Raw genomic sequence first — 57,671 nt, 5'->3', positions numbered from 1 at the left:
CCCGCTTCACCGGCGCCAAACAGGAAGCGAACGACCAACATGGTCACCAGCGATCCTGCGGCGGCGGTCAATCCTGTGAAGACCGACCAAACTGCGACAATGCCTGCCAAGACACGTCTCGGTCCCAAACGATCGGCCAGCAATCCTGCGGGCGTTTGGAACAATGCGTAGCCCAGCGAGAAGGCTGCAAATACCCAGCCCATCTGCTGGTCGCTGAGCAAGAGTTCGTCGGCGACGTCTTGCTTGGCCGCTGAAATGCACACTCGGTCGACATACAGTAGCACCGACAACATGAATGTTGCCGCAACTAAAATTGCGCGTGCTGGTAATCGCATCCGGGCGGGCTCGTGGGGCAAGGGGATTCGACGTGATGAATCGATCCAGCAACCTTAGCAGCGACAAATCGTCGGTTCCATTGTATAATTTCGTTCTTTCATTCAAAAATTGCTAATGAACAATGTCCGACTTCGAACATCTTCGCACCGATTCGCTGACGATGCAGCAGATCAGCACGTTTTGCCATGTCTACGAGTGTGGCGGATATGCGGGAGCGGCGGAAACACTCGGTCTGGCCGGGCCGACCTTATGGGAGCAGGTCAAGACGCTCGAAAAGATCTACCAAACCAAGTTATTTAGCCGTTCGGGACGGAACATTGTGCCAACGCCAAGCGGCAATGCGCTCTACGAGATGCTGCGCCCACTTCTAGCCAGTGTCGCGTCGACGTTTGACCGCTTGGCCGAGCAGGTGGAGCAATCCACCCCTCATCTGCGCCTGGTGACCGGATCGCGGATGATGATGGAAGAACTCGGCGCGCCACTATTTCGGTTTCAAAAGAAGTTTCCAGACGCCAAAATGCGATTGCGGACGGCCGACAACGCGACCGCGCAGCGACTGATCCTCGAAGGGCATGCTGATTTAGCGTTGCTCATTGAACCGCCACAAAATCTGATTGCAGATGGTATCGACTACCAATCTCTGTACCCGCTGGAATACTTGGCCGCCCTTCCGCCTCGGCATCGTTTAATCCGCCAGCAACGATTAACTTTGCAGGACCTCAGTGATGAGCCATTGATTGTCGGCAGCGCCCAGACGATCGGCCGCAAGCAATTTGAACAGGCTCACTTTCGGCTGGGGATCGCCCAACCCACCAACATTGTCGCCGAGACGGATAACAGTGCCGTCACGATTGCCTGTGTTCGCGCGGGACTGGGGATTGGTGTCATCGCCAGTCGTGCCGGGGGGCAACTGACGCGTCACGTCAAGACTCGCTCGCTCGCCAATGAGATCGGCCAAGTCAATGTTGTGGCTGCGTTCCGCAAGGGCCGCCAACTGACAAACGCCCTCCAGTCCCTGGTCGATCTGATCCGCGACCTGTCGTCGACGATGTGAGAGTTCTGCTGCCGAGCTCGCGGCGTTGCCCGGTGCCTACCGTCCCGAGAGACTCGCCTGCTCCGGTCCGCCCAGAAGCTCGAGGATTTGTTAACATGACCGCCATGGATGATATTGACCTCGACATTGATGAGCTCGACGAGGCGGACGATGTTGCGTTCGCTGGCGAGGCTGACGTAGCGCCACCGGATGAACTTGGCGGTGAGGCGGCCATCCGCGGCCGGCGAATCACGATCGTTGGTCGGCTGGGTGGGATGAATCGGCGGGAAGCGACCAATTTGTTGAGGTCCTATGGGGCCGTCGTGGTCGAATCGGATTCTGCCGCGGTGGACTGGATCGTGATCGGCGCCGAGGAATCACCGCTGGCCGAAGCGGAATTGATCGAGGAGGCGACGCGGCGGCGCGGTTTACCGAGCCAATCGCTCATTCTACATGAGACCGATCTATGGCAGCGGCTGGGATTAGTTGATAGCGAACACTCTGTTCGTAAACTGCACACGCCCGCCATGCTGGCCCAGTTGCTCGGTGTTTCGGTCCGCGTGATCCGACGCTGGCATCGCCGTGGGCTGATCAAGCCCGTACGCACGTTGCATCGATTGCCTTATTTCGATTTCCAAGAGGTCGCGACGGCGCGGCGTTTAGCGGCTTGGGTGGCCTCCGGTGCCAGTCCTGAAGCGATCGAGCGACGGTTGCTGCAACTGATCGAGATCGTTCCTGATCTTCGCCGGCCTTTGGACCAGCTATCCATTCTGGTCGAAGGCAAGCACGTTTTGTTGCGTCAGGGAGAGGGACTGATTGAACCGGGCGGGCAGCTCCGTTTTGACTTTGACCATCTCGGCCAAGCTGCCGCCGAGTTGGACTCGCCGCACAGCGATCCAGACCCTACCGTTTCAATTCGTTTTCCGGGACCGGCAGCGGAGCGTTCGCTCGCCTTTCCGCCAGTCGACGACTTGGACATCGACGCTGAGCGTGATGACGAGCTGTTGATGTCCGCATACGCGGCCGAAGACGATGGGGATCTCGCGTACGCCGTCGATTGCTACCACGCATTGCTGGCTCGAGACGGCAGTCGAGCTGACTGGCATTTCCAGATCGGGGAATTGCTATACCGGATGGGTGAAGTCATTGCCGCCCGGGAGCGATACTATGCCGCACTGGAAGTGGATCCGGATTTCGTCGAAGCTCGCTCGAGCTTGGCGGGGGTGCTCGCCGAGACCAACCAGCTCGAGTTGGCCGTGGCGGCTTATCGAGGTACCTTGGCGCTGCACGATGACTATGCCGATGTGCATTACAATCTAGCGCGCCTGCTCGATCAGCTCGATCGACCGATCGAAGCCGAACGGCATTGGCAGCGTTTCCTCGAACTCGCCCCAGGCAGCCCATGGGCCGACGAGGCCCGCGGACGTTTGGAACTACCCGATAACGAGTTATCGTAATTGGACACCACCGAAATCCACAGTCGCGTTCGAGAATCACTCGATCAACTGCGCCGCGAGTTGATCGCCGACCGGGGAGACTCCAATCATTGGACCGGGCGATTGTCCGCGTCGGCGCTGAGCACCGCGACTGCTATCAGCGCACTGAGTGCGGCGTATCTTCGTAGCCGGAACGCTCCGCCGGTGCGAGCAGACAGGCGTGACTCTCGACGGGGGAAGCCGTCGGTCGACCATGCCAGATATCTTGAGTTGATTCGACGCGGCTGTGATTGGCTGGATACTCAACAGAATGCGGATGGTGGTTTTGGTGATACCGATCTAAGCCATTCCAACATCGCAACCAGTTATCTCGTACTGGCGGCGCGCACGCTCGCGGCACGTTGTCTCAGCAATGAACATCAGGGTTCACAGTTCGCTGCGTCGCAGGCTGCATTGCAAGCCTATTTGGATACCGCCGGCGGGATCCCGGCGCTGCGTGAGCGATATGGCAGTGACAAGACGTTCGTCGTCCCGATCTTGAATAATTTGGCAATCGCGGGTCTGGTGCCGTGGTCCGAGGTGGCAGCATTGCCCTTTGAAGCGGCGGTTTTTCCCCAGTCGATGTATCGTTTTCTGGGAATGCCGGTGGTCAGTTACGCGGTCCCGGCACTGGTTGCGATTGGGCAAGCCAAATTCTGTCGTTCGAGTTGCCTGCCGCCATGGTCTTGGGTGCGTCGATCAGCGATGAATCCTGCGCTCAAGGTGCTTGAGAAAATGCAACCGGGCAGTGGTGGGTATCTCGAGGCGACGCCCTTGACCGCATTCGTCGTGATGTCGTTGGTCGATACGCTGAGCACTTCGCCGCTGCCCAACGCGAACCGTGACCGCGTTATCGCAAGCGGTCTACGGTTTCTGGAGGAATCGGTTGATGAAGCAGGCAGTTGGCCAATTGATACGAATTTAGCGACCTGGGTTACGTCTTTGTCGGTCGCAGCGCTGGCAAATGATCCCACTGACAAGCGGGAGTGGTCCAGCGAGTTGCTGGTGGGTTGGCTGTTGTCTTGCCAGCACCGCCAGCGGCATCCATTCACGGGTGCCGACCCAGGGGGCTGGGGGTGGACGGATCTGTCAGGGGCGGTTCCCGATGCTGATGATACGCCCGGTGCGATCATTGCGCTTTCAAAGCTGCGAGATTTCGTCGACCCGCAGCAAACCGCTCAAATCGATGCAGCCTGTGCGGCTGGCAAAAAGTGGCTGCTTGGATTGCAGAACCGCGACGGCGGTTGGCCAACGTTTTGTCGGGGCTGGGGCAAGTTGCCGTTTGACCGTAGCAGTACCGACTTGACCGCCCATGCGATCCGTGCATTCGCGTTGATGCCGACATGTGCTCAGAGCGAAGCGTCTGTCCAGCGAGGAATCCGGTTTCTACGCTCCGCTCAGCAATCCGATGGGTCCTGGTTGCCGCTGTGGTTTGGCAACCAAGATCGGCCTGCAGAAGATAATCCGATTTATGGCACCGCCAAGGTGCTCGTGGACGCTTCTGACGACTTGGGCAGTGATGCGATTGTTCGCGGCGTGCAGTACCTCCTCCATAGTCAGAATGCAGATGGGGGGTGGGGTGGTGGTTCCTCCGTCGCAGGCTATTTCGCGTCTGGCGATTCTCCGCCGGCAACGTCGAGCGGGGATGTCATCACCAGTACGATGGAAGAAACTGCCTTGGCAGTCGAGGCTTTAGCCAGTCTGTGGGGTTACATGTCCGTGCAGGAGTCCGCCAAAAACCCGGAATTCTCGCCGAAAACCCCTTCCCTGACCGCAGCGACCCGAGACGCTATACTGGCGGGCTCTGATTGGCTGGTTGGAGCGGTTGCCGCTGGGCGTCACCACGTTGCTTGGCCAATCGGTTTTTACTTTGCCAAATTGTGGTATCACGAACGCCTGTACCCCCTGATTTTCACCACCGCTGCGCTTGGTCGCGTTGCCACGTTGCCTTTTATTTGCGGTGCCGAACACGACGACACTCCTTAGGGTAATCATTTTGTCGACTGGACATCCCACCACTCGAAGCGAAACGAAGCGACACGATCCGTCTGGCGGCGAACCGTCGCGTCGTCAACGCCGCAATACGAGTAACCTGAAGGACGTTCCCGATACGCTCGCGATGCGTGAGAGTCTGCGGGATCGCTGCCGCGAGGTTGCCGATCGGCTCGACCGCGATCATCCGTTAACCAAGGATGAGATGGAACAGGTCGCACGCCAGATGCTCACCGAAGCGGATTTGCCGGAGGGGCTTCTGGGCTGGACGATGGTGAACATCAGCAGTGCTTTTTGGCGACACCAGTTGTCGTCGGTGCCCCCGGAGCGAAGGCTGTTTCTGCTGCCACACTGCCTCAAGCACGCTGAGGGCTGTCCCGCAGACTACGATCAGTTTGGTATGAACTGCAAGCAATGCGGAGCCTGCAGCATCGCGGATTTCCGAAGTGTCGCAGAAGACATGGGATACCGTGTGCTCGTCGCAGAGGGCTCCCCGGTCGTGATGAAGATTATCGTGGGCGGTTATGTCGATGCGGTTGTCGGTGTCGCTTGTTTGAACGTGCTCGAGAAAGCGATCGACAAAGTCTTGCTGGCGGGCATTCCATGCATGGCCGTGCCGCTGCTCTCGAGTGATTGTCGCAACACAAAAGTGGATGAGCCGTGGGTGGAGGAAATGATCCGCACACCGTATGTCCCCGCAGCTGCCAAGACTCGGAGCTACGTGCATTTGATGCGTTCAGCTGGAAATCTGTTTGGCCGTGATACGCTGCACCGGCTCGCTCCACCGATGCGTGGGATTGGGCTAGCCGATCCGGCGGCGGGCGAGAATAGTGCCACCCATCAAGCGGCTATCTCGCAGGCTGCCGGTGTCGACGGAGCCGTCCAGCGTCTCCAAGGCGAAGTCCCGGACTATGCCGCCGAGGCGATCACGTCCGATCGGCTAGCGGGGGTGGATCCGATCGCCGCAACGGAGGCAATCGCCTACGACTTCCTCGCCCGCGGAGGCAAACACTCGCGTCCATTCATTACCCTCGCGGCCTATGACGCTGCGATGGGCGGCGACGCGACCTCCAGTGACGGGGAAACCAATGCTGCTGGATTCCCGGATGCTGTCCGGCGTGCGGCCCTGAGTATTGAGACGTTCCATAAGGCGAGCCTCGTGCATGATGACATTGAGGATGACGACTCCTATCGGTATGGGCAGCCCGCTGTTCATCATCGATTCGGCATTGCCTCAGCGATTAACGTCGGTGACTATTTGATCGGTCTGGGATATCGCTTGCTCAGCCGTGACATGGTCGGGGATCAAGTCGATGCAGCAACCCGGGTGGACCTGCTCGATTCACTGGCCGCTGCCCACGTCCGCTTATCCGAAGGCCAGGGCGCCGAACTGTTGTGGCGAGACGCGAAGGATCGGCGTTTGCAGCCCATCGATGCTCTGAAAATTTATGCTTTGAAAACATCACCAGCCTTCGAAGCGGCGCTCTACAGCGGCGTGCGGATCGCTGGTGACGCTGCGGAACTCGTCGAGCCAATTCGTCGGTTTTCTCGTAATCTCGGGGTCGCTTTTCAGATCATTAACGATCTCAATGATTGGATCGGAGATGATTCGAATAAACTCACCGCGGGTGCCGACGTGATCGCTGGGCGGCCGACACTCCTATGGGCGTTGGCGCTGCAACACTTGGACGATGATGACCAGGAAACTCTGCTGGGGCTCGCCAGTGATGACTGTGAGATGACCGTGCGTGAGCGATTGCAGACTGCGGAGAGGTTGTATCGCAAGGCGGGGGTATTTGATCTGTCGCTGCAATTGGTCGACAAACATCAAGCGCGCGCCGAGCAAGTTGCCGACGAGCTGGAGAGCGAACCACTTCGCAGGCTCTTGTACTTCCTCGTCGACACGGTGCTCGAGCGTCCCGAAATGCCGACGCCCGCGACGGTCACGTTGTCCGCAGCAATGCCGGTCGCCTAGCCGAGTTGTCGAATGCGTCGGCGAGTCTGTCCTAGGCACGTGCCCAACCTTTTGGAGAGTCACAGGTCCGAGTCTCGGAGAGACTTGGCTGCTCACTAACGAATACCCCGTTTGGTGTCACCACCCTTCGCTCGAATGTGGAATCCGCTGCCTGGCGATGGTAGCGACCGCCAGCCCACCAGTTGCCCACCCCTCCCGGACCGCTTCATGCCCTCTCCATCCGACTCGCCGCTGCGTCGCCACATCGATATTGATTCGCTCATTTCGCAGTTCTATCCAGACTCCGATACACTCGCAAAGTTTGAGCAAGTCACCGCTTGCCCACCGCCTTTTGATCAACTGCTCGATCATAATAGTCACATGACGGTGACGGTTGAGGCGTTTCATGAAGAACAGGTTAACGTGGTCGTGCACCGGAGTTGCAACCGCATGCCTGACGGTACGGCGGTCTGGCAGGATGATCCAGCACTGCAGCGTGAGGGACGCCGCTCGATCGCTGAACAGACGGTTTCCTACTCGCGTGAGATCACGCTCGTAACCCAGGGCACTGGCAAGATCGTCCAGTATGGTCTGGTGCGACTGGATCCATCCACAATCGGCCACGATGTGTGGATGGAAATCGCTAGCGAAGGCATTCCACTCGGACGAGCTTTGATCAACCACAACGTGCTGCGCTCAGTCGAGTTAGATCGGTTATGGAAAATTACTCCCGGTAGAGCACTGGCGTCATTCTTGAAAACCGCTCCCAACGAGATTGTCTTCGGCCGGACGGCACTCATCCGCTGCAACGACCAACCCGCCATCGAGTTGGTCGAGATTGTGCGTGAGTAGCCGAGTCTCTCCGAGACTCGGAAATAGGATAGACTGAAAGCGGTTGCTTTCATTTTTTCCTCAGCGTCTCGGAGAGACGCTGCTACTCAGGTTGCTCCCATGAACCAGGACGACCTTCGGTTCTTTGATAGAGACGAAGATTTTTGTGTGTTTGAAGAGCGGGCGTTGCCACATTGGATGCAGGCAGGAACGTTATGCTTCATCACGTGGCGTCTCCATGATGCGCTGCCCGGTGAAGTCTACGATCGAATCGATCGTGAAGTCGCTTCACTACTGAAATCACACACGATTGCTTGCGACGAGACTTGGTCTGAGTACCTATCGAAACTCGACCTGAAAACGCGCAGCCAGATGCAATGGAAACTGTTCATGATCCGCGATAAATTTCTAGATCAAGGTTGGGGTCGCTGCCCGTTGCGAGAACCTCAGCATGCCGAAATCGTACTCAATAGTTTGCGTCACTTTGATGAGGATCGCTACTTTCTAACCGACGTCGCTGTGATGCCCAACCATCTTCACTTCATTGCTGCTTTTCAAAGTCAAGACGCGATGTTAACCCAGTGCGAAGCATGGAAGCGATTTACTGGTCGGACCGTTCACCGAATGGAGGGGCGCAGGGGCGAGTTCTGGCAAGTCGATCAGTTTGATCATCTGATTCGAAGCGAAGCTCAGTTTTCACACTTCAAGAAATATATTGCGGACAACCCATCGCAAGCCGGGCTAAGCGAAGGCGATTTCCTGCACTTTCACAAGCCCTTGCAAGTTGAGTAGCCGAGTCTCTCCGAGACTCGGAAATACGGTATTCTGAAAGGCGTTGCTGTCTCATGTTCCTCAGCGTCTCGGAGAGACGCTGCTACTTCAATGATGTTTCTCAGCGTCTCGGAGAGACGCTGCTACTTTTCTCATGTCGGTCAGCGTCTCGGAGAGACGCTGCTACTCAGGAGCGTGGGACTTCGATACCCCGCATCATGGCACGTAGTTCTTCATCGACTTGTTTGCCTTCGATTTCTGCTTCGGCTGTCAACTGTACACGGTGGCGGAGGACTGGCAGGGCGATGCGGCTGACATCGTCGGGGACGGCAAAATCGCGAGCAGAAAATGCTGCCAGTGTTCGGGCTGCTTGCATCAGCGAGATACCTGCTCGCGGTGAGGCGCCGATATGGAACCCGGGCCAGTCGCGTGTGGCCCGCACTAGCGAGCTGATATAGGAGACTAAGCTGTCTTCGATTCGTACTCGACTGCATGTCTGGATCGTTTGCACTACCAGTTCTGGATTCATGACGCGATTGACCTCGTCCTCCAATCGCTGGTTAAAATCAATTTGTTGTGAATGCAGCTTGAGAATCTCGGTCTCTTCGGCTGCGGTTGGATAATCCACGTTCAATTTGAACATGAACCGGTCCAGCTGCGCTTCAGGCAAGTTGTAGGTGCCTTCACTCTCGAGTGGGTTTTGGGTCGCCAGCACCAGGAAGGGACGCGGCACTGGATGCGTCACGCCGTCGATCGTGACACTGTATTCCTGCATGATCTCCAATAACGCTGCGTGCGTTTTTGCCGGTGAGCGGTTGATTTCATCGGCCAGTAAGAGCTGCGTGAAGACGGGGCCAGGACGAAAGCGAAATTCGCTCTTCTGCATGTCGAACACCGGCGCTCCCGTGATGTCCGAAGGCATCAGGTCGGCGGTGAACTGAATCCGGCCAAACTCGCAGCCCAGAATCCGGCCGAGCGTGCGCACGAATAGGGTTTTGCCGAGGCCGGGAACGGATTCGATCAGCACGTGTCCGCCTGCGAACAGCGCCGTCAGCGTTCCCAACACCAGTTCGTCTTGACCGACGTACAGTTTGGCGATTTCAGCTTGAATCCGCTCGAAGAGTTCCCCCACGGCTTGGAATTCAGGATCAACCGCCAGTGCCTCATCAGGTGTGGGCGGTAGCACGGGCGGTAGATACGGATCACTCAAAGTTGCAGTCTCAGGCTGGCGGGGAATTCGAGCAAGTGTTCCAAAAATGATAACCGATCAACCGGTGTTGCGTCCCACCTGAAGGCCATCGGGGGCAAAAATTTGCCGCCCGCCATCGACCGGCAAGCAGACGCCCGTGATGAAGGTGCTCTCACAAAGAAATGCCACGGCAGCGGCGACATCTTCGGGTTCTCCGATCCGCCCCACCAATGTGCTGGCGATCAACCGCTGGCGTGTTTCTTTATCGACGTCGTCGGCCAACATCACAGGCCCAGGTTGTACGCAGTTCACGCGGACTCCGCCATGTTGGCTCCCCAGTTCCACGGCCAGTGACCTCGTCATCGTTTCGACTGCCCCTTTGCTGGGGAAGTATGCTGCATGATCAGCATAGGGACGCCCTGTCGCCCAATCACCAATATTCACAATCGAACCACCGGATGGTTGCCGTAGCATGATCCGGCCCGCTGACCGGGCACAAAGCAGTGAGGCGACTGTGTTGATTTGAAAGTACCTCCGAATCTCGTCTCCGGTGATCGTGTTGAGCGGTTTCGGTGACCAGATTGCCGCACTATTAACAAGAATGTCCAAGCGACCGAAGTGCTGCGAGGTTTCCTGGACGATGCGGTCGCAGGTCTCATCTCGTTCGAGTGAGCCCGTCACCACGATGGCATCTCGCGCAAACCGTTCAGGCCACAAACTCGCGGCTTCGGTGGCCTCGGCAACGCTGGAATTCGCGTGCAATGCGACATGGCACCCTCGCCTGGACAGTTCCTCTGCGATCGCCCGCCCTACGCGGGGTGCACCACTGCCAGTGACGAGTGCCACCGGTGCGTCGCAGTCAAAGGTCTGTTGCAAGGGTGTCATCTTGATTCTCCCGCAATGGTGTCCATCACGCTGCCGTGTAGCCCGACGGCTCCGTCGGTCTGAGCGGGGCTCAGGTCTCTCTTCTCAGCACGGGCGGACCCCTCGCTCGCCAATTACACGCTGACTTCTTCGCAGGACCCAGTGACTTCAAAACCGAGATCGGAGATCATGTCGTAGTCGGCCTGGGGGGCTTGACCCTGCGTCGTCAAGTAATCACCGACGAACAAACTGTTGGCGACGTACAGGCCCATCGGCTGGAGCGAACGCAGGTGCAGTTCGCGCCCGCCGGCAATGCGTAGCTCGCGGCTGGGCGCGACGAAGCGGAACATAGCGAGAGCTTTCAGAGCATCTTGCGGGGACAGGGAATCGGTGCCTTCCAGCGGCGTGCCATCGATCGCATTGAGGATGTTCACTGGAATCGACTGCACTTCCAATTCCGCGAGATCAAATGCCATCGATACGATGTCGGCTCGTGATTCGCCCATCCCGATGATTCCACCGCTGCACATCTCCATGCCCGCGTCGCGGACGTTGCGAAGGGTCTGAACACGGTCGGCATACGTGTGCGTGGTGCAGATCTTCGCGTAGTGCGTCTCACTGGAGTTGAGGTTGTGATTGACGCGGTCGACTCCGCAGGCTTTGAGTCGCTGGGCTTGCTCGGCGGTTAGCAATCCCAGGCACGCACAGATATCCAAGCCGTACTTCTGCTTGATTTCTGGGACGATCGTTTCCACCGCGACCATCTCGCGCTCATTGGGGCCCCGTGCACTGATGACCAGGCAGTAGGTCTTGGCACCTCGTTGGGCGGCGACACCGGCCGCGGCCATCAGGTCATCTCGCTTGAGAATATTATATTTCGGTACCGGAGCTTCGGAGACTTTGGACTGACTACAGTAGTGGCAATCCTCGGGGCACAAGCCGCTCTTGGCATTCATCAAGAAATAGAGCTGGACGGAGTTTCCAAAGTAATGATGACGGATGCGATAACCCGCAGCCAAGATTGCCGGCAAATCGAGGTCGGACGCTTCCACGATCGATAGCGCCTGCTCGCGCGAAATCGGACGTCCATCGAGGACCTGAGATGCCATGGCATCGAAAGTACCCGGAGGCGAGAACGAAACGGGAGCAGCAGAAGTGGCGACACTCATCGGGATGGACCCAAGGAATAGGCGAAAGGAATGACAATAACTGACAAATTGGGCTCAAAAAGCGAGCTTAGGACGGCCGACCATCGTGGCCTCTCGCGGCCCGATCGGCAAGAGGGGCCACCGCCAAGCGACGGCCTATCGCGATTGTGCCCGATGCAGTACGACGTCAGGTAACATCCATCGACCAGCCGTGGTGAGACGGGTGGGAGCGGATGCCGTTTCCAGTCGTACCTGCACTTGCCGGCGTGAGCTCAGTGAGCAAACGCATCCTTGAGTTTCGCTTCGTCTTCGTGTGACAGATTGGTGGAGATCACTTCGAACTCAGGAGCCTCCTTGAAGGCTTCGACAACCCGGTCAGTGGTGGCCTGACCATTGAGCAAGAACAGTGCCGACGTGCCCTCGGTGACCTGGCCGCGAACCTTCTCTAGGAAGTCGTTTCCAATCCCGTAATCGGCGAAAGCTCCCGAGAGTGCTCCCATCGCGGCTCCGAACGCCGCACCTAGAAATGGGACGAAGAAAATGCACCCGAACAGCATCCCCCAAAACGCGCCGTACCAGGCTCCGCCGCAGGCACCTTGGCCATGGATGGTCTTGGGTTTTTTCTTGCCCTCAGGCCAGGAGACAATCGCTGCGTCTTCAATCTCAAGCAAATGCTGCTTCTGCAATCCAATTGCGATTTCCATGCCCTTGCTCGCACCTTCAGGGGTGTGGAACTTGAGAACTACCAGTGTCGAGGCCATCGTCGTTTTCCTATTGTGTGAAGTCGCATTCGGTCAACCAATCCAAGTTTTGCGATTGTAGCGTACCGCGGCAGAAGGATGGGACTGGCAGTCAAACAATGGATTCGCCGAGAAATCGGGATACGCAGAGGTCGTTCCACGCCGTGACGAGGCCACGGCATGCAATTGTCTCCCGACGCCCCTCCCAGGAATCGGTTGCTGAAAGTGAACCGGGACCGCTCAGACGCCCCGCGAATCAGCAATCCAGAAAAATCGCATCCGCGGGTATCATCTCGATGCCAACCGCCGGAGCGGTCTAGCTCGCGTCATCGTCTGTGTCCGCACTCGCATTCGCACCAGTATCACCTTCCGCTGCGGCGTCCTCGTTGTGCAGTCGCACGAGCAGCCATTGTTCGGTCTGGTCGGCACCGATATGAACCAGCGCGGGGGCTTCGTCCTTGGTGAGGTTGTAGAGTCCCGTTTCGACAAAATTGGATTCATTGTCGCCAACTGTAAACGCGACTCGTTGAGTCTCCTTATCGACGGAGCCTTTGACAAGCTGGGTCTGCGCCGTAGCGGTATCGGTGTAATTGCCGCGAATGATCCCTTCCTTGTTGACGGCTAGCTGGATTGTAATGTCAGTTTTGACATCCTCGGACTTTTTATCCTCGGCCGCGTCGTCGCCAGCTCTGGTGAACGCAAAGACGCCCAGGGGTAACCAATCGCCATCGTCAGAGGCATCATCCTTAGCTCCCGCTTGGGCAATCTCGCTGGCTTGCTCGTAGTATTCTTGCGAGGTTCCAACATTGTCACCGTTGACGTACACGTCACCTTGGTCGTAGATGACCGTATTTCCATAGTCGTAATAGACTGGTGTTCCCCACGAGTACGGCATCCAGGCCCCGACGGAGTACCAGGTGGCCGATCGCCAGATCGCACCGGCGGTCCATCCAGCTGCGAACCAAGCGCCGGGATGGTTGGTGTACCAACCGCGACCGTAGATGCCCCAGTTGTTGAAGTTGTTACGAACGGCCACCGCACTGGTGTAGCGTCCGGAAGGGGTGACCCGTGCAAATCCGGCGGCTGCTCCGCCGGGGCCGGCCACGACGCCGCGAGCGGCTGCGCCTCCATTAGGCCCGCGGGCAGCTCCACCGGCAGCCACGCGACCGTTCGGCCCGACGGCTGCTCCACGAGCAGCTGCACTACCACCTGGGCCCCGGGCGGCACTGCCTGCGGCGGCGCCTCCATTGGGACCCACGGCGGCACCGCGTGCTGCTTCGCCGCCTGCAGGACCTCGGGCGACACTGCCGGCCGCAGCTCCACCATCAGGGCCCACGGCGGCGCCTCGCGCGGTCGTTCCTCCCGCCGGGCCACGGGTGGCGCTGCCCGCTGCCATCCCGCCATCGGGACCGATGACGGCTCCCGAAGCGGAGCCCGCCCCGCGAGGACCTTCACTGCCGCTGACTTTGCCAACGCCGCCCTCGGCGCCGACACCCACCGCCGTTCCTTTCGTACCGCCTCTGGGCCCTGTTACTGAAATCCCTGCCGCTTTTCCACCATTTTCGCCCGTGATGGAGCCTTTGTTGACATCAAAATTATCACCCGTGAGCCCGCTCCGATTGCGAGCGCTGGCCCCTCCGCCTAGGCCACCCATGCCAGCGTCGGAGGGAAGTCCCAGAAACCCATCGAGTTGGCTGCGGGAGGGGGCCGAGAAGCGATTGTTGCCCACGCCGCCGCCCAATCCGCCGGCCGCCCCGCCAAATCTGTCTGCGCCAGCGGCTCCCAGTCCACCGGCGCGATCGCTCAGGCCACCCCCACCGAGGCCACCTGCCCCACCGCTGAATCCTCCGCCGCCCAAGCCGTTTCCGCCGAGGTTGCGACTACCAGCTCCGAGGTTGCCACTCCCAACGTTGCCCCCACCGAGGTTGCCCCCGCCGAAGTTGCCACCTCCAAAGTTGCTGCCGCCAAGATTGCCCCCGCCGAAGTTGCCGCCACTGAATCCACCGCCGCCTATGCTGTGTCCGCCGCCTCCGCTAAATCCACCTCCTCCTAAGCTGCGCCCGCCCCCGCCACTGAATCCCCCGCTACTGAAACTGCGGCCACCGCCGCCGCCCATACTGCGCCCACCACCGCCCATGCCGCGACCTCCCCCGCCAAAGCCACGACCCCAGCAGTCTTCCAGGGGCAGTCCAAGAATTAAAACGATCGCGAGTATGCTGAATGTGCTGTTGCGGGACATTGGACGGAACCTTCGTGATGAGTGGGACGAGATATGTATCGAAGTGCTGGGAAGTCGCTGTCTGAAAGTCGCTGGCGATGGAGGTAGCCGAGATCGTGAAGACTTTGGGTTTCTGGCTGGTAAAGGCGTCACTAAAAAACTCTTGACGAGCTGATGTTGGAGTGAGCCGAGACGCGTCTGGGCTCGCGACGCAGCCCGGTGCCTTCCGGTCTTTCGGTTCACTGGTTCACGGTTGCGTTACCAATGTCGATCTAATCAACAGCCCAGGGACGAGCTCCGCAACAACAAACCGGCCCTATCCCTATTGGTCAGAGGATGTTCGTTTGATAACGACCTCATCGGTGTCGGGCAGAGCGACCCCGCCGGCAGTACGTTGAATGGATTGCCATACGTAGGCATTGTCATCGAGTTTGCTGAGTCGGTTCAGAGACGTCGTTGGCGTGCCATCACCCGTCGTGCCGATGGTCTCGGCAACCCAGCCTGCGGGTGTCGCCGACCAGACGCCAATGGCGTGACCCCCGTCAGGACTGAACATCCATGACTGCATCCGTTCTGCGATCGGGTTCCAGCCGATCAATTGCATTCCTGATGTCTTGGAACCATCTAAATGAGTTGTCGTGTAGGTTCTCGCGACGAAATGCCGATCAGCGATCCATCGACAAACCGAATGCATCTGAACGCCATGTTCTTCAGCAACCCAGTCTCCGATCAAGAATTCCAGATCGGCAACGCTCTGCGGGGCAACGGTGGCCTCCACCCATGTATCGCGGACCGACGCCATCCGCCATTTGCCATCGACTTTGGTGTGCACCGCTGTGTATTTGCTGACACCGGCGTCGCCTGCGGGTGGCGGTGACACGATTGCCCGGCCGTCTTCGATCGCCACATTGTCACCCAGCTGACGCAGCGAGTCGATCACAAACTGGATCTGCACGTCGGAGTGCTCTGCAAAGTATTGAGCATATGCTTCCTCAATCGCCTCACGTCCCGCGTACACCGTCCCCGAATCATCGATGAATTCGGCATGATCGGTCCATAGGGCGGCAACCGCGCTGGCGTCATGCCGATTAAACGCCTCGGCAAATGCATCTGATTGTGCTTGGATTGCCACCAATTCGGGTGAAACGTCCGGTTTCTGGTCTGCTGGATTGCTTGGCTGGTCAGACGGGGCCGTCTGGGCCAGCCCCGTTGGCGCCAACGCAACCATGATGAGAAGAGTGGGGAGGGACAACCATCGCATATTGTTTTCTCGCGTTGTGGACGTGTTGTTGAATGCTTCCATGCGATGACAATGCAGTCGGTATCATAGGTCAGTCAGGTGCCCCAGGGAACTAAAAACCTGCTCAAAATCAGCGCGTCCATGCGACCCGGCAAGTATGCTGATCAACGACCGAGCCGTTTTTGTATTTTTCTCTCTCGTGGCTGACATGAATCCGCTGAACCTGTTCCGCCGCTCCGGACGCACAATCACTCATCCTCAGGCGCACATGACCTGGGCCTCGCGGAGCATGACTCGGACGGTCACCCGCACCGGTGTGTTCTTAAAAAAACAGATCTGGGTCTGGCCGATTGTGGCCGTTCTGCTCCTGGCGACGATTGGATACTTCGTCCAGAACGCGATCGAATCAACGATCAAGAGTAACGTCCGTGCCGGGCTGTTGAGCTTCGTTCATATCGAAACGGAAATGCTCGAAAAATGGTTTGCGGTTCAAGAATCAACAGCCGCATCGTTGGCCAATGATGAAACGGTGCGTCATTCCGTCGATGCCTTGCTGGCCAAACGAAAAGTAGACGAGGCCGGTGAGAACGCCGCAGTTGCCGTCAGTACCGAGGAGGCCCGCCGCGAATTGGCGGATGAACTCGCACCGTCGCTCGCCGCTCACCACTACGCTGGCTTCGTACTGATCGACAAGTCTCATCGAGTCATGGCGTCGTCTCACGCCGCCATCGTGGGCCTTCAGGACGTGCCGGAATACGAATCCATGACGGAGCGGGCGATCCAAGGGGAATCGTTTGTGGCACCACCCTTTCCCAGTGTGGTGATGCTCAAAGACGCCGATGGGCGGACGCGGATGGGGACGCCGACCATGTATGCCTGCGCCCCCGTTCGGGACGAATCGTTCCAGGTAATCGCTGTGCTCTGCCTGCAGATACGCCCAGAGCTCGAGTTTACTCAGATTTTGGAGTTAGGCCAGGTTGCCGATTCTGGCGAGACCTACGCATTCAATGACGACGGCGTGATGATCAGCAACAGCCGTTTCGACGAAGAACTTATTTTGCTCGGTCTATTGCCCGACCAACCTGGATCGCGATCCATGCTGCAGCTCACCGTCAGTGACCCGGGCGGCGACATGACGACGGGATATCGCCCTGGCGTGAGACGGTCACATCTGCCGCTGACAGTCATGGCTGCAGACGCCATCGAAGGTAATGCTGGCATCGACGTCGATGGATATCGTAATTATCGCGGTGTTGCCGTGATCGGAGCGTGGCGGTGGATGCCGAAATACCATATAGGCGTGGCAACGGAGATCGATGCTGCACATGCCTTCCGGCCGTTGGTGATACTCAAGCGAACGTTTTGGTTCATCTACAGCCTTCTGATTCTCAGCGCAATTGCCATCTTCATCTTCACGTTGATCGTCGCCCGATTGCAGCGACTCTCACGCGAAGCGGTTATCGAGGCGCAGCAGCTCGGTCAGTACACGCTGGACACGAAACTTGGCGAAGGTGGCATGGGGATTGTGTACAAAGGACACCACTCGATGCTCCGTCGCCCCACGGCGATCAAGTTGCTGCATGCTGAGAAAGTGAATGAGACCTCCATCGCGAGTTTCGAACGCGAGGTGCAAATCACCTGTCAACTCAATCACGCCAATACGATTGCGATCTATGACTACGGCCGGACTCCCGAGGGCGTGTTTTACTACGCGATGGAGTATCTCGATGGGATTGATCTGCAGAATCTCGTCAATGACTATGGCCCGCAATCCGAAGCGCGGGTGATTCACATCCTGCTGCAGGTTTGTGGCTCGCTGTACGAAGCCCATTCTCAAGGGTTGGTCCATCGTGATATCAAGCCAGCCAACGTGATGCTGAATCGGCGAGGCTGCGAGCCAGACGTCGCCAAAGTTCTGGATTTTGGATTGGTCAAAGCAGTCAATTCATCGGGAGATCCCCGCCAAGGCGCCAGTGGTTCGCTGGCAGGCACACCCCTCTACATGTCTCCTGAATCGATTCAGGCACCCATGTCAGTTGACGCGAGGTCGGACATCTATGCTGTCGGTGCGGTCGGCTATTTCCTGTTGACAGGTCATCCCGTGTTCGACGCCACGAACTTTGCCCAGCTATGTCATAAGCACATTGACGAATCGCCGGTGCCGCCGTCCAAGCGTGGTGGTACGAAGGTCTCTAGTCAGCTCGAAGATGCCCTGATGAGTTGCTTGGAAAAATCGCGAGCCAAGCGCCCTCAAACTGCGCGAGACCTCTCACTGTTGCTCGCCGCCTGTCCAGCAGCCGGTCAGTGGTCGATTTCCCTGGGCGATCGCTGGTGGGGCCGCCATGAACGTCAGTCCGAGCCGGAAGATCAGGTTCCGCCACAGAATCGTTCCAAGGTCAGTGAAGATGTGACAATGGACCAGACGATCGACCGCAACGCGTTCGACCAGACGATGGATGAGTGACACTCGCACCGAGAATTCCCCGCCTGAATTGCATGCCCTCAACTGTCGCCGCAAGCATACGAAGGTCTGTGTCTAACGAGGGGCTGCACGATGAGGCATCAGCCGCACCCAAACCTCACAGATCTTCCCTCAGCTATTGTGGGCCGGGCACTCGTGTGGGGCGACTTGCTGGCACCGACTCGACGCCGGGCAGGCGATTTAGTCTCCTCGCTCTCAATCAGCAGCCTGCAACTGAGTGAGTGTCTTGCGCAATTGTTCAGGATCATCGCATAGCAAAGATTCGGGGCGATACCCCAGTAGAGGCAGCACAGCTTTCGGCGTCCCCGTGGTCGCATCAAGGTGGATTTTGGCACCGCCTTCCCGGAGCTTTCCCAGTAGCTCGGGGGACTCTGCAAGCCAGTCGAGTTGCGGCCGCAAGTAGTCCACTTTTGCGGCCAGAGCCATATCGATCTGTTCCAGCTGGCGAAGAAACATCAGCGTTTTTATTTCCGGCACACGCTGCTTCAGCTGCCGTGCTTGTTCTACGGTGCGGACGGCGGCGATGGTGCTAGTAGGATCACCGTGGGCTTGCACAGACGCAGTGACCCGGTCTACATACGCCGGCCCTAGTTCCTTCAGGTCCAGATGGATGTCGATGCGGCCACGGCAGAACTGCAGTGCGTGATCAAGCGAGGGGACCCGCTCAGATGCATAGTCGGCACCAAACCAGCTCCCCGCGTCCAGTTTCGATAGCTCGGCCCAGGTCAGATCGTTCACCCGCCCGGTGCCATCGGTGGTGCGGTCCACCCTCGCGTCATGCATGATCACTAACTTGCCATCGCGCGAGGTGCGTACGTCGATCTCGATCGCGGTAGCTCCCGCTTCAATCGCTCTTTCAAATGCCGCGATGGTGTTCTCCGGCCGATCCAGACTCGCGCCACGATGAGCTGAGATGCGCTCGACATCCCGCGCGGCCGCGGCTAATTCTGCTGGGCTTCCAGCTGCGACTCCTGGGGAGGCAGCGACCACCGGATTGGCGGCGTTCACATGCGAATCTTCACTTGCCAGCCCGACCAACAGGCATGCCGCGAGCACGGCAAGGCACGTAGTCATGTCCAGTTTACGAATGTTGATGCGGCATCGAAACGGCGTCATGTCAAAAACCCGCAGGGACCGAGAGCAGGGATACCAGTCCTACGCCGCCCGCTCGTCGGGGCTGGCGGAGTGGCTTTGTTTTTGCCACCAGAACCCGAGTACCACAGCGATGCCGTAGACGACCCAAATGGTGGCGACGATCCGAAACGACAGGGGATTGGGATCGTGGTATTTCTCCATCAACGAAGTGAACGCTGCCGCAGTTGCACCGGCGGTCGCCAATCCCATCAGGACGTTCCAGACCAACCGGCTCGAACCGGTCGGGCGGTCAGACCCAAGAATGCGATCGCTATTCATCATCAGGAAGAAGGTGAAGTATGCGATTGGCAACAACATCACCGCGAAGGTGCTGGCAAAGATGGCCAACCAGAATCGCAGGCTATCGTCGGTCCAGAGGGCGACCCAACTCGCTCCAGTCAAACCGGCGACCGCCACTCCGAGAATGAACATGCCCTCGCTGTTGGGGCGGCCAGAAATTTCACGAAATGCGTAACCGTTGATTAGCATCAAGATAATGATGGTTGAGAATCCCATCCCGAATACACCCAGCCCGAAGACCAACTTGGCATTTTCTTGACCTAGCAAGGGGGCCAGAGTTTTAGACAATTCAAATGCGTCGCGTTTGACGAGTGCTGCCGCCAAACGTTTTTCAGCTTCGGGCAAAGCGGCAACCATATTTAATTTGGTTTCTTGGTCCGTCGATTCGGCTGCCGCACCGAGCGTTGCATCCACTCGCTTTAACAGGTCGCCTTCGACCTTGGGGAATAGAGGTGACTCTTGCATCTCAGCGAGATTGGTGGACGCAAGCTTCGCGTCGATCTTGTTATGAAAAGACGAAGCAGCCGCGATCACGACGCAACTCGTCACAAGCACAAAGGGAATCGCCATGCCGGTGGCCAAATCGAATCTTGCCAAGCCGCGGAACGTCTTGTCCCAGCCGCGGGCCAACATTGAATACGGCAAAAGGAACGTCATGTTGATGCCAACCGCAGTGGCGATCGCCGAGATCATCACGCTTCGCTGCGTGGGCATCAATGTACCGAGCCAGTAGGTTTGGGCGTCGGGTGCCAATCCGGAGATCAGTTCCCGCAAGTCTCCCGCGGGACGAACGAATTGGGTGAAGTCGGGGATCATGCCAGCAAGCATATTACTGATGCTGATCTCACCCTTGGCCAACAGCAGGATCGCGACGCCGAAGAAACAGATCACGATTAATCCGATCAGTCCCTTCAGAAATACATCGAACAACTTGGCTGCCTTCCCACCGCGGAGGTTCAGCATCACGATGCTGCCGGCTGCTAACAGCAATGCGATCGTGACTGTCCACTTTGTGGTCGCTGCGCCGCCGAGTCCTTCCCCGCCGCCGATCGACGACAGGTTTTTGTCGAGCGCGTCATAGCACAGGCTGAACTGCGGCATGCAAAAAATCATGTTGGCCATCACCGTGGCGATGACCCACCCCCAGCCCAGTGCGGGATTGATTTCCGAATTAATGGCTTCAAAGGGACGCCGCCCGGTCGACAAGGTCACGTAACTGATAGCCGACAACATCACCACGCCCAATACAATTGCAACGAGCTGCAGCCACAGCATACTCGTCCCGCCGAGTACGCCCAAAAAGAGCGATCCGGCGAGCGATCCGCCTCCCAACGTGATCGCGCTTTGCAGCCATCCCGGCCCCGACAGCTTGACGTATGCTCGCCAGGTCGTGCCGTCGGCTTGGGCCTGTCGAAGCAGTTCCCGATCCGCGCGAACCTTGTCACTGATTTCTGCTGGCCCTCCCGTTAAGGGGTCTTTTACTGGGCCAGTCGGACCTTGTGGGTTGGATTCAGGAGCGGACGCCATGAGCGAGTCGAACGGGTTTTTGAGAATGGAAGGGGTGAATTTCGTGCGCACTAAATCGCGTAGGGGCGAATCATAGCAGGAGACCGGGCCTGCGTGGGAGGGTGATCACCGAGCCCGAGGGCTCCGGTGGTCTGAGTTGCGTCGCCCCACGATTGCTTCCCACCGGGATCTCGCCGAGTGCGGACCCCCTGTCGATTGGCGTTGCTACTCATGGCGGGCGGAGCGGGCGGTCGATATGGTCACGCAATCGTGATCGGCAGCGGGATGACCTCGTCAATCGAGCGAGCCCCGCTGAGTAGCATCTGCAGTCGATCGACTCCGACCGCAACACCACTGCAGGCCGGCAATCCGCGCCGCATCGCCGCGACGAGGGTCGTGTCCACGGCCAGCGGTTGCCGTCCCGTTTGACACCGTATTTCGTTGTTGAGCTGATAACGCCGGACCAGTTCGTCGGCGTCGAGTAACTCGTCATACCCGTTGGCTAATTCAATGCCGCGATAGAACAGTTCAAACCGATGCGCGAATCGCGGGTCATCTTCGCAGGGCCTCGCCAGAGCAGCCTGCGTCACCGGATATCGGGTTAAGATCGTGGGCACCGCTTTACCGAGTTGCGGTTCGACGAAATGTGACAACAGGACATCGAGCAGCGAGTCGCGGTCCGAACCAATTGATATCGCGAGCTCCGCGTCGATCCCTCCGACGAGTTTCGAAACCTGCTCGATGGGGGCCTCAATGGGATCAATGCTCAGATGTTCGGTAAACGCGTCCCGGTAACTGACGGTGTCAAAACGGGACGTCTCAAAGATGAGGGCGGCGAGATTTCCGAGGAGTTCGATGGCCGAGGTGGCGTCACCGCCAACCTCGTACCATTCGAGCATGGTGAATTCGACGTTGTGCCGAACGCCAACCTCCCCACGCCGAAAGACTGGGGAGATGGCGAAAATGGAGGGCGCACCTTGGGCCAACAGCCGTTTCATCGCAGACTCCGCAGAGGTCTGCAAGTAGTACTGAGGCGGGGTGCTCTCCGAAGTCGACTGTGGCATCCCCAGCTCTGTGCCGGGAATGACAATGGGATCGAGATAGGCGTCGACCACGCAGTCGCGGCTGAGGCAAGGTGGCTGGACCTCGCGGAACCCATTTTCGTGAAAGTACTTGCGAAGCAACCGGAGAAGTCGATCACGCAAGTCCAACTGTCCAAAAAAATCGACAAAACCAGGGCCGCTCGGTCGCGATTTCGAATTCAATGTGACGGTATCCGGGGCAGCATCGGAGTTGGCAGGCATTGGGCTTTTTGCAGCTTTTTTAGTGGAATTATTCAATTCTCGGCCAGCCGAGAGTGGCTGCGCCCGAAATGTCATCAAAACAATTACAAAGCCGTTACATAGTAGTGCAACGCATGTGACATGGGACGTCAGGAGCACCTGTATTCTATGTGGCAGTATCACCTATCCCATTCGCACGACGAGTTCAGGATCGCACTCTCATGTCGACTGTTACCGAACCCTCCCGCAATCGCGGCGGAAAAAATAATCACCATCATCCGATTTCTGACGTCGCTCATGCAGCGGATACCGAAACGCTCGACCCGCTCGACGCCGAAGTCTGGAATCGTCCGGGCCTTGAGGACGCCCCAAGTCTGGATAGCGAGCGGGGCTTGCACCGCCCAGCAGCCGAAGATGCCGACGGGTTTTCTTCACTGGTAGATCAGAAGGCGGCGAAGAAGCGTGACATGGCGCGTCCGACAAAAGCGGAACGCGTTCGCTCGGATAACCTGAGCTACTGGGCGATTGGTTGGTTAGCGATCGCTCACCTCGCCTGTCTTGCGGCTCCGTTTTACTTCAGCTGGCAAGCCGTGGTGACGGCGTTTGTGTTGCACTGGATCGCCGGCAGCCTGGGCATTTGCTTGGGGTATCACCGCATGCTAACCCACACCGGCATGAAAACATATAATTGGGTTCGCTACCTGTTTGCCGGCATCGGCTGTTTCGCAGGCGAAGGTTCGCCATTGGATTGGGTTGCCGATCACCGCAAACATCACGCCCACAGCGACCAAGAAGGCGACCCGCACTCGCCGCACGACGGCGGTTTTTGGAGCCACATGACGTGGCTGGCCTTTCACACTCACAACGGCGATCGCCAAGAATACCTAGAGCGTTGGGCACCCGATTTGTACCGCGACCCGATGATGCGTGCCTTTGACAAGCTCTTCCTGCCGATTCACATCGTGGTGTCGCTGGCTCTGTTCGGTGGCGGATACTATTTCGGTGGATTCTACATGGGCATGTCAATGCTGCTGTGGGGCATGTTTGTGCGACTCGTCTTCGTGCTGCACGCTACCTGGATGGTCAACAGCGCCTCGCACATGTTCGGTTACAAGAATTACGAGACAACCGACGATAGCCGTAATAACTGGCTCGTCGCGATCGTCGCCTACGGTGAAGGCTGGCACAACAATCACCACGCTTACCCCCGCATGGCCAAACACGGGCACAAGTGGTGGGAGTTCGACATCACGTGGCAGTCGATCCGGTTGCTCCGCGCCGTCGGTCTGGTTTGGGACGTCGTCGACTACCGCACCGCCGCCGAGAAACGAGCCGCAGCGGCCGCGAAGAAAGCTGCTGCAAAGTAAGGCGGGACCGCTGTCCCGACCGAAATGCAATTCCATTTGCCCCTAGCTTAGCCCGTCAAGAGTTCCGGATCGTTTAACAAACGCACCGAGAGCCTTGACGGGTTGTTGTTTTAGTCGACTGTGGTGAGCCGAGTTCCGTGAGGCACCGGACAGCGTCCAGCCCCGCCGCTGGTACCCAAAATCGTGAAATCATCTCACTGTTCCTCCGAAGTAGCCTCATGGACGGCGCCGTCGGTTGCGGGACCAGTTTTCCATAGCACCCGAGCAACTTCCATTTTGCCTGTGGGTAAAAGCTGTGCGAGCGAACGCGAGCGACTCTCCTGGGGGGCGCTCGCGTTGCGATGCATGGTCTTACGCGAGGAGCTCAGAAGCGAATGCCGCCACCAACGTTGCTGAAGAAATTGGGCGTTTGCGTATTGAGCCCCCAGCCCACTCGGAGGCCAATCTCTAGGTTCGGTGTGATCAGGTAGTGAGCGCCAGGGCTAAAGAATTGCTGCGTGCTTTCTTTAGCACGACCATCAGTGTTCACGCTGAAGTATTCAGCATGAAATTTCCATTTCTCTCCTACCGGTATCTTGATCACCGTCGATGGGGACCAGACGTTGAAATGATCATCTTCGAAAGATCCCGTCCCATAGCGGACCGCTGAATCCCACTCCCATTCGTTGGGCAGCTGCCAGCCGAAGACATACGTGGCCGAGAGCTGGGTAGCGGTGTCGATGCCGCGTACGGGGGTGAAGCCTTGAATCAGAACGGAGCTCTCAGGCATCCCACCAAGTTGACGACTGACGCGGTATTTGGCGCCGTAGATGACCCGTGCTCCGCGTTCGAGATCTGCTGTTTCTTCGAATTCATCTGGGACGTTGCCGGAAACGGGATTTCCTGCTCCGCCAACTTCATAGTTGTATCCCAGTCGCAGCTCAAAATTGTCGGTAATCCCGTAGCGCGCGATCAACTCGGGCAGGCTGTGGGTTTCGGGAACATTGCGGTTGTCCACGAACGAATAGGCTGACTCGATTACCAGCCGACTTTTTCCGACCACTCCGGTTGCCAATGTGAACGAGTCGCGATCGGTCTCAATCTCATCTTCTTCGGAGAGTTCACGCGGGCTTCGGCCCGTGGCAGGCGAAAGATTGGAAAAGAGGCCGAATGGACCGTGCGCCGACGCAGTGGTAAATGCCATGCAGATCAGGATGGCAAGCGTTGCCGATGCTCGGTTGGGGGTGGGCATGATCGTTCCTGACACAGTATTCAATTGTGGTGCGCATACTTCCGTCGATGTTTCGGAAGTTGATTGCGAGTCGCCTTGAATATTGATCGGTTATCGAGCCAGTCCATTACTCGCCGTTGCTTCAGTGTTCCGATTGCCCGGATTGTCGCGATTGCAAAACCACGCAATCCGGCGAGGTGCCAGTGAGGATGGAAATCACTGACAGGATGCTTGGTACGGACAACACGTCACATGCGCGATGCCACTTCACATGCACGATGCCACGTCACGGGCGCGATGCCACGTCACGGGCGCGATGCCGCGTCACGGGCGGGCTTAACCGGTCATCCGGCAGTGGTCCAGGATCTCTCGGCCGTCGGCGCGGTAGCCGACAAAGAAGGGGCCAAATTCACCATATTTCGCACTCGCCTCATCAAATCGCATCTTGTAGACGATCTCTTTTAAGTATTCCGGATTGCGGCCCCACAGAGTCACCATCCACTCCCAATTATCCAACCCCACGCCGACCGAGATCAATTGGCTGACTTTGCCTGCGAACGCCATCCCGCTCTGGGCGTGTTCGGCCATCATCTGATTTCGCAAGCTGAACGGCTCGGTAAACCAGTTCGCTCCCGGCACGCGGCTTTTGTTCATCGGATAGAAGCAGGCAGCTGGCCAGTCGGGGATGTCGGGTTGCAGGCGATTGCGGTTCATCATCGGTAAACGCCGTTCGTAGGCGCTTACTTTTGCGGCTAGCTCAGGCGAGTCGGGTTCGCCTCCCTGGCGGATCAGCCGTTCCCGGTAGGCTTCGACAGAGGGGACGTACTCGCTGACTTCACTGACGGAGGTAAACGACCAGGCGGGCTCGATCCAGCGACCGATGCCAGGGGCCAGTAGGGCCTGGTGAATCGCATCGACTTTGCCCGGATGCGGGTCCATTACAATGACGCCAAAATCCGCTTCATGGCCACTCGTCCAATACGACGCCAGCCGCTCAGGAAGGCAGTCGTCGCTCGGCGCCAGTGCGTCGCAGAATTGCTGGCAGACCTCGGGTGAAAGGGGTGCATCAAGCTGATCACGGCGAAAACGGTAGAAGAAATGACCGACATGCCAGCCCTGCTCTGGGATCAACGATGGTTCAGGCAGAGCTGCCTGAGGCCGAACGCCTGGTGGGGGACCGCCGGGTGCTGGTCCATGCGTCGATGCAGGGCGTCCAGAGGGAGCAGGATGGGTGGGTTGATCAGTCATATGGCTGGCTCCGCAAGTGAATTAGGGTCAGATGTTGGGTGTTGTGTTTGTACCGTCTTCGGCGACTCAGCGCAAGTCGCCCGGGCATTGAGGTAAGCCGAGCGGCGTAAGCGGTCGGGCGGATTCGTGAGCCGAGCCGCGTAAGCTTCCGGGCTGGCGGTGACCCACGACCTCACGGCAGTCGGCTCGCGACGGGCACGCCAATTGACTGGCACTTGCGTAAAAATCGCCCGCACAAATATTCTCAAAAAACATCCTGGGCTGATGGGATTCTGGCGCGCCTCGACAATATTCGCGGGGTGGTGCCCTCAGGCCCGCAGATTGTCCTTAGTGGGATCCACTGCGACGCTGCGCGGCGTTTGATCATATCACGCGTTTGAAGACCCATGATGGAATACGTCTGTCGACGTTGACCGATCGTTATCGGCGGCTAATATCGGCCTCAAATATTATAAGTTTCAAGAATCCGCGCTGAATCGCCATGCTGAATTTCTTCCGTCATCAATCGAACTCTTTCAAAAATGATTTGCTGTCCGGGATTACCGTGGCACTGGCACTCGTCCCCGAAGCGATCGCGTTCGCCTTCGTCGCGGGGGTTTCGCCTCTGATCGGTCTCTATTCCGCATTTTTTATCGGGCTGATCACGGCAGTGGTTGGCGGGCGACCGGGTATGATTTCGGGTGCGACAGGTGCGATGGCTGTGGTCGTAGTTGCCTTGGTTCATGAAAATGGGGTCGAGTACCTCTTTCCCGCGGTGATATTGTGCGGGCTGCTGCAGGTCGCCGTGGGGATTGGCAGACTCGGTAAGCTCATTCGCATGGTACCCCACAGCGTGATGTTAGGATTTGTCAATGGACTGGCGATTGTGATCGGTATGGCTCAGTTGGGCAGTTTTAAAACACTTTCGGACAGCGGCAACCTCGTCTATTTAACCGGTACACCGCTCGTGATCATGCTGGTGATGGTCGTGCTGACGATGGCGATCATCTATTTACTGCCGAAACTGACCACGGCTGTGCCCGCATCACTCGCTGCCATTCTGACGGTCACATTCCTATCGGTGGCCGTCAACCAATCGATGTCAACGAGTAGCGGTCAGAACATGTTGGCCACTGTTGGCGACATGCTCAAGACGAACACCCAGGCGGCGATCATCCAAGAGCGACGCGAGGATGTCGCGAGCTACCACGGGACGGCTCAGGGGCAGTTGGATACTAACGCCTACGCTCACGTGGACTCATTGACGTTGGTGAGCGCCAAAGCTGCACCGATTGGCGAAGCGATGCAGTCCGGTGTCGACCGACTGACGCCGCCCGCCGCTGCGAGACCTGACGGTGCGCTGCCCGAAGTCGAAACGGGAATTAGCGGTGGGCTGCCCGTACCATTCTTTATGGGTGAGTACGACCTGGCTCCTTTGAATTTCGAAACTCTAAAAATAATTTTTCCCTACGCGATTGTCCTCTGTGGCGTGGGGCTGATCGAGTCATTGATGACGCTGACGCTCATTGACGAAATTACCGAAACACGCGGACAGGGTAATCGTGAGTGTATCGGGCAAGGCGTCGCTAATCTGGTGTGCGGCTTCTTTGGCGGGATGGGGGGCTGTGCGATGATTGGCCAATCGCTGATCAACGTCAATTCGGGCGGTCGTGGACGACTCTCAGGCATCACTGCCGCAGTTTGCTTGCTCGCCTTCGTGCTGTTCTTTGCGCGTTGGATCGAGCAGATCCCGATGGCAGCGTTGGTGGGTGTGATGTTCATGGTCGTGATTGGTACATTTGAGTGGGCGTCGCTGAAAATGTTCCGCCGGATGCCCCGGAGCGATATGTTCGTGATGGTACTCGTCGCCGGTTATACCGTGATCATGCACGACCTCGCCTCAGCTGTCATTATTGGCGTGATTGTGTCGGCTTTGGTATTCGCTTGGCAACATGCCACGCACATCGCCGCCGATGAGAAATTCAATGAGTTCGGCAGCAAAATTTACCAGCTCCACGGTCCGCTGTTCTTTGCCTCCGTCTCATCGTTTAAAGACATGTTCAATGTTGCGGAAGATCCCGAAGATGTCGTTATCGATTTCTACTACACGCGGGTGTATGACCAATCGGCAATCGAGGCCATCAACACGGTTTCAGAGAAATATTTAGCCGCAGGAAAACGTTTGCATCTGACACACCTGAGTGAAGAGTGCCGCAAATTACTCGACAAGGCGGGCGACTTGGTCGAGATTAACGTTAGCGAGGATCCCCATTACCACATCGCAACCGACCGGTTGGGTTAACAGCGAGTGTTTAGTGGTTTTTGAATTTTAGCGTTCACAAATTTCACGAGTTGAGTTTTCCGAAGCGGTTTGATGGAGTGTGCGTTGGCTAACGCCGAACCGGTGCAGCGGATATGTTGTGCCGCATGATGCATCTCCTGCTACCGCTATCGGCCAGTCTTCTGTTTATCGGTGGCATGATTTTCACCAAGCGTGCGAGCTTGGCAGGGATTGGGCCGCTGACCTTCTTATTTGTGGCTAATCTCTGTGCGGCGGGGGTTTTCTCGTTGCTATGGCTGCTCGGAGGTGAGGTGCCTCCTGTCGACAGGTGGTGGCAACCGGTTCTGATCGCAGGTCTCTATCTCATGGGGCTGTCGTGCACCTTTTTGGCGATCCAGAAGGGAGACGTTTCCGTCGCGACACCGGTGTTTGGGATCAAAGTCATTTTTGTCGCCCTGCTATTGACGGTTGTGGAGGCGACACCTCTGCGAGTTTCGATTTGGATTGCTGCATGCTTAGCTACCCTGGGCATCGGACTGATTCAGTGGACGGGCGAAGGCAAGCGTCATCATCTTTGGCTGACGCTTGTATTCGCGCTGTCAGCAGCCGGTTGTTTCGCAACCTTCGACGTTTTGGTGCAACGTTGGTCGCCGCAGTGGGGCCCTGGGCGATTGTTGCCTGCCATCTACTGGACCGTCGGCGCCGCCTCGCTGCTGCTGGTGCCGTGGGTCCAATGGTCGGACTTAAGACGCGTCGAAATCCTGAGGCTCGTATTGCCAGGTGCCGTCCTGGTGGCGCTGCAGGCATTCTGCATCGTGTTGGCCGTGGGCATGTTCGGTGATGCAGCGCGAGTGAACGTGGTGTATGCCCTGCGAGGACTGTGGGGCGTGGGGCTCGCTTGGCTCGCCGCTCGGATCTGGGGAGGGAGCGAGGCGAACTTGAGCCGGTCGACTCTGTTCACCCGGTTTCTCGGAGCGGCCGTCCTGACCGCCGCGGTCGTCGTCGTGATTGTCGCCGGCGACTAATGGAGTAGGCCCCACAGCAGAATAGATTTTTCTGCCCCCTCTTTTTGCTTCAAAGTACGACGGAAAAAGTCTTCCTGAACAACTCATTAAACCGCGTGCCCAACGGGCCGCGTTTCATTGGCGAATGCGGAGCGTTGCCTACACGGCTTGCCGGCAGGACGGTTGCGTCCCGTCTGTCACGATTCACAGCCTCATGCAGTAGGCACGGAAATGGGAAAATGTCGGACGTCGGTTTGGATCACATTAGGCAGTACGTGACCTATCACCCCGAGGCCTCGCCGTTGCGGTGAGTGGTGCTGCAGGGGCTCGCCTGATGCGTGATCGGGAGCGGAGAATTATGCGTCCGTCTCAGTCGCTGACATTGTGGAAAAAGTAGTCGTCGTTGATTGTTGCGCCGGGGGAGTAGTTCGTGAAAGCTGGCACTCGCCAGATTTCGACTCCCTTGAGCGACATCCAGATTTCGCGAGTGGTCAATCGAGCGGCTTGGTAGGTAAAGGTGAGTTTTTCATCAACATTACCCGTTTCGATTAATAGCAGGGCTTCGGGGTCGGTGCCCGCTGACGAGACAAACGCGAACAGGGCGCTGTCGATCACGTCAGCGTCGTCGTTTGATTCCCTCGCTAAAGGTTGCGGTAGAAGTCGCAAGGACGCTTCCTTGCGTTCATCGGTGAGCTGCATGCCCACGGAGAACCACTTCGCTAGCGAGCGAAGTTGGAGTAGTCGGCGGCGGGCGGAAGTCGAGGGTGTTGGAGCTCCGGGAATGGGTATCGCTGGGTTCATCTCGATGGGCACCCTCCATGTTGCCGATGGATCCAGCCGCACACTGGCAATCGGGGAGCTGGCGAATGAATGGAACTCTAAGAATACCTTCGGACCAGCATCGGTTTCCTGCGAGCCAACACATCCGACAATTTGAATTTGTCCATTGCCAGTCCAGACAAAGACATCACCTGACCATCCCCCCAATGAAGCCCAGGTCAAGACGGGCGCGTCGCTGAGCTTCAACGGTCTGAGCGCATCTGCGGACGGGACAAACTGCAAACCGCTGGCGATCGACCGATAGAGCATGTGCCGACTCCGCACCCCATCCTGACTGGATTCCGATTCAGCAGCGACTTGGTTCGTCTCGCCCTGAATGTCCTGCCCGGAGCACAGTTTAGGGATGCACAAGGCGAGTGAGAGCAATAAGGAAGCATGCACCGCGTGGGCAGCGGTGTTAAAGTGTGTTGTAGACATGGTGTCTATGGTAGCGGAACTCATGAGGGAGTGCTCGCTGGCGTAGTCACTTTTTTTCAGCTAGTCGCGAAGTCAAGAGTGGAGGTTGCTGGTGCAAGCTGGCAGAAACGATGAAAATGCGAGACATGTTTTTAATTACGATGCTCCTTGGGAACCTCGTGTTCGTGGGGCTAGCACCTGGCCAGACAGGCGCAAATGCGATCAGCGCTCAGATCGTTGCGTCACGGAGTTCTTTCGATGCTCTCAGGGTGGACGCGGTGGACGGGCGGAGCCCGATTCGAGTTGTCACTGTACTCTCGTTTTTCAATGCCGAACGTGTAGGCGAAAACGCTCCAGTGGTCGATGGCTTATTGGCATTCTGCATTGACGAGGGACGTCCTGTTGCCGCCGTGAACATCTATCCGTGGGACGGGAATGTCTGCCATGAGCTGGATGTGTTGTCGCGTCAAGCCAATTTGCGACTGAGCTATGACACTGGAGTGCAGTGGCAGCCGGCGGAGTCCGCTGCCGTCTTCCATCAGATCGAAGGTACCGATCCACCCTCGCCCAACCCCGCGGTGCGACTTCGTCAGATCAAGCATTTCGCAAGTTTATTCTCGGCCACACTGGTGGGCTTCAACAGCGACGATTCGGATCGCCAGGAGCTGCGGCGCATGCCCACTCCCCTTTATCGGTATCAGGTACCGTCGCCCGAGAAGGCGCGAGGTGTCGTTGATGGAGCGGTTTTCGCGTTTGTCCAAGGAAACGATCCAGAAGTGCTGCTGCTAATCGAGGCCATTCGTGACAACCAGACAATGCATTGGGAGTATGCTTTCGTTAGAGCTTCGTCGGGCTCGTTGACAGGCTCGTACCGCGGAACCGTCACGTGGCGAGCCGAAAAATTTCCTCCCGATAGCAACCCGATTGGTTCCCACTTCACCGTCCGCCAACCCTTTGGTAAATGAAGAGATGATAAAACGTATTGTTATTGTTTTCGCGTTGATGGTTGCTGCCAATCAGGTCCCCGCGGCCCCGCCCAATGTCATTCTGATTATGGTCGATGACTTTGGATTTGAGTGCGTCACTGCGAACGGCGGCGAGTCGTATGAGACCCCGCATATCGATCGGCTTGCTGCCGCGGGGATCAGGTTCGAGAACTGTCACGTGCAGCCGCTTTGTACTCCCACGCGCGTTCAAATGATGACTGGGAAATACAACATTCGCAACTATTTGCAGTTCGGGGTGTTGCCACGTTCAGAAACCACGTTTGCTCACTTGGTGAAGCGAGCCGGCTACGCCACTGGTATCTGTGGCAAATGGCAACTCGGCAGTGAGGCGGATTCGCCACAGCATTTTGGTTTTGATGAGTCGTGCCTCTGGCAGCAAACTCGGCGGCCTCCGAGATACGCCAACCCTGGCCTCGAATACAACGGTGTAGCTAAGGATTTTAGTGAAGGTGAGTATGGGCCACAGCTCGTCAATGATTTCGCACTGGAGTTCATCAGCCGCCATCGGGATCAGCCATTTTTTCTGTACTATCCGATGATTCTCACACACTCGCCCTTTCAGCCGACCCCTGACAGTTCGGATTGGGATCCCACCATCAGCAGTGAAGCTGTGCAGAAAGATGTCAAACACTTCGCTGACATGACGGCATTTACCGACGAGATGGTTGGAAATGTAGTTGCAAAACTGGAGGAATTGGGCATTCGTGACAATACACTGATACTATTTCTTGGCGATAACGGCACGCACGTTTCGATCACGACGCAGTTCCAAGGCAAGCCCTACCGGGGTGGAAAGGGGTTGACCAACGCACGCGGCACGCACGTCCCCTTGATCGCGAGTTGGCCGGCTGCGATCCAAACGGCCAAGGTGAACCAAAGTCTCATCAGCAGTACGGATTTCCTACCGACGATCTGTGATGCGGCGGGTGTGGATGTCCCCGGCGACGTCGACGGGGTTAGCTTCCTACCACAGTTGAAGGGCGAACCCAGTCAATCCCGAGAATGGCTTTATACGTGGTATTCGCCGCGTCAACGTCGAGATTCGACTGTGCGGGAATGCGTTTTCAACCATCGTTTCAAGCTCTACCGGACAGGGGATTTCTTTAACCTCGAAGACGATCCTTTTGAAGAACTGAATCTCAAGGGCCGCCGCTTGAGCCCCGATGCTGAGCGTGCCAGAAGCGAATTGCAAGCGGTCCTCGATCAGTTCGAAAACGCACGGCCGACCGAGCTCGATCAGCAGTTCATTCAAGCAGGGGTAGGTACCGGGACAAAGGCATCCAAACCGCGGTCCCAGCGGGAAAAAGCGAGCAAAGCGGAAAAGGGTTCAGAAAAGTAGACTGCAAACGTCTCTTTCTGAACCCTCAATCCTAATCGCTGAGATTCCTTATTCCTTGAAATCCCCAGCGATAGCGGTCACGAGTTTGTCGGGGTCGATGTACTTCTTGATCGCCGCGTTGACTTGGTCAATCGTGGCGTCGCGAACTTGCTGTTCTTGTTCGGCCACCGCCGACATCGTGCGGTCGGTGAACATGGACATCAAGAGCATCGACGCTAATGACGCATCGCCGGTGCGAGAGATGCGAGCAGCTTGCAGGTATGATTGCTTGGCTGCTTCCAATTCTTGCGGTGTCACGCCGTCGGCGATCAACCGGTCGACTTCCTCGCGAATGACTTTCATCAGCTTGTCTTTATTGTCCGGGTTTGTGATCGCGTACAGCGTCAAGTCGACGCGATCGTCCTTGGGACGCGGTGACAGCCCGCTGCGCACGCCGTAGGACAGCCCTTCCTGTTGTCGCACGCGGTCTGCCAAGCGACTGCTGAGCGAGCCGCCGCCGAGCACGAAGTTGCCGAGCGTCAATGCTGCGTATTCGGGATCGAGATCAGACAAGGCATATTGCTCACTGCTGTAGAGCAGCGCGTTGGATTTGTCGGGCGTGTTGATCGTGACGACTTGACCAGGAACATCAGGATGAGCCGGTCGATCGATCCGCACGTAGGGCTGGTCGGTCGTCCAGCCTTCGAGTTGCGTTTTGACTGACTTGATGATCTCCGCAGGTTCGAAATTGCCTACGACTGCGAGTTCCCCCGCTTGATTGCCGAGATACTCTGCGTGCAGATTGCGGACCTGTTCGGTCGTCGCTGCTTCGTACATTGCAATCTCTTCATCGATCGTCATCACATAGCGAATATCATCTTTGGGATACGGCGATAAGAGTTGTTGGACCTTGCGTGGCGCTAAAGCGTTCGGCTCCGTTTTGCTCTGCTGTAGGCTCGTGACGGCCTGTTGTCGGATCAGTTCGAACTCATGCTCATCGAGCAGTGGCGTCTTGATCACGTCGCCAATCAGCTCAATAACTTTCGGCAGGTTCTCTTGTTTCGTTTTCACATCGACGTTAAGCAACCCCATCAGCGTGTAGATGGAGACGTCGGCTTTGAGCCGCGTGTACTCGTCCTGCAGTTCTTGATACGTCAGTTTGGTCGTGCCTCGCGCCATCAAGAGACCCAGCAGTTCAACAGCGCCCATTTTGTCCTTCAGCGAGGTGGGCGTGCCGAAGCGGATGGTCATTTTCAACGAGACCGAATCGCCGCGCGTTTTCTTCGGTAGCAACGCATATTTAATTCCGCCGACCAAATCACCGCGAAGCACTCGTTTCTCGATCACATTCGGATCGGGATCAAAGCTTTCGCCTGCGGCCACAGCTTCGCGGCCACGGTAGTCTTTCAGGACGACGTTCAAGTCCGGTGATTCCGGGATGCTGACACGCTCGGATTCCTCGCTGGGGATGAACAGGCCAACGGTGCGGTTGTTTCGGACGAGATATTTCTTTGCCGCAGCACGGACCTGTTCGACTGTCAGCGCCTCAACTTGGTCGCGATACAGAAAGTACAACCGCCAATCACCCTGGGCGGCCCAATCGCTGAGAGTGACAGCGATGCGGTCGGTGTCGGCACTGGCCATGTCGCGTTGCTTGAGAATCTGCGACTTCGCTCGCTCGACCTCAGCCTCCGTGATCGGGTTCTCATCCCACGAGTCCTCGAGGACTTCGATTAGTTTGACACGTGCTTGCTCGAGCGAATTGTCTTTGGGCACCTCCGCCAACGCCATCAACAGACCGGGTTCGCGGAATCCATAGGCCATTGCATACACGCTGCTGGCGATTTTCGTTTCCACCATGGCTTTGTACAGCCGACCGCTGGGTTCATCGCCGAGCACGACGGTGAGCGCTTTGACAGCGGCGTAGTCAGGGTGACTGCCGGCGGGAATATGATAGTTGGCACCCACGGCTTGAACGTCGCCCACGCGGCGGAGGACGACGGTGCGTTCGCCGTCTTTGGGCGGTTCGACAGTGTAGGTTTCATTGATCGGTTTGTTCGGCACGACGAGCGGCCCGAACGCAGCTTGAATGGTGGACAGCGCATGGTCGGGATCAAACTTTCCAGCCACGATCACCATCACGTTGTCAGGTCGGTAGAACTTGCGATAGAACTCCCGTAGCTTGATCACTGGCACTCGCTCAATGTCGCTTTGATTGCCAATCGTCGACTTGCCGTAATTGTGCCAATCGTAAGCAGCCGACTCCATGCGCTGCATCAGCACGCGGGTGGGCGAGTTTTCTCCACGCTCGAATTCGTTGCGAACGACCGTCATTTCACTCGCCAGATCCTCGCCGCGGATGAAGCTGTTGACCAACCGGTCGGCTTCCAAATTGACGGCAAACTCGAGATTGTCTTCGCTCGCAGGAAGCGTCTCGTAGTAATTCGTTCGATCCATCCAAGTCGTGCCGTTAAAGCGAGCGCCACGTTCCGTCAGGGATTTCGGCACCGTTGGATGAGTTGGCGTGCCTTTGAACAACATGTGTTCGAGCAAGTGCGCCATCCCAGCTTCGCCGTACCCCTCGTGACGCGAGCCGACGAATACGGTCATGTTGACCGTCACGACCTCTTTGCTCTCGTCGGGGAACAGTAGAATCTGCACGCCATTGTCGAGTTCGTATTGGGAGATTCCCTCCACGCTGCGAAGCAGTTTGGGCAGGCTGGCGGATTCGGCCACGTTATCATCCTGAGTGGTTTCTTGGTTTGTTTTTGAGTCAGACTGAGCGTCTGGCGGGGGAGGATCAGCGGCATGTGCCGGTGAGGTAGCGGCGAGATAGACGCACGCGACGATGGGAATGAGCCGCAGTGCCGAGGCACGACCGACGTGAAAAAGCGATTGCCAAAATCGAGTTGGCGAAGATTGCCGGTTCATCTGGTTGAAATCCTTTTGTGTGGCAGACTGATCGTTTGGTTCGAATTGTAACGCCCCGACTACCGCCTCGACCATCACCCTGAGTAAGATGCCGGTATGTCTGATTCTCAAGCCAATACCAACGAGCCCCCTGAAACACCGGCGAATGCGGACGAAGGTGACTGGCTGCTCGCCGCGAGAATCACCGACGATCGACCGGCCAGCGATGGGAAGGTCAAGACGATTTCCCGCCAGCAAATCGATGCCGGTGAGGACTTTGCCATCGAAGTGTTACTCGCCGATCGGGTGATCGCAGTTTTTCGCCACGCGGGATCCTGGTACGCCATCGATGGGATGTGCTCCCACCAAGGCGGCCCTTTAGCCGATGGTGTCGTCCGGGACGGCTGCGTGACCTGTCCATGGCACGGCTGGCAATATGATCTTGCCACCGGGATTCAACTCATCAACCGCCAGCCACTGCAGGAGTCTTTTCTAATCCGGCAACTCGCTGACCGGATTGAGATTCGACTAACGTAGGAACAGGCCTCCCGGCTGACCGACGTCTCACCATCCATCTTTGGAATCCCTTCCTCATGACCATTCATCCATCAACTCACACGTGTGATTCGCCCGATTGTGGCTGCGGCAATGTCAATACCGAATCTGCATTGCGGGTAGCCGTGATCACACTGAGTGATACCCGAACGAGCGCGGATGACCGCAGCGGCGACCGGGTCGCCAAGCTGCTTGGAGATGCTGGGCATGTCGTTGCCGAGCGTTTGATCATGAGCGACGACGCCGAGCCGTTGCGCAAGAGAATCCGCGAGCTCACCGCCGATACGTCACTCCACGCGATCATCACAACGGGCGGTACCGGCATCGCTCCACGTGACATGGCCGTCGATGTAATCGATTCATTGCTGGAGGTCCGCTTACCCGGTTTCGGCGAGCATTTTCGAGCCCTTTCGATCGCGGAGATTGGTCCCAAGGGGATGCTCAGCCGCGCCACCGCAGGCCGCATCAACCAAGTGGTCCTGTTCGCGCTGCCGGGTTCGACCGGTGCCGTGACGACCGCGATGGAGCAATGCGTGCTACCGATTATTCGGCACGCTTCGGCATTGGTTTCTCAGTAGGGTTTCACATCTGACGTGCATTGGCTTGTCGAAACGAGTTCTTGGGCGAGAACGTTGGCAAGGCGACGTTGGCAAGGAATTTGAGTCCCGGTAGGGGACAGCAACCAAGCGAGATGGCACGCCAGTTCAGGTTTCGTCGTCGTTCCTGGCATGGCGTCTCCGTCTCCACCAGGGCGGAGGGCCCTCTCGTTTGGGCCCACTAATACCGACTGAAAACCGCTGCCATTTGGGTCAAACGGCAGCCAGTTCGGCATCGACGCTTTCGCCGGAATGCCACTTCGTGAAATCGTCGGCGTCGCGGATCACACGGTTGTAAGTCGTGTCCCGCTCGATTGGTTCCCGGCCCGCTTCGCGGATCAATTGCTGGATCTGGTCGACGGAGAGAAATTCCGGAGTGGTTGCACCGGCGTCGTGGTAGATCAATTCGTGACGAACGGTACCGTCGAGGTCGTCCGCACCGTAGGCCAACGCCGTCTGCGCCGTCTCGATTCCGAGCATAATCCAGTAGGCCTTGATGTGTCGGATGTTGTCCAGCATCAATCGGCTAATCGCCACGGTCCGCAAGTCCATCAGCCCCGATGGCTTTTTAATATCGGATAGCTGGGTGTTTTCTGGGTGAAATGCCAGCGGAATGCAGACTTGAAAGCCTCCCGTTTTGTCTTGGAGTTCACGCAGTCGCATCAGATGGTCGATCCGGTGGTATGCTTTCTCAACATGCCCATACAGCATTGTGCAGTTGGTTTTCATGCCGATTTCATGAGCGGTTTTATGGATTTCGATCCACGAGGGCGTATTGGCTTTGTGCTCGCAGAGTTGATCGCGGACCTCGGGATGAAAAATTTCCGCGCCACCGCCTGGCATGCTGCCCTGTCCCGCCGCCCGCATGTCTTCGAGTACCCAGCGGAACGATTTTTTCGTCTGGAACCGGAACCAATCGATTTCCACGGCAGTCCATGCTTTCAAGTGGATCTGGGGGAAATTTGTTTTCAGCAGCGAAATCAAATCACGATACCACTCATATTTGCGCTGATGATGGAGCCCACCGACAATGTGCATCTCCGTGCAACCATTGGCGGTCGCTTCACGGCCCCGCTCGAGCACCTGCTCGTCCGTCATCGCGTACCCACTCTCGTCACGCAAGTCTTTGCGGAAGGCACAGAACCGACAACGGTACACGCAGACGTTGGTCGGGTTGAGATGTGTGTTGATGTTGTAATACGCGACATTTCCATTGAGCCGCTCACGCACAAAATTGGCCAACTCCCCCACGGCTTGGAGCGATACCTCGGGCTCGTATAAAAACAAACCGTCGTCGAGTGACAATCGTTCGTTGGCTTCGACCTTGTCGCGAATTTCACGAAACCGAGCGTTCAGTTCTGAAGAAAGCATAATAGGGATTGAAAAAAGGGAGGGATGCAAGGTTCAGGGAACAGGAAGGCAGAGCATGTCTGACGGGGCCTTCGTTTTCAGAACTCTTACTAAATGAATGTGTCGATGGCTCCGGCCATCAAAAGAACGATACTGATGATGGCGTTGGTTTGGAAAAACGCGGCATTGACGCGGCTAAGGTCGTCTGGACGGACCAGCCAATGCTGGACCATCACCAAGATCGCTGTCAACCCAACTGCGGCGGCGAACAGCCACCCCAGGCCGGCGGCATGTCCGGTGTAGACAAGTGCGGCGAGGAATCCGAGCATGATCACGTGCATCACCATCGCGATCCGCATCGCACCAGCAACTCCAAATCGACTCGGCACACTATGCAGTCCGGCGGCTCGATCAAACTCAGCGTCCTGACACGCGTACAGAATGTCAAACCCCGCGACCCAGAACGCAATCGCACCGGCCAACAACAATGGGATGTGGACGAATTCCCACGAAAAATGTGGTCCGCGAATTGCGACCCATACGCATAGAGGCGATAGGCTCAGTGCAACGCCTAGCCACAGATGAGCCGATGCCGTGAAACGTTTGGCAAGTGAATAACCGAGTAGAAACGCGAGTACCGGAATCGATCCGTAGAAGGGCAGACGGTTCGGTAGGAACAGCAGCGTCGAGGCGATGAATCCGAGCGAGCAAGTGACTGTAAAGATCAGCACGCCGCGCCGTGACAATCGCCCGGCAGGTAGATGCCGTGATGCCGTCCGCGGATTCTCCGCATCCATTTTGTGATCGACTAAGCGATTGAAGGCCATCGCGGCGCTGCGCGCAAAGACCATGCACATTAACACGCCGATCACGTCGGTCATTCGGATCGCGGGCGTGGCGTTCGACGATACCGAGAGCGGTGTCGCCCATGCCAAGAAAGCAGCCAGAATTGCGAACGGGAGGGCAAAAATGGTGTGCGAGAAACGGATGAGGCCGAGCCACTCAGACAGCTTGGATTGGATGCTCATCGGATCGCCTCACTCGACGTGTCTTTCCAGCGTGAGATCAGCTTATTTTCCACACCGATCTGGTCGAGGATGCGGGCGACCACGAAGTCAACCAAGTCCTCAAGCCGTGTGACACCGTGATACCAACCTGGCATCGCAGGGAGAACCACCGCGCCGGCAGCGGCGAGTCGCTGCATGTTTTCCAATTGCAGTACGCTCAAAGGGGTCTCGCGAGGCACCACAATGAGCTTGCGATGCTCTTTCAGATGAACCTCTGCTGCGCGTTGAATCAAATTTGCCGCAGCCGCGCGAGCGATACCTGAGAGTGTGCTGCCGCTGCATGGGCAGATCACCATGGCATCGGTCACAAATGAGCCACTGGCGATCGGTGTGAAAAAATCGTCGTGCTGGTGGTAGTGGAAATACTCGTTGCCAAGCTCTCCCAATGGTGAGTCGAACTCCATCGGCAATGCGGTCGACCAGGTTGGCACGCAGGTGATCAAACCATCGAGATCGGGATGGCGAAGATCGAGTTTGAGACCGAGTTCTTGAGCGATCACCGCCGCACCGCTGGGGCTCATGGTCAGGTGGATTTCGACCCCAGCAACACGGAGTGCCTGCAACAGTCGCACCGCGTAGGGTGCGCCACTGGCACCGGTGATCGCAACGACAATGCGGCGCGGTCGCATCACGGGATCAGTCATGCGTGGGCCGCCTCAGGCATTTGGCGGTTCGCCGCGTCACCGTGAGCGGGTGCCACTGCACCGGGCTTGTTGCCGACATAGATCGTGGCCACGCCGAGTGTTAACGATTGGAAGCAAACGTCCTGCAGGCCCGCGTCACGCATCCGCTCGGCGAGCCGCTCGCCGCACGGAAATTGGCCGACCGAAGCGGGGAGATAGGCGTAGGCGGACTTGTCGTTTCTCGCCAACATTTGGCCGACACGGGGCAGTACCGAGCGAAAGTAAAAACCGTAGAGTTGTTTGAGAATTGGCAGAGATGGCTGGGAGAACTCCAACACCATGACCTGCCCGCCCGGTTGGCAGACTCGGACCATTTCCCGCAATCCCTGATCCGTATCGGCAATGTTTCGCAAGCCGAATGCCACGCTCACGCATTGAAAATGATCATCGGCGAAGGGCAACGCCATCGAATCGGCTTCAAAGAAGGGGATGGTGGCCCGCCCGTTGCCACCAGCGGCGTTTTGGACCCGTGCGGCTTCTTTATCACGCGCGATCTCCAACATCGCGTGACAGAAATCGCTGCCGATGACCTGGACCCCGCCACCAGCACGTTCCGCGATCGCAATCGCCAGGTCACCTGTGCCGCAGCAGATATCCAGAATCGGCGATTGCGAATCGATGCGCAAGCGATCGACCGCCTTTCGCCGCCACCGACGATCAATGTTCAGCGATAGCAGATGGTTCATCGTATCGTAGCGAGGTGCGATTTGCCGAAACATTTCACGGACCCGCTGACCACTCTTATCGAGCTGGGGCTGGTCGCTCGAACGAGGCTCTGGGACACTGGGCGGATGGACACTCATAGGCGTGTTTCAGTTTCTTCTCTCAGGTGACGCAGGCCAAAATCGACGTGCGCGTTTTTCTATTCGATATCGATGGAACATTGCTATCGACCAAAGGGGTCGGCAGGGGGGCACTCTCCCAGGCGATGCTGGACGAGTTCGGGGTTGCCCATCCGGACAGCGATGTGGTGTTTTCGGGCCGCACCGATCGTAGTTTGTTGATGGAGTTGCTGCAGCGAAATGGCCTGGAAGTGACCGAGGAGCACTGCCGCAGGTTGCGGGACCGATACGTTAGTTTAATGGGCGGCCACCTCGCTCGTCAGGGCGGGGTCGTCTTACCAGGCATTCGGGCTCTCCTCACCGACTTATTCCGTCGCGATGCACTGGAACTCGCAGTAATGACCGGGAATTTGCCCGAAACGGCAACACAGAAACTCGCACATTTTGATCTCCGACAGTGGTTCGCTTGGATTTCTGGTGGCAGTCTCCACGTCGAACGTGATGATTTAGCTCGCCGCACCGCTGAGATCATCGCTCGTCGGTACGGTAATTCAGTGACTGAGGTCGTGGTGGTGGGAGACACTCCTGCTGATATTCGCTGCGGCCACGCCATCGGAGCGAAAACGATCGCGGTGGCGACCGGCGAGTTCTCGATCGAATCTCTTACCGCAGAAAATCCGACCAAGACTTTCGCTGATTTCTCACAGACTGACGAGGTGCTGGCAGCCTTATTGTGAACGCTACCTCTCCAGGACGCGACATCTCATTACCGTCGCCGGATGATTTTGCCCGCCAAAGCGTCATGTTGATCGATTTGACGCCAAAGGCAGCGTTTCCAAGAAATGGGTGTTAGAAAGCGACAACCGTGTTCATTTCGTTGCGGGGGTGTGGTTCAGTCACCGGGCCCTTTGAGCTGCGCGGCCACTTTCAAAATTTTGAAAATTTACACCGAATCCAGCAAATTACACAGTTCCTACGACGATTCAGGATCAATCCAAATCAACTTTCTTGGTTTCTTGGCACAGCTCTTGCTTCTCCCCACTCACGATCGACCCGCAACATTCCGCGACGTCGCCCAATTTCAAAATACAAGGAAAATTAAGATGAAGATGCTAGCAACTCTGGTTTTGGCCGTCAGTACATTCGCCTTCGTCGGCTGTGAAGAGTCGGCAATGGACAAGCGGGCAGACGAAGTTCGAGATACCACCCAAACCCAAGCCGATCAAATCCGTGACGCCTCGCAAAACACTGCTGAGAACGTTCGCGAAGGCGCCGACAATATGTCCGATTCAGCTGAAAACAAGGCTGATGCCATCGAGAACGTTGGCGAGAAGAAGGCTGACCGATTGGAAGAAGTGGGCGAGAACAAAGCTGACGCCCTGGAAGAAATCGACAACTAGTCCGTTTCACGTGCGATTCAATCGCGGGTGTCTCAACGCAAACCAAGTGCTTGACGGCGGTATCGCTGTCAAGCATTTTTTGTTTACTGATGGGGCGTTTTATGCGATATCCTCCGGCGGGTCCGTTGGACCTCCGGGCCCATCGTCCGTTAACGGCTCCGGCGGCGGGTTGCGACGCTCTTGCAGTTGACGCACCGCGCCCTTGAGCGAATCGAGTAGCCGAGGTACTTGGCCGGCAGCCAAATACACCCTGGCGCTCACCGCGGACTGCGGGAAAAAACTCGTTAAAAAATCCAATCCGAATTCGGTCGCACCGTGACCGATCATCACGCCGGTCGCATAGGCCCCCGACAGTGCCTCATCTGGAAGTTTCAGATCGTCGTAGAGCTCCTGAGGAGTGGGGCGTCGTTGCTCCGGATTGGGCTGCACCGGAGGTGCCGCTGGCTCCCCAAAGCGGCTGCGATAGATGTCTAGATTCTTTTGCAACGCCTCCACGAACTGCGGCATGACCGGGTGCGGAATCACGACTCGCGCGGCGACGCGGTGGGGGCGTCCTACCGTCTGCAGGAAGTCAATGATGAACTCAGTCGGGCCCGTCATGACGATCGCCCCGGTGCTGAAACAACCGCCCGCGACGTGATCGGGAACCCGTGCTCGTAGGGCCGGATTCTCATCGGGGGACGGTTGCGTGGGATCAGGTTCGGGCTGGTCAGGATTCATAGCGCACGGCCGAAAAAAGAGGCGTCGAGATTGGTCTCCGAGAGTCATCGTCAATCTAGTCTGCCAGCTCGATTGCTTCGAGGAGGCTGGCGGCTTTGACCCACGTTTCTTCTGTTTCCTGACGTGGGTTGCTGCGGGCCGTGATCCCGCCGCCAACAGGAAACTCCCAAACGGCGGCGTGGTTCTCGGTCGATTTTTGGGTCACGGTGCGAATCAAAATATTAAAATCCGCGTCGCCGCTGAGGCTGACGTACCCGAGAGAACCACAGTAGGCACCTCGCGGACATCCCTCCAACCTCGCAATGGTTCGCATGGCCTCCACCTTGGGAGCTCCTGTGATGCTGCCACCTGGAAAACATGCGGCGAGCAAATCAGAAATACTCGCATCCGGGCCGAGCACCCCGCGGACTGTCGAAACGAGATGTTGAACCCGCTGGTACTGTTCCAGCTCGCACAGCCCCGTCACTTCGACACTCTCATCCTTGCATACACGCGATAGGTCATTGCGCATCAGATCCACAATCATGATGTTCTCGGCGCGATCCTTTTCACTGGCGAGAAGGTCCTCTCCGAGTCTCGCGTCGGTGGCCGCGTCTCCGGTGCGGCGTACGGTTCCTTTAATCGGACGAGTGACCACCATCCGCTTGTCGTCATGGAGGTTGCGTACCTGCAGAAAGCCTTCCGGCGATGAGCTGATAACCTGATAATCACCACAGTCAAAGTACGCTGCATAGGGAGCAGGATTCATACGCCGCAAACGTTCGTACAGCGTGCCGGCTGAACAGGTCGCAGGATGAGTTAACGTTTGCGCCAGATTGACTTGGAACATGTCACCTTGGCAGATGCCGTCAATGATCTCTTGCACGCCTGCAGCAAACTGAGTGTCGGTGAAATTGCTCTGCAGTCTTGTTTCGCCATCGGATGCATGTGATTCCGGTTGAATTGCGACATCGCCGCCTGCGTCAGAGCATGCGTGCACCGGCGACTCTTGGGTGAGCCATAGCATCACTTGGTCCGCACGTTTCTCCGCACGCCCAGCATCGAGTGTGAACGTTTCGCTCAACCCGGTACTGAGCAACCATACCTGATTGAGTTGATGATCAACGGCAATCGTCCAGTCATAAAGACCGATGGCCATCCCCGGAATGTTGGATGTTGCTCGATCACTGGTCGGACGCAATGACGGCTCGAGCCACCACGCTGCTTCATACCCAATCAATGCGACGAGGCCACCGCAGAACGGGGGCAGGGTTTCAGTAGCCAATCGACAGTGCTGCAGGCTGCGGCACCACTGCTGCAGTACCGGCCACGGATCCGGCGAGCTCATATCGGCAACGCACCACGCGACCGGGTCCGCAGACAGAAACGAATAACGCCCGCGATCGCTCTGGTGATCCGACGCCGAATCCAGCCACACGCAGTTGGGTAACTGTCGGAGTCGTTCGAACGGCAACGTCAACTCGACGCTTGTGAGCTCGTCAAGTCGCCGGACCACGGGGATTGTTCGGGGGGGTGTTGACATCGTCATGCGTTCCGAAATTGGTAGGTCTCGTGATGCCGCGTACGTTGCCATCCCAGTCGCTCAAAACACTTTGCGGAAGCCGCATTGGCCAGTTTGACGGTGGCCACAAATCGCGGGTCTGTGTCGATCTGCATGGCGGCAATACCCAACCGCAGTATCTCGGTACCTATACCACCACCCCGTGCCGCGGCATCGACCGAAAACCCGATCTGCCATTCACTGTCGGCCGTCAGTGACATGCGTATTTGGCCCACCGGGCGATCTGAACGCATCGCGACAAACAGTCGTCGGTCGTCACGGCCGAGCTGCTCGCGAAACCATTCAGAATGCTCACTCCACGAGATCTCGGCGGACTGCAACGAGTTCGTTCTCACGAGCGGGTCATTCGCCCAGTCAAAATACATCCGGCAGTCGGCAGACGTCGCCTGCCGCAGCCAGACGCCCGAATCCATCGCAGCAGCGCATCGATCCGCTCCATAGCCATCCACCCAATCACGGAAGCGATCGAAATCACGGCCACCCGAGGAAATTGATTGTGCGAAACGCTGGAGTGCATCGCGGTCGATTTGCCGTGGGGTCCCCAGACCCACGGCGATCCGTTGACCGACAAGCTCATCGTAAATGGGCTGTTGGTTCTCTGCGATCACGATGATCGCTGCTGGTAATCCAAAATACATCCATTCCCAGCACGAACTGCCCCCCGCGGTGATAGCGGCATCCGCCCACACATATTGTGCAGGCATGTCGCTGACGCCCGTGAGTACTTCCACGTGGTGGCTGGGGCGAGCCGCCTGTTCGCGGAGTCGATCCAGATGTGGGTTGGCCGGGCCGACCAGCACGCGTATATCGATCGACGCGCTAGCCATCTGGTTGATCAGGGACAGGATGCTGCCGGTAACATTGTCGGCATCACTACCTCCGAGGGTCACCAGTAGCCGCGGCCGACGCGGTTGCTGGAGGGCTGCTGAGGCGATATTACTCGCCAAGAATTCCTGCCTCAGCAGTGCAAACCGGGTCCCGAAGAGTCGCTGGCAGTCGGCGACCCGACACGCGTAGGGTTCTCGCATGGCGTGTGGATTTTGATTGATGATCACGTCAGCCGACCAACGATGGCAGTAATCAAAATCGGTCACGATGGCTAAACGCAGCGAGGTGTCACGAATCGCGGCTTGAAACTCCGGCGAGAAATCATAGCCATCCGCAACGACCCATCGAGCCCCAATCTGGTTCGCGATGTTGATGGTTGCCTGTTGGTCGATGTCGTCTGCCGCGACTGCCGCCGCCACGTGATGCACGCCAATCGACTCGGTCTCTAAACGCTTTGCTAAGGAGGGCGGCAGCGAACGGGCCAGCAGATGGGCCTCGCCGCCACGTCGCCGCCACGCCTGGGCCAGTGCAATCATGCGCATCACGTGCCCGGTGCCAATCTGCACAGAGGCATCGGCGCGGATGAGGAGCACGGGAGTGGGCGGGGGTGCGGCTATTTTTCAATCCGCCGGGCTGAGCGGAAAATGTTCCTCCACGACAGCATAGAACTCTACCGCCGTCGAGACCTTGGCTACATGCGTGCGGAAATGCCGGGCCCCGCGTTTGCCTTGGGCGTAGCAGCAGGCGTACTTCCGCATCAAGATCGTGGCCTTCTCCTCCCCGAAACGCTCCAGAACGAGCCGGTAGTGATTCAACATCACGTCACGCTGCTCAACCATGGTAGGTTCTGGCGGTACCGGCTCTCCACGCAGTGCTGCGGCGGCTTGGGAAAACAGCCATGGTCGGCCCAGGCAAGCGCGGGCGATCATGACGGCGTCCACATTGTACTTTTCAAAGGCGGTGACGACCTTGGCGGGGCTGTCGAGATCCCCGTTCCCAATCAGCGGGATGTGCTTCAGGTGCGCCTTGATCTCGCTGATTCGGTCCCAGTCGGCGTGGCCGCGAAACATGTCGGCCGCCGTTCGGCCATGTACCGTCAAGGCCGCCGCTCCGGCCTCCTCGACGACGCGGGCGATCTCATCGCAATTGATATTGTTGGGGTGGCATCCCAGTCGAATCTTGGCCGTGACAGGAGTCGGCGCGCAAACTTCAACGAGTTGAGAAATGATTGCATGCATCCGCTGCGGTTCGCGAAGCAGGTAACTGCCGCTATGGGCCTTTTGAGTCACTTGGCGGACGGGACAACCAAAGTTAATGTCGACCACGCTGACTTGATACTCCTCGACCAAGCGAGCACCCACTTTCGCCATCGTTGCTGGATCATTGTCCCAAATCTGAACTGCCAGCGGCCGCGGTTCGTCCGCCACCCCCCACAATCGATCGGGATGCTCCGCTTCGTGTTCGTCCATCCAGACGAACCCGCGGGCGTTGACCATTTCGGTCGCGAGCAAGCCCGCACCACCGAACTGGCGAACAATCTGTCGAAACGCGGCATTGGTGAACCCCGCCATCGGCGCCTGCAGAATCGGCGGATCGATGGTCAGATTACCGATTTTCAGCGGGGCGATGGCGGTGGCGGGCATGGCATTTCAAATAGACGAGTACTGTATCAAGCGTAGCGGCACGAGCCGGCTCGCGACTGGTAAGCCGAGCCGCATCAGCGGCCGGGCAGGCGTCGCTGCCTGACGGCACACGGCTTGAGCTACTGATCGGCGGGCAAGCGACCAATTTCGATTACCGGGAAGTCGCTGGTCAATCCCTGGACCATAAATTCGACCAAGTCGGCTTTCTCAGCCTCAGTCAGATTCAGGGGCTTCATCTTGTCGCTGAGCCACTGGTTTGGATGACCGCCCTTGTCGTACCACTCGACGACTTCCTTGAGCGTCTTCTGGCTGCCGTCGTGCATGTAAGGCCCCGACGTAGCAACGTTCCGCATGGTCGGCGTCTTAAATGCCCCGCGATCCTTTTCTTCCTGCGTGACGACAAATCGACCTAGGTCCGGCTCGTCAGATTCCATCCCGACTCCAATGTTGTGGAATTGTTCGTCGGTGAAATTGGCACCCGCGTGGCAGGCTGTGCAGTTCGCTTTGCCGAACGTGAGTTCCATGCCGCGAATGGATGACTCGGTCATCGGATTCTTGGCTGCTTCGGCCTTGAGTTGAGCGTACTGTTCGGCCAGTTCCGGTTCTTCGTCGAGATACTCCAGGTCGTCGGCGAACGTCTTCTCGAAAGTGGCGAGGGGAACGTAATAATCGTAGGGAGCTGGGCCGGTGACAATCGTGCGTTCAAAGGTCGCGATCGCTTTGCCAACATTGTCGATCGTGAGCCCGTCCGGAAAGATCCGTTCGAACTGGGTACGGTAGACAGGGAGTCCCGACAGCGTTTCGATACAGGCCTCATGCGTACTGGCCATTTCAATCGGGTTGGCGATCGGACCCACCGCCTGCTCTTCGAGCGACCCGGCCCGCCCATCATGGAACTGGTGCGTGCTCAAAATACGATTGAACGAAACCGGTGAGTTGCGGTTGCCAGTCTGGTCACCGACGCCCACCCCAAACTGAGTGTCGAACGCCCAGCCCAATTCGGGGGCGTGGCAGGAAGCGCACGAGACAGTACTATCGGACGACAATCGAGGATCAAAGTAGAGTTGCCGGCCGAGCTCGATTTTGGCCCGGGTGATCGGGTTATCTTCAGGAATATAGATGTTGCCGGCGGCGGCATCGAGGCCACGCGGTAGCTTGACGTCCAAAGCCGCGTGATTCTTGGGCTGAGCCAGCCACTGCTTCACCTGCTCCATCGTCAGGGGCCCTTCGCCAGGGATCCCCTCGGTTAGCGTCGGATCGCCCAAGCTGACTTCCTCCGTCGGCACGGCCGCAGGTGGGGGTTCGTCTGCGGTGACGACGTCCGTGCACAGGCCGCTCAGACCAACCAAAACGGCGATATTTGCTGCGAAACAGCGGGGCGTCAGCGACTTGGGTCGCCGACGGATGCGAGTGATATTCATGGCAAATTCAATTGAAAACTAGGCGGGAAATCAGCAGGATCTGTTGTACGATGCATGGAGAATCCAACTCGACTCCATGGCGTAGCAGGGGCTCATTCTAAACCAAGATGCCAACTTACGCACGCCGATTGAGCGTCGTTCCTCGTAGGCGACCTTTAAATCCAACGCTCGTCATTTACCGCTCAAGAGTAACAACGCCGGATCAAATGAGAAATTGAGAGTCATAAATAGCATGGTGTTCGGATCAAGCTGTCGGATGCGTGATGGCCGGCTCTATGCTGCGACGGGTGTTGACTCAACCACGAAATACACGAAAAAGATGGACGCTTAACTTTCGTGTCCTTCGTGTATTTCGTGGTTCAGACTTCCAGCTGGATGGAGGGCTCGCTCACACGCCTTTGACACGGATCCGTTCGGAGCGACGTCGATAGAGAATCGCAACAGGGCTTTGCGTTTTAAGCTGTCGGATGCGTGATGACCTGCTCGCTGCAGTGACTGGTGTTGATTCAACCACGAAATACACGAAGGACACGAAAAGATGGACGATAGATTTTCGTGTGGTTCGAGTTTCGCGCTGTTAAAATAATTCGTAGTTCCCTGCCGTTCTCTGCGATATAGAACGGTGACAAAATCATCTGTGGTCAAACGCTACCCATTCGTGATGTCGACAATACTCACCTTGCTCGCTACCGGATTGTTTGTCGCTGGCGTTCGATCCCTCGTTACGCTCAAACGGACTGAGGAGGCAACACGCACCGAACGCTCCGACCCCTTTTTCACCTCGGTCGCATTGTTGTTTTCAACGGCTAACCGCAGCGACGAGTTTCGCGCGGTGCAACGGCGAGCCGTCTGGCTGTTCTGTGCCGCCATCCTCTTACTTTACATTGCACGGGTCGCAATCGTTCAGTCCGCTGCGAGCTGATACGGATGTCACTTGCTCGGTCACGCCAGGTCGGCTCATTCGAATCAAGTGGTGCCTTTCACCGGGCACCGCAGTGGTTCCTGCGGTGGAGGCTATATTAGGCTCATCCGCCGGGAGCGTGCGCCCCGGCATGATCTAGCGGTTATGGCGATTGGATTTTGAATAAGAATTCTTTGCCACGGACGAAGATCGCGCCATGGGAGACAGCGGGGCATGCCGTCGTGGACATTTCAGGAACATCGTTGACGGCGATGATATCTGGCTCTCGTTGAGCATTCACGATGCTGCCAAGCCCGCTCTGGTTGAAGAAGTACAGGTGGTCTCCGGCAAGAATGGGCGATGCCAGATAATCGCCCGAGAGTCGTTCCTTCCAGAGTTCTTCACCTGTGTCCACATCAATGCAAGCCAACACGCCATTGTCGGTGACTTGATAGATCAAACCATCATGCTCGATCGGCAACGCAAAACGCGGATTTCCCCGCTCACGTACCCAGACCACGTGCGAGTCGGTGATATCCCCCTGCGTGGACTCATCCATTCGGACAGCGACGAGCTGGGCGCCGCGGGAACCGGTGTTGATGATCACCAGCTTTTTTTCTGGCAACCACAGCGGCCGAATGCCAGCGTTGTAGCTATCGTGTCGAAGCGTCCAGAGTTCTTGGCCGGTCTCAAGGTCATAGCTTTGCATGGCTCGAGCGCCAACAGAAAGCACCTGCACTTGATCGCCGACTTCAATGATGGCAGGCGTGCAGTATGCTTTTCGCATGTCACCGTCACGTAACGGTTTGCCATCGTCGCCGAGATCTTCATAGTCCGTACTGCGATCAGTCCGCCACAAGGTTTCTCCCGTCTGGGCATCGAGCGCCGTCGTGTATTGCTGGTCGACACCATCGAAAGTCAGCACCAATTTATTGTCGTACAGCACGGGCGAGGAACCGGGGCCTCGAAAGTGTTGGCAGGGCAAATCTCGTCGCTGCCAGATCACCTCGGCGGTCCGTGAATCGAGTTTGGCCGTCCCATAGCTGCCGAAGTGAACATACACGGCGCCTGGCGCCAGCACACAGCTTGGTGCAGCGTAATTGTTGAATCCGACCGCTCCGCCGAGCGGCTCGACATCCTCGTTTTCGAATAGGACGCGATCATGGAGGATTTCACCGGTCTGCTCATCGATCGCGATGACAGACTGCCGCGTCCCATCGGCGGTTGCTGCGGTGAGCCACACTCGCCCCTCCGCGATCACCGGGGACGAATGCCCTTGACCATGCAGCGGCGCCTTCCACGCGACGTTCTCGCTATCCGTCCAATGTATCGGAAGAATTTCCGCGTCAGCCTCGGCCACGACGCCGTCATGGGTCGGCCCGTGGCGGTCGGGCCATTGCGCTTGGCTATACTCAAAAGAACTGATCAGTAACGCAGTTAAGACGGACGCGAAGGTCGTGAGTTGGGTTAGGCGATTCATAGCGGTCGCAGGCTGGAAAGACAGATGGAGCAGGTGGGAACGTGACATTGTACTAGACGTTGAGCAATCGCGAGCTTCCGCCTCAAAATCGTCGTGTCAGGAGAATGAGCAGGATGCTGGACTCGCGACGGTACCGTGTCGTACCTCTGGGGCGGGAGTCTCTGCCTCCGTTTCGCTCCAAACTTACAGGAAATTGCCGCAATCGAACGAGTCCAGCTACAATAGGCGTGCTCCCAAATAGGCGTACTCCCAGCCAAACGCTGAACTTACTTACGATTCATCCCAGCGGACCAGCGTATGGATAATGCGGCGCGACAAAGTATTGCCGGTCGGCCTCTGTGCAGGTATTCATGTCCGAAATCACCCAAATATTAAACCGCATCGACGACGGGGACGCTGCCGCGGCAAATGATCTGTTGCCTCTGGTTTATGCGGAGCTGCGCCGACTCGCGGGACATCGCATGCGGCAGGAACCCGCTGGGCACACCCTGCAGCCGACCGCTCTGGTGCATGAAGCCTACATGCGAGTTGTCGGTTCCAACAATGAGGCCGCCAACTGGGATAGCCGAGGGCATTTTTTCGGTGCCGCCGCCGAAGCGATGCGACGGATTCTGATCGAGAGTGCGCGGCGGCGAAAGAGTCTTAAGCGGGGTGGGGATCGAAAATCCTGTTCGATCGCGGACGCGGATGCTGTCGTCGATGCTGCCAACGTGGATGAGTTGCTTGATTTAGATGCTGCGCTTGGGAAACTCGCCGTCGACGAGCCCGAGCTTGCGAAGTTAGTAGAATTGCGATATTTCGCTGGATTGAGCGTCGACGAATCTGCCGCCGCCCTAGGGATCTCGGCCCGCACGGTCAAACGTAACTGGGCCTTTGCCCGCGCATGGTTGGGACGCGAGATCAACCTCGAAGGAAAATCTTGATTTTTCCTGGCCCATCGGCGAATTGGTTTACGCATCAATCTCTTGACGGGTTTACTTGCGAACGACTCCATCATCGCTGGACCGCGCCAGTTTGATTCGCCGTGTGAACGCTAAGCTCAGCTTTCGCGAAAAGAACAAGAACCGGGGCTAGCGCCCAAACGGCTATTGCGACTAGTGAAATACGTCGCTAGTTCATCGGAATGACAGTGTCCAATCAGGGGAGCATTCGAGAGACCGGCAAACCGGCTGTGGACAATGTCAGCAACTGATCGGAGACGCGATCAGCAGCGATCTCGACGGGTTTAATCATGCAAAGCGAAAAATCCATCTTCTTCCACGCCATAGACCTCGACAATGTCAATGTGCGTCAGGCATACCTGCGGAAGGCCTGTCGAGGGGACAAGAAGCTCTTAGCAGCGGTATCTGAGTTGTTGCGAGAACACGATCGAGATTTCAATCCCATCGACAATCCTGCGGCGGTTGCTCTCCTGCCCACACCTTTGGAAAACGATCCGAAAGCGACCGACGACCGATTTGCTCCCGGCACGATGCTCGGTGCGTACAAACTCCGAGAGCAGATCGGTGAGGGCGGGTTTGGTCTTGTCTTTGTCGCTGATCAGCTCAGTCCGGTGCGCCGACGTGTGGCGTTGAAAATTATTAAACCTGGCATGGAATCCAAGGAGATCATGGCGAGGTTTGAGGTCGAGCGACAGGCGCTCGCGATGATGGATCATGAGAACATCGCCCGCGTGTTTGATGCGGGTGTGACCGATAGTGGGCAATCGTACTTTGTGATGGAGCTGGTTCGCGGTGTTCCACTGAATCAATTCTGTGACAATCATCGGCTCAACACCGAGGATCGGCTGCACCTGTTCATTTCAGTTTGCAATGCCGTTCAGCATGCTCACCAGAAAGGCATCATTCATCGCGATTTAAAGCCTACCAATGTGCTGGTGACGCAGCAGGACAGCCGACCGATCGCGAAGGTGATTGATTTCGGCGTCGTCAAAGCAATTGGTCAGCGTCTGAGCAACACCACGATCTACACGCGACTGGCATCGATGGTAGGGACGCCCGCTTACATGAGTCCCGAGCAAGCCGAGATGACCGTCGGCGACGTGGATACTCGCAGCGATATTTATTCACTCGGCGTGCTGTTGTACGAACTGCTCACCGGCTCCACCCCGCTGGCGATTGACCGCCTGAATCAAGTGGGTTTTGACGAACTGCGTCGGATCATTCGCGAGGAAGAGCCGCTCCGGCCGAGCAAGTTGCTCAGTACTCTCAACGGCGACCGGGCGAGCACGCTATCGGCAAACCGACGTATGGAGCCTGCCCAGCTTGAGTCTACCATTCGCGGAGACCTGGACTGGATCGTCATGAAGGCGCTCGATAAGGATCGCAATCGCCGCTACGTTAGCGCCGCCGCCATGGCGGAGGACGTCGAGCGACATTTGAACGAGCAGCCAGTGGAGGCCCGCCCGCCGACAGCGAGGTATCGTTTTTCAAAGTTCGCCCGTCGCAACCGCGTTGTCCTCACCACCATTTCGCTGGTCGCTGCCGCCTTACTGCTGGGATCGGCAATCAGTGTCTGGCAGGCTCGAGTGGCCATTGATGCGATGCAACAAGCTAATCAAACTCGCAAGGACCTGGAGGAATTTACCAACCGGCTCAAACATGCCAACAGTTTGCTCGCAAGGGGGCGTGCCAACGCGGAAGCCGGCAGTTGGGCGGAGGCCAACTCGTCATACACCGCCGCGACTCAAATCCAGCCCGAGTATTTTCATGTCTGGATGGAACGGGGGTCGTTCTATGCCAAGCTTGGATTGTGGGAGATGTCCGCCGCCGACTATGCCCGAGCATTGCAACGCGGTTCTGCCGTCGATGGAGCAGAGTACCTGGGCGTTCCGCAGCTATTTCTTTACACCGGCGATCTCGCCTCTTATCGGGAACTGGTCGACGACCTGAGGAACTCCAATAGTGGTGCCACGGGTACCAAATTGCGTGGCGAGCTCATGGGAAAGCCGTCCATGGAATCTGCCCGCATGATTGCTGCGACGGCTGAGGAGTTGATCGAAGATAGCCGCGGTTCGATCCCCTCAGGTCTGAGTAACCGTAGTCGCCGAATTCCGCGTGGTGTCAAATTGTATCTAGCCGGATGGGCACACTTGGCAGCGGAGCAATACGACCAGGCGATCGAGCGACTCGAGCAATCCCTCAGCGAAGATGTTACGTGGGCCGGTCTGGGGATCAGCTATCCCTTGTTGGCGATGGCGTACTCGCATGTCGGCCGAGACGAGGATGCTTACATCACGTTGGAAAAATCCCAGGCGGCACTTGATGACTGGCTCGACGAATCACTGGAGAAAATGCAGGGGACCCCTCCCATCCCTTGGTTTGACTGGATCGAGTTCATCGCCAACCATCGTCAGGCAGCAGAGATGATCCGTGGAGAGAGATCGCCCATCGATCCTCGCTATCAACAGCAACGAGCAAAAGCTCAATCCGTTATCCAATAGCAACGTCCACTGTCCAATCGTTCACACGTCTCGACCCACGCTATTGACCGTTTTCGAAATGGTGCGGAGCGAGCTCGCTGGCCTGCAAAGTATCCGCGGGCTGAGAATTTCTCCGTCAGGTTTTTATTTGTCATTTTTTGTGACCCCGCCGGTGCGTCGTCTACGCATTACCAATCCCACCCCAACCCGCCCAAAAGACATTGCATATGAATGCCACCCCGGGTCCTCCCAGCTCACATCAACACGAAAGCTCATCGTCCTCGGTCCAATTGCCGGAGGAAACGCCAGCCGAACCACGCCGCGGGACGTTGGGCCGGCTTGTCAACGTGATTGTCTCCAGTGGGATTTTAGCGCTCTGCGTTTTTGGATACACGTTCTTGGGTGAGCGCGAACGTCCTGAGCGAGCCAAGTCAGCGAAGTCAGGCAAGACGACCGTGACGACGCAAGAATTGCGAATTCACAGCGGCCCTGTTCCGATCGATGTCAACGGTGTGGCCGTGCCGCTGAGAGAAATTCGCCTAGCGACGGAAGTCTCCGGCCGGATCGTCGAACAGTCACGCAATCTTCGCACCGGCCGGATGGTGGAAGCTGGAGAAGTTTTAATTCGTCTCGATCCAATTGAGTACGAACTGGAGGTCAAGCGTTTGCGGGCACAGGCCTCACAAGAAGCCGCTGAAGTCGCCTCCGTTGAAGTGAGTATTGGAAACACTCATGAACTTTCCAAGCTCGCTCAGCAGCAGTTTGACCTTGCCAAAAGTGAACGCGATCGGGTGGATATCTTGGCGAAACGGCAGGCCGCATCAGCAACGGAGCTCGATGCCGTCAAGCGAGCGGAGCTGACGGCGAAAGCATCGTTTGTTGAGTTGGGTAATCGGCTGCGTGAACTGGAGTCGCAGCGTCTGTTGTTGCTCGAAAAGCGAGCGATGACCGACGTCCTGCTGCAACGGGCTCAACTCGATCTATCGCGTTGTGTCGTCAAGACGCCCATCCGCGGACGGGTGGTCGCATCGACGGTTGAAGAGGACTCCTACGTCCCCGCTGGCACATCCTTCATCACGATCGAAGATACTTCGGCGGTCGAAGTGCGCTGTAACCTAACCGCGGATCAAATGATTTGGGTTTGGAGCAGCGGAGGTATCACACGCTTTATCGAGCCATCGGCATTAGAGCTGGCCAGGGTAGCTCCCGGGGATGCTGGTGAGTCACCGTTGCCAATGGGAACCAGTGAAGACGATCGCGTACCACCCATCCCCGCCACGATTTCATATAAGTTCGGCTCAGAAACCCATCATTGGCCCGCCGTCCTGCAACGCATTGATGGTGCCGGGATTGATCCGCAAACTCGAACCTATCCATGTTTATTTCGTGTCAACACGCCGCAGTCTCTCGTTTCAACCGGGCGTCGCCAGCAATTGACTCGCGGCATGTTCGTTTCAGTTGTCATGGACACGCAGCCCGATCAAACGCTCTATGAGGTAGCCGAGACTGCTATCCGGCCTGGCAATCGCGTGTGGTTGAGCGTCGATGGACGTCTCCGAGTCCTACCCGTCACGATCGTCAGCCGGTTGCCCGAGTCGATCGTGATTGCCATGGATCCTGAGAAAAGCCAAGGTGTTTCCTTAGCGATGGCCGAGATTATCGTCTCCCCGGTAAGTGATCCACTCGACGGGATGGCAATCGCAGCAACGCCCATGCAGAGCGAAGAGCCCGCGGCAATTGGCAGCTCGGACCCTCGGCTGGGAACAGAGGTGGCCACGCTCGCCGAAGCGACGGGAAATTCACAGTCTGAGGACAGCGGTTACGAAAGCGTTGATCCCCAGTCGGACGACGGCATCAATGAGGTTACTGGTCGGTCGGGTGTGCTCACCTCTGCTGTGAAGGCCGAGCCTGCAATGGAGACGGCGCAATGAAATCGCTGATTGCATGGTCGGTCAAAAATTGGCAAGCGATGAACGTCGTGATGCTCGGGGTATTGTTGTTAGGGGCATACAGTCTGTCCCAACTCCGTCGCGATTTTTGGCCCGACTTCGAGCTCTACGTACTGAACATTTCTGTGACCTACCCGGGGGCGAGCCCGGATGAGATTGAAGAGGGGATTCTCGAGAAGATAGAGGAGTCTATCCACACCGTTGATGGGATCGACGAGATGACGTCGTCGGCGCGCGAAGGCATCGGTACGGTGATGTTGGAACTCGACCCCGATGCCAACCAAGCCGACGCGCAACGTATCCTGACCGAGGTCACCACGCTCATCGGGCAAATTCCCAGTTTCCCCGAGTTGGCTGAAAAACCAGACATTCGGCTCAACACGAACTTCACTACGGCGATTCGAATCGCAGTGATGGGCCCCAAGATCAATCGATCTCAGCACGATCGGTCTCAGCACGATCATCGTGGAACACTGCGTCGAACCGATTCGTTTGTTGCCGACCAGACTGATGACTCGAAACTCCGTGAGCCGGTCAGCTCCAGCGAGTCGGCCTTAGCCCAGGCGGAAGCTGCCCTCTCGCTCCGACGTGTTGCCGAGCGAGTTCGGACGGACGTGCTCGCACTTCCCTCGGTCTCGGTGGCGGATTTGGTCGGGACACCCGACTATCAAATTGATGTTGAAATTCCCGAGCAAACGCTGCGCAAGTACAACCTGTCGCTTAAAAGCGTCGCCGACATTGTGCGCAGTAATAACGTCGAACTGCCTGCTGGAACGCTCAAAGGACGCTCACAAGAAATATTGCTACGGGGCAGTGACAAAAGTGACGTTGGCGAAGGCATCGCGGAGATCCCACTGGTCAGTGAACCCGGTGGCGCGGTGTTGACGGTGGGCGATCTAGGCATTGTCCGCGATGAGTTTGCGGTCGACGGCACCATCAACGAAATCAATGGGCGTCCCGCGGTGCTCGTGTCAGTGGAGACGACCAGCGCCGACGACATCATCGAAGTCTCGCAGGAGGTCAAAGACTTCGTCGTGCGAGAGAGTGCGAATCTGCCGCCCGGTTACTCGATGACGACACTTCGTGACCGCTCGACGAGCGTCGAGAGTCGCTTGCAATTGCTCAGCAAGAACGCCTGGATGGGGTTGGTGCTGGTGTTTATCGTGTTGGCGTTGTTTTTGGAAATGCGGTTGGCATGGTGGGTGATGCTGGGGATTCCAGTATCGCTGCTGGGCGCCTGCATTTACATGTATTACGG

Annotated in this window: 45 protein-coding genes (2 of these 45 only partly in view); 21 read left to right on the top strand and 24 right to left on the bottom strand. The window is 57.4% G+C overall.

The genetic code is table 11. The features are described 5' to 3' along the window. Window positions 1-335: the 5' portion of an MFS transporter gene (locus Poly21_RS12130; protein WP_146407296.1), read on the bottom strand. It extends 934 nt beyond the left edge of the window; only the first 335 of its 1,269 coding nucleotides appear in the window; its start codon is at window positions 333-335; the stop codon falls past the left edge of the window. Between the two features lie 122 nt (window positions 336-457). Here Poly21_RS12130 and Poly21_RS12125 point away from each other — a divergent pair, with 122 nt between their 5' ends. The 6 genes from Poly21_RS12125 to Poly21_RS12100 all read left to right on the top strand — a co-directional run bounded on the left by Poly21_RS12125 (window position 458) and on the right by Poly21_RS12100 (window position 8,413). After that, on the top strand, window positions 458-1,390 hold the full coding sequence (locus Poly21_RS12125) for a LysR family transcriptional regulator (protein ID WP_146407295.1): 933 nt from the start codon (window positions 458-460) through the stop codon (window positions 1,388-1,390). Between the two features lie 104 nt (window positions 1,391-1,494). After that, the gene (locus tag Poly21_RS12120; protein ID WP_436967509.1) at window positions 1,495-2,826 is read left to right on the top strand and encodes a helix-turn-helix domain-containing protein; all 1,332 of its coding nucleotides are present in this window, start codon (window positions 1,495-1,497) and stop codon (window positions 2,824-2,826) included. Beyond that, a complete protein-coding gene (locus tag Poly21_RS12115) occupies window positions 2,827-4,830 on the top strand; it encodes a prenyltransferase/squalene oxidase repeat-containing protein (RefSeq protein ID WP_146407293.1) in 2,004 nt (667 codons plus the stop codon). It begins immediately after the preceding gene. A gap of 133 nt (window positions 4,831-4,963) precedes the next feature. Continuing rightward, window positions 4,964-6,811, top strand: a complete 1,848-nt coding sequence (locus tag Poly21_RS12110) for a DUF116 domain-containing protein (protein ID WP_146408637.1) — start codon at window positions 4,964-4,966, stop codon at window positions 6,809-6,811. Window positions 6,812-7,018: 207 nt separating this feature from the next. Beyond that, entirely contained in the window at window positions 7,019-7,642 is a 624-nt protein-coding gene (locus tag Poly21_RS12105) for a hypothetical protein (protein WP_146408636.1), read from the top strand. 99 nt (window positions 7,643-7,741) lie between these two features. Beyond that, a complete protein-coding gene (locus Poly21_RS12100; protein ID WP_146407292.1) occupies window positions 7,742-8,413 on the top strand; it encodes a hypothetical protein in 672 nt (223 codons plus the stop codon). A 166-nt stretch (window positions 8,414-8,579) separates the two neighbouring features. On the opposite strand, the gene Poly21_RS12095 is transcribed toward Poly21_RS12100, so the two are convergent. From Poly21_RS12095 to Poly21_RS12070, 6 genes are all read right to left on the bottom strand, one after another. Further along, window positions 8,580-9,602: an AAA family ATPase gene (locus Poly21_RS12095; RefSeq protein ID WP_146407291.1), complete on the bottom strand. Its 1,023-nt coding sequence runs from the start codon at window positions 9,600-9,602 to the stop codon at window positions 8,580-8,582. A 57-nt stretch (window positions 9,603-9,659) separates the two neighbouring features. Next, entirely contained in the window at window positions 9,660-10,466 is an 807-nt protein-coding gene (locus Poly21_RS12090; RefSeq protein ID WP_146407290.1) for an SDR family NAD(P)-dependent oxidoreductase, read from the bottom strand. Window positions 10,467-10,579: 113 nt separating this feature from the next. Next, the gene (gene bioB, locus Poly21_RS12085) at window positions 10,580-11,614 is read right to left on the bottom strand and encodes a biotin synthase BioB (protein WP_146407289.1); all 1,035 of its coding nucleotides are present in this window, start codon (window positions 11,612-11,614) and stop codon (window positions 10,580-10,582) included. 251 nt (window positions 11,615-11,865) lie between these two features. Then, window positions 11,866-12,354 (bottom strand): DUF1269 domain-containing protein, encoded by a 489-nt coding sequence (locus tag Poly21_RS12080; RefSeq protein WP_146407288.1) that lies wholly within the window; start codon window positions 12,352-12,354, stop codon window positions 11,866-11,868. 295 nt (window positions 12,355-12,649) lie between these two features. Beyond that, the gene (locus tag Poly21_RS12075) at window positions 12,650-14,572 is read right to left on the bottom strand and encodes a protocadherin (RefSeq protein ID WP_146407287.1); all 1,923 of its coding nucleotides are present in this window, start codon (window positions 14,570-14,572) and stop codon (window positions 12,650-12,652) included. Window positions 14,573-14,873: 301 nt separating this feature from the next. Beyond that, window positions 14,874-15,812 carry a YybH family protein gene (locus Poly21_RS12070; RefSeq protein WP_146408635.1) on the bottom strand — a complete coding sequence of 313 codons (939 nt, stop codon included), beginning with the start codon at window positions 15,810-15,812 and terminating at the stop codon, window positions 14,874-14,876. 187 nt (window positions 15,813-15,999) lie between these two features. On the opposite strand from Poly21_RS12070, the gene Poly21_RS12065 reads away from it, so the two are divergent. Next, the gene (locus Poly21_RS12065) at window positions 16,000-18,255 is read left to right on the top strand and encodes a serine/threonine protein kinase (RefSeq protein WP_146408634.1); all 2,256 of its coding nucleotides are present in this window, start codon (window positions 16,000-16,002) and stop codon (window positions 18,253-18,255) included. Between the two features lie 213 nt (window positions 18,256-18,468). On the opposite strand, the gene Poly21_RS12060 is transcribed toward Poly21_RS12065, so the two are convergent. From Poly21_RS12060 to epmA, 3 genes are all read right to left on the bottom strand, one after another. Next, complete coding sequence (locus tag Poly21_RS12060; protein ID WP_146407286.1) at window positions 18,469-19,389, bottom strand: glycerophosphodiester phosphodiesterase; 921 nt, start codon at window positions 19,387-19,389, stop codon at window positions 18,469-18,471. 39 nt (window positions 19,390-19,428) lie between these two features. Continuing rightward, window positions 19,429-21,234 (bottom strand): divalent metal cation transporter, encoded by a 1,806-nt coding sequence (locus Poly21_RS12055; protein WP_146407285.1) that lies wholly within the window; start codon window positions 21,232-21,234, stop codon window positions 19,429-19,431. Between the two features lie 239 nt (window positions 21,235-21,473). Then, entirely contained in the window at window positions 21,474-22,517 is a 1,044-nt protein-coding gene (gene epmA, locus Poly21_RS12050; protein WP_146407284.1) for an EF-P lysine aminoacylase EpmA, read from the bottom strand. 200 nt (window positions 22,518-22,717) lie between these two features. On the opposite strand from epmA, the gene Poly21_RS12045 reads away from it, so the two are divergent. Next, the gene (locus tag Poly21_RS12045) at window positions 22,718-23,863 is read left to right on the top strand and encodes an acyl-CoA desaturase (RefSeq protein ID WP_146407283.1); all 1,146 of its coding nucleotides are present in this window, start codon (window positions 22,718-22,720) and stop codon (window positions 23,861-23,863) included. Between the two features lie 364 nt (window positions 23,864-24,227). Here the strand turns inward: Poly21_RS12045 and Poly21_RS12040 are convergent, their stop codons facing one another. Next, window positions 24,228-25,094 (bottom strand): transporter, encoded by an 867-nt coding sequence (locus tag Poly21_RS12040; RefSeq protein WP_302118752.1) that lies wholly within the window; start codon window positions 25,092-25,094, stop codon window positions 24,228-24,230. Window positions 25,095-25,409: 315 nt separating this feature from the next. Further along, window positions 25,410-26,219: a hydrogen peroxide-dependent heme synthase gene (gene hemQ / locus Poly21_RS12035; protein WP_146408632.1), complete on the bottom strand. Its 810-nt coding sequence runs from the start codon at window positions 26,217-26,219 to the stop codon at window positions 25,410-25,412. 583 nt (window positions 26,220-26,802) lie between these two features. On the opposite strand from hemQ, the gene Poly21_RS12030 reads away from it, so the two are divergent. Further along, on the top strand, window positions 26,803-28,602 hold the full coding sequence (locus Poly21_RS12030; protein ID WP_146407282.1) for a SulP family inorganic anion transporter: 1,800 nt from the start codon (window positions 26,803-26,805) through the stop codon (window positions 28,600-28,602). 125 nt (window positions 28,603-28,727) lie between these two features. Then, complete coding sequence (locus Poly21_RS12025) at window positions 28,728-29,606, top strand: DMT family transporter (RefSeq protein ID WP_302118751.1); 879 nt, start codon at window positions 28,728-28,730, stop codon at window positions 29,604-29,606. A 348-nt stretch (window positions 29,607-29,954) separates the two neighbouring features. On the opposite strand, the gene Poly21_RS12020 is transcribed toward Poly21_RS12025, so the two are convergent. After that, entirely contained in the window at window positions 29,955-30,842 is an 888-nt protein-coding gene (locus tag Poly21_RS12020) for a hypothetical protein (RefSeq protein WP_146407281.1), read from the bottom strand. Window positions 30,843-30,952: 110 nt separating this feature from the next. Between Poly21_RS12020 and Poly21_RS12015 the strand changes: the two genes are divergently transcribed. Both Poly21_RS12015 and Poly21_RS12010 read left to right on the top strand, forming a co-directional pair. Then, window positions 30,953-31,786, top strand: a complete 834-nt coding sequence (locus Poly21_RS12015) for a hypothetical protein (protein ID WP_302118750.1) — start codon at window positions 30,953-30,955, stop codon at window positions 31,784-31,786. A 4-nt stretch (window positions 31,787-31,790) separates the two neighbouring features. Beyond that, window positions 31,791-33,167 carry a sulfatase family protein gene (locus Poly21_RS12010; RefSeq protein ID WP_146407279.1) on the top strand — a complete coding sequence of 459 codons (1,377 nt, stop codon included), beginning with the start codon at window positions 31,791-31,793 and terminating at the stop codon, window positions 33,165-33,167. A gap of 48 nt (window positions 33,168-33,215) precedes the next feature. Here Poly21_RS12010 and Poly21_RS12005 read toward each other — a convergent pair whose 3' ends face one another. Next, the gene (locus tag Poly21_RS12005; protein ID WP_302118749.1) at window positions 33,216-36,077 is read right to left on the bottom strand and encodes a M16 family metallopeptidase; all 2,862 of its coding nucleotides are present in this window, start codon (window positions 36,075-36,077) and stop codon (window positions 33,216-33,218) included. A 96-nt stretch (window positions 36,078-36,173) separates the two neighbouring features. Between Poly21_RS12005 and Poly21_RS12000 the strand changes: the two genes are divergently transcribed. Together Poly21_RS12000 and Poly21_RS11995 are read left to right on the top strand one after the other, a co-directional pair. Continuing rightward, window positions 36,174-36,593: a Rieske (2Fe-2S) protein gene (locus Poly21_RS12000; protein WP_146407278.1), complete on the top strand. Its 420-nt coding sequence runs from the start codon at window positions 36,174-36,176 to the stop codon at window positions 36,591-36,593. Window positions 36,594-36,649: 56 nt separating this feature from the next. Next, entirely contained in the window at window positions 36,650-37,189 is a 540-nt protein-coding gene (locus tag Poly21_RS11995) for a MogA/MoaB family molybdenum cofactor biosynthesis protein (protein ID WP_146407277.1), read from the top strand. Between the two features lie 231 nt (window positions 37,190-37,420). Here Poly21_RS11995 and mqnE read toward each other — a convergent pair whose 3' ends face one another. From mqnE to ubiE, 4 genes are all read right to left on the bottom strand, one after another. After that, window positions 37,421-38,578, bottom strand: a complete 1,158-nt coding sequence (gene mqnE / locus Poly21_RS11990; protein WP_146407276.1) for an aminofutalosine synthase MqnE — start codon at window positions 38,576-38,578, stop codon at window positions 37,421-37,423. A gap of 89 nt (window positions 38,579-38,667) precedes the next feature. Continuing rightward, window positions 38,668-39,585, bottom strand: a complete 918-nt coding sequence (locus Poly21_RS11985) for a UbiA-like polyprenyltransferase (protein ID WP_146407275.1) — start codon at window positions 39,583-39,585, stop codon at window positions 38,668-38,670. Beyond that, the gene (locus Poly21_RS11980; RefSeq protein WP_146407274.1) at window positions 39,582-40,268 is read right to left on the bottom strand and encodes a UbiX family flavin prenyltransferase; all 687 of its coding nucleotides are present in this window, start codon (window positions 40,266-40,268) and stop codon (window positions 39,582-39,584) included. The genes Poly21_RS11985 and Poly21_RS11980 overlap by 4 nt, the downstream gene beginning before the upstream one ends. After that, window positions 40,265-41,110: a bifunctional demethylmenaquinone methyltransferase/2-methoxy-6-polyprenyl-1,4-benzoquinol methylase UbiE gene (gene ubiE / locus Poly21_RS11975; protein ID WP_146407273.1), complete on the bottom strand. Its 846-nt coding sequence runs from the start codon at window positions 41,108-41,110 to the stop codon at window positions 40,265-40,267. Before ubiE ends, Poly21_RS11980 begins: the two co-directional genes overlap by 4 nt. A gap of 26 nt (window positions 41,111-41,136) precedes the next feature. On the opposite strand from ubiE, the gene Poly21_RS11970 reads away from it, so the two are divergent. After that, window positions 41,137-41,826 carry an HAD family hydrolase gene (locus tag Poly21_RS11970; protein WP_146407272.1) on the top strand — a complete coding sequence of 230 codons (690 nt, stop codon included), beginning with the start codon at window positions 41,137-41,139 and terminating at the stop codon, window positions 41,824-41,826. A 366-nt stretch (window positions 41,827-42,192) separates the two neighbouring features. After that, entirely contained in the window at window positions 42,193-42,489 is a 297-nt protein-coding gene (locus Poly21_RS11965; protein ID WP_146407271.1) for a hypothetical protein, read from the top strand. Between the two features lie 99 nt (window positions 42,490-42,588). Here the strand turns inward: Poly21_RS11965 and Poly21_RS11960 are convergent, their stop codons facing one another. The 5 genes from Poly21_RS11960 to Poly21_RS11940 all read right to left on the bottom strand — a co-directional run bounded on the left by Poly21_RS11960 (window position 42,589) and on the right by Poly21_RS11940 (window position 48,662). After that, entirely contained in the window at window positions 42,589-43,209 is a 621-nt protein-coding gene (locus Poly21_RS11960) for a DUF3467 domain-containing protein (protein WP_146407270.1), read from the bottom strand. A 55-nt stretch (window positions 43,210-43,264) separates the two neighbouring features. Beyond that, entirely contained in the window at window positions 43,265-44,731 is a 1,467-nt protein-coding gene (locus tag Poly21_RS11955) for an anthranilate synthase component I family protein (protein WP_302118747.1), read from the bottom strand. Between the two features lie 2 nt (window positions 44,732-44,733). Then, window positions 44,734-46,191: a UDP-2,4-diacetamido-2,4,6-trideoxy-beta-L-altropyranose hydrolase gene (gene pseG / locus Poly21_RS11950; RefSeq protein ID WP_302118746.1), complete on the bottom strand. Its 1,458-nt coding sequence runs from the start codon at window positions 46,189-46,191 to the stop codon at window positions 44,734-44,736. Between the two features lie 27 nt (window positions 46,192-46,218). Continuing rightward, on the bottom strand, window positions 46,219-47,241 hold the full coding sequence (gene dusB, locus Poly21_RS11945) for a tRNA dihydrouridine synthase DusB (RefSeq protein ID WP_146407267.1): 1,023 nt from the start codon (window positions 47,239-47,241) through the stop codon (window positions 46,219-46,221). 119 nt (window positions 47,242-47,360) lie between these two features. After that, window positions 47,361-48,662, bottom strand: coding sequence for a cytochrome-c peroxidase (locus Poly21_RS11940; protein ID WP_146407266.1), 1,302 nt, complete (start codon window positions 48,660-48,662; stop codon window positions 47,361-47,363). Window positions 48,663-49,284: 622 nt separating this feature from the next. On the opposite strand from Poly21_RS11940, the gene Poly21_RS11935 reads away from it, so the two are divergent. Next, window positions 49,285-49,584, top strand: coding sequence for a hypothetical protein (locus Poly21_RS11935; RefSeq protein ID WP_146407265.1), 300 nt, complete (start codon window positions 49,285-49,287; stop codon window positions 49,582-49,584). 142 nt (window positions 49,585-49,726) lie between these two features. Here the strand turns inward: Poly21_RS11935 and Poly21_RS11930 are convergent, their stop codons facing one another. After that, window positions 49,727-51,043, bottom strand: coding sequence for a PQQ-binding-like beta-propeller repeat protein (locus Poly21_RS11930; protein WP_146407264.1), 1,317 nt, complete (start codon window positions 51,041-51,043; stop codon window positions 49,727-49,729). 350 nt (window positions 51,044-51,393) lie between these two features. Between Poly21_RS11930 and Poly21_RS11925 the strand changes: the two genes are divergently transcribed. The 4 genes from Poly21_RS11925 to Poly21_RS11910 form a co-directional block, all read left to right on the top strand. After that, the gene (locus Poly21_RS11925) at window positions 51,394-51,966 is read left to right on the top strand and encodes an ECF-type sigma factor (RefSeq protein WP_146407263.1); all 573 of its coding nucleotides are present in this window, start codon (window positions 51,394-51,396) and stop codon (window positions 51,964-51,966) included. Between the two features lie 308 nt (window positions 51,967-52,274). Then, window positions 52,275-54,485, top strand: a complete 2,211-nt coding sequence (locus Poly21_RS11920; RefSeq protein ID WP_146407262.1) for a serine/threonine-protein kinase — start codon at window positions 52,275-52,277, stop codon at window positions 54,483-54,485. A 206-nt stretch (window positions 54,486-54,691) separates the two neighbouring features. Then, on the top strand, window positions 54,692-56,395 hold the full coding sequence (locus Poly21_RS11915) for an efflux RND transporter periplasmic adaptor subunit (RefSeq protein WP_146407261.1): 1,704 nt from the start codon (window positions 54,692-54,694) through the stop codon (window positions 56,393-56,395). Beyond that, window positions 56,392-57,671, top strand: partial view of an efflux RND transporter permease subunit gene (locus Poly21_RS11910; protein ID WP_146407260.1) — the start only. 2,065 nt of this gene lie beyond the right edge of the window; 1,280 of the gene's 3,345 nt are visible here — the first part of the coding sequence; its start codon is at window positions 56,392-56,394; its stop codon lies beyond the right edge, outside the window. Before Poly21_RS11915 ends, Poly21_RS11910 begins: the two co-directional genes overlap by 4 nt.

This window comes from Allorhodopirellula heiligendammensis, assembly GCF_007860105.1.
Classification (GTDB): Bacteria; Planctomycetota; Planctomycetia; order Pirellulales; family Pirellulaceae; genus Rhodopirellula; species Rhodopirellula heiligendammensis.
This window is presented reverse-complemented; position numbering and strand designations above follow the sequence as displayed.

Bases quoted from the DNA above. Each gene is read 5' to 3' on its own strand.
- epmA (WP_146407284.1), bottom strand. From the start codon at position 22,517: ATGCCTGCCAACTCCGATGCTGCCCCGGATACCGTCACATTGAATTCG.
- Poly21_RS12025 (WP_302118751.1), top strand. From the start codon at position 28,728: ATGATGCATCTCCTGCTACCGCTATCGGCCAGTCTTCTGTTTATCGGT.
- Poly21_RS11955 (WP_302118747.1), bottom strand. From the start codon at position 44,731: ATGTCAACACCCCCCCGAACAATCCCCGTGGTCCGGCGACTTGACGAG.
- mqnE (WP_146407276.1), bottom strand. From the start codon at position 38,578: ATGCTTTCTTCAGAACTGAACGCTCGGTTTCGTGAAATTCGCGACAAG.
- Poly21_RS12105 (WP_146408636.1), top strand. From the start codon at position 7,019: ATGCCCTCTCCATCCGACTCGCCGCTGCGTCGCCACATCGATATTGAT.
- Poly21_RS12100 (WP_146407292.1), top strand. From the start codon at position 7,742: ATGAACCAGGACGACCTTCGGTTCTTTGATAGAGACGAAGATTTTTGT.
- Poly21_RS12000 (WP_146407278.1), top strand. From the start codon at position 36,174: ATGTCTGATTCTCAAGCCAATACCAACGAGCCCCCTGAAACACCGGCG.
- Poly21_RS12040 (WP_302118752.1), bottom strand. From the start codon at position 25,094: ATGCCCACCCCCAACCGAGCATCGGCAACGCTTGCCATCCTGATCTGC.
- Poly21_RS11940 (WP_146407266.1), bottom strand. From the start codon at position 48,662: ATGAATATCACTCGCATCCGTCGGCGACCCAAGTCGCTGACGCCCCGC.
- Poly21_RS11920 (WP_146407262.1), top strand. From the start codon at position 52,275: ATGCAAAGCGAAAAATCCATCTTCTTCCACGCCATAGACCTCGACAAT.
- Poly21_RS12090 (WP_146407290.1), bottom strand. From the start codon at position 10,466: ATGACACCCTTGCAACAGACCTTTGACTGCGACGCACCGGTGGCACTC.
- Poly21_RS11930 (WP_146407264.1), bottom strand. From the start codon at position 51,043: ATGAATCGCCTAACCCAACTCACGACCTTCGCGTCCGTCTTAACTGCG.
- Poly21_RS12125 (WP_146407295.1), top strand. From the start codon at position 458: ATGTCCGACTTCGAACATCTTCGCACCGATTCGCTGACGATGCAGCAG.
- Poly21_RS12065 (WP_146408634.1), top strand. From the start codon at position 16,000: ATGAATCCGCTGAACCTGTTCCGCCGCTCCGGACGCACAATCACTCAT.
- Poly21_RS12055 (WP_146407285.1), bottom strand. From the start codon at position 21,234: ATGGCGTCCGCTCCTGAATCCAACCCACAAGGTCCGACTGGCCCAGTA.
- Poly21_RS12005 (WP_302118749.1), bottom strand. From the start codon at position 36,077: ATGAACCGGCAATCTTCGCCAACTCGATTTTGGCAATCGCTTTTTCAC.
- Poly21_RS11915 (WP_146407261.1), top strand. From the start codon at position 54,692: ATGAATGCCACCCCGGGTCCTCCCAGCTCACATCAACACGAAAGCTCA.
- Poly21_RS11965 (WP_146407271.1), top strand. From the start codon at position 42,193: ATGAAGATGCTAGCAACTCTGGTTTTGGCCGTCAGTACATTCGCCTTC.
- Poly21_RS12110 (WP_146408637.1), top strand. From the start codon at position 4,964: ATGCGTGAGAGTCTGCGGGATCGCTGCCGCGAGGTTGCCGATCGGCTC.
- dusB (WP_146407267.1), bottom strand. From the start codon at position 47,241: ATGCCCGCCACCGCCATCGCCCCGCTGAAAATCGGTAATCTGACCATC.
- Poly21_RS12020 (WP_146407281.1), bottom strand. From the start codon at position 30,842: ATGTCTACAACACACTTTAACACCGCTGCCCACGCGGTGCATGCTTCC.
- Poly21_RS12060 (WP_146407286.1), bottom strand. From the start codon at position 19,389: ATGACGCCGTTTCGATGCCGCATCAACATTCGTAAACTGGACATGACT.
- Poly21_RS12075 (WP_146407287.1), bottom strand. From the start codon at position 14,572: ATGTCCCGCAACAGCACATTCAGCATACTCGCGATCGTTTTAATTCTT.
- Poly21_RS12010 (WP_146407279.1), top strand. From the start codon at position 31,791: ATGATAAAACGTATTGTTATTGTTTTCGCGTTGATGGTTGCTGCCAAT.
- Poly21_RS12070 (WP_146408635.1), bottom strand. From the start codon at position 15,812: ATGCGATGGTTGTCCCTCCCCACTCTTCTCATCATGGTTGCGTTGGCG.
- Poly21_RS11925 (WP_146407263.1), top strand. From the start codon at position 51,394: ATGTCCGAAATCACCCAAATATTAAACCGCATCGACGACGGGGACGCT.
- Poly21_RS12080 (WP_146407288.1), bottom strand. From the start codon at position 12,354: ATGGCCTCGACACTGGTAGTTCTCAAGTTCCACACCCCTGAAGGTGCG.
- ubiE (WP_146407273.1), bottom strand. From the start codon at position 41,110: ATGAGTGTCCATCCGCCCAGTGTCCCAGAGCCTCGTTCGAGCGACCAG.
- Poly21_RS12120 (WP_436967509.1), top strand. From the start codon at position 1,495: ATGGATGATATTGACCTCGACATTGATGAGCTCGACGAGGCGGACGAT.
- Poly21_RS12030 (WP_146407282.1), top strand. From the start codon at position 26,803: ATGCTGAATTTCTTCCGTCATCAATCGAACTCTTTCAAAAATGATTTG.
- Poly21_RS12045 (WP_146407283.1), top strand. From the start codon at position 22,718: ATGTCGACTGTTACCGAACCCTCCCGCAATCGCGGCGGAAAAAATAAT.
- Poly21_RS11985 (WP_146407275.1), bottom strand. From the start codon at position 39,585: ATGAGCATCCAATCCAAGCTGTCTGAGTGGCTCGGCCTCATCCGTTTC.
- Poly21_RS11960 (WP_146407270.1), bottom strand. From the start codon at position 43,209: ATGAATCCTGACCAGCCCGAACCTGATCCCACGCAACCGTCCCCCGAT.
- Poly21_RS11980 (WP_146407274.1), bottom strand. From the start codon at position 40,268: ATGACTGATCCCGTGATGCGACCGCGCCGCATTGTCGTTGCGATCACC.
- Poly21_RS12015 (WP_302118750.1), top strand. From the start codon at position 30,953: ATGAAAATGCGAGACATGTTTTTAATTACGATGCTCCTTGGGAACCTC.
- bioB (WP_146407289.1), bottom strand. From the start codon at position 11,614: ATGAGTGTCGCCACTTCTGCTGCTCCCGTTTCGTTCTCGCCTCCGGGT.
- Poly21_RS11995 (WP_146407277.1), top strand. From the start codon at position 36,650: ATGACCATTCATCCATCAACTCACACGTGTGATTCGCCCGATTGTGGC.